Origin of the sequence: Lysinibacillus sp. NPDC093712 (genome assembly GCF_050280025.1) — a bacterium.
GTDB lineage: Bacteria > Bacillota > Bacilli > Bacillales_A > Planococcaceae > Lysinibacillus.
The window spans coordinates 175,844-233,514 of record NZ_JBNNUU010000001.1 but is presented as its reverse complement, the minus strand read 5'-3'; the positions used below and the strand labels follow the sequence as shown (position 1 = coordinate 233,514).

At 35.8% G+C, this 57,671-nt stretch carries 54 protein-coding genes and 3 riboswitches (1 of these 57 cut by a window edge); of the genes, 10 read left to right on the top strand and 44 right to left on the bottom strand.

The window, feature by feature from the left end:
- On the top strand, nucleotides 1-358 hold the 3' portion of the coding sequence (modB, locus tag ACQKNX_RS01190) for a molybdate ABC transporter permease subunit (RefSeq protein ID WP_427427200.1). It extends 299 nt beyond the left edge of the window; only the last 358 of its 657 coding nucleotides appear in the window; its start codon lies beyond the left edge, outside the window; it ends in the stop codon at nucleotides 356-358.
- 232 nt (nucleotides 359-590) lie between these two features.
- Here the strand turns inward: modB and moaD are convergent, their stop codons facing one another.
- From moaD to ACQKNX_RS01165, 5 genes are read right to left on the bottom strand one after another with little or no spacing between them, the layout of a single operon-like run.
- Complete coding sequence (gene moaD / locus ACQKNX_RS01185; RefSeq protein WP_427427199.1) at nucleotides 591-824, bottom strand: molybdopterin converting factor subunit 1; 234 nt, start codon at nucleotides 822-824, stop codon at nucleotides 591-593.
- Nucleotides 817-1,296 carry a molybdenum cofactor biosynthesis protein MoaE gene (locus ACQKNX_RS01180; RefSeq protein ID WP_427427198.1) on the bottom strand — a complete coding sequence of 160 codons (480 nt, stop codon included), beginning with the start codon at nucleotides 1,294-1,296 and terminating at the stop codon, nucleotides 817-819. The genes moaD and ACQKNX_RS01180 overlap by 8 nt, the downstream gene beginning before the upstream one ends.
- Nucleotides 1,293-1,811, bottom strand: a complete 519-nt coding sequence (gene mobB, locus ACQKNX_RS01175) for a molybdopterin-guanine dinucleotide biosynthesis protein B (RefSeq protein WP_427427197.1) — start codon at nucleotides 1,809-1,811, stop codon at nucleotides 1,293-1,295. Before mobB ends, ACQKNX_RS01180 begins: the two co-directional genes overlap by 4 nt.
- The gene (locus tag ACQKNX_RS01170; protein WP_427427196.1) at nucleotides 1,781-3,070 is read right to left on the bottom strand and encodes a molybdopterin molybdotransferase MoeA; all 1,290 of its coding nucleotides are present in this window, start codon (nucleotides 3,068-3,070) and stop codon (nucleotides 1,781-1,783) included. Before ACQKNX_RS01170 ends, mobB begins: the two co-directional genes overlap by 31 nt.
- Before the next feature lie 12 nt (nucleotides 3,071-3,082).
- Complete coding sequence (locus tag ACQKNX_RS01165) at nucleotides 3,083-4,099, bottom strand: thiazole biosynthesis adenylyltransferase ThiF (protein ID WP_427427195.1); 1,017 nt, start codon at nucleotides 4,097-4,099, stop codon at nucleotides 3,083-3,085.
- Between the two features lie 107 nt (nucleotides 4,100-4,206).
- On the opposite strand from ACQKNX_RS01165, the gene ACQKNX_RS01160 reads away from it, so the two are divergent.
- Genes ACQKNX_RS01160 through moaC form a run of 3 tightly spaced genes read left to right on the top strand, consistent with a single transcriptional unit; the run spans nucleotide 4,207 to nucleotide 5,763 of the window.
- Entirely contained in the window at nucleotides 4,207-4,701 is a 495-nt protein-coding gene (locus tag ACQKNX_RS01160; protein ID WP_427427194.1) for a MogA/MoaB family molybdenum cofactor biosynthesis protein, read from the top strand.
- Complete coding sequence (gene mobA / locus ACQKNX_RS01155; RefSeq protein WP_427427193.1) at nucleotides 4,698-5,288, top strand: molybdenum cofactor guanylyltransferase; 591 nt, start codon at nucleotides 4,698-4,700, stop codon at nucleotides 5,286-5,288. Before ACQKNX_RS01160 ends, mobA begins: the two co-directional genes overlap by 4 nt.
- A complete protein-coding gene (moaC, locus tag ACQKNX_RS01150; RefSeq protein WP_427427192.1) occupies nucleotides 5,281-5,763 on the top strand; it encodes a cyclic pyranopterin monophosphate synthase MoaC in 483 nt (160 codons plus the stop codon). The genes mobA and moaC overlap by 8 nt, the downstream gene beginning before the upstream one ends.
- A gap of 47 nt (nucleotides 5,764-5,810) precedes the next feature.
- Here moaC and moaA read toward each other — a convergent pair whose 3' ends face one another.
- Genes moaA through ACQKNX_RS01135 form a run of 3 tightly spaced genes read right to left on the bottom strand, consistent with a single transcriptional unit; the run spans nucleotide 5,811 to nucleotide 8,006 of the window.
- A complete protein-coding gene (gene moaA, locus ACQKNX_RS01145; RefSeq protein ID WP_427427191.1) occupies nucleotides 5,811-6,827 on the bottom strand; it encodes a GTP 3',8-cyclase MoaA in 1,017 nt (338 codons plus the stop codon).
- The gene (gene fdhD / locus ACQKNX_RS01140) at nucleotides 6,828-7,646 is read right to left on the bottom strand and encodes a formate dehydrogenase accessory sulfurtransferase FdhD (RefSeq protein WP_427427190.1); all 819 of its coding nucleotides are present in this window, start codon (nucleotides 7,644-7,646) and stop codon (nucleotides 6,828-6,830) included.
- Between the two features lie 12 nt (nucleotides 7,647-7,658).
- Nucleotides 7,659-8,006: a DUF2294 domain-containing protein gene (locus tag ACQKNX_RS01135; protein ID WP_173478387.1), complete on the bottom strand. Its 348-nt coding sequence runs from the start codon at nucleotides 8,004-8,006 to the stop codon at nucleotides 7,659-7,661.
- Between the two features lie 574 nt (nucleotides 8,007-8,580).
- Between ACQKNX_RS01135 and fdhF the strand changes: the two genes are divergently transcribed.
- Genes fdhF through ACQKNX_RS01120 form a run of 3 tightly spaced genes read left to right on the top strand, consistent with a single transcriptional unit; the run spans nucleotide 8,581 to nucleotide 13,060 of the window.
- Nucleotides 8,581-11,517 carry a formate dehydrogenase subunit alpha gene (fdhF, locus tag ACQKNX_RS01130; RefSeq protein ID WP_427427189.1) on the top strand — a complete coding sequence of 979 codons (2,937 nt, stop codon included), beginning with the start codon at nucleotides 8,581-8,583 and terminating at the stop codon, nucleotides 11,515-11,517.
- 4 nt (nucleotides 11,518-11,521) lie between these two features.
- Nucleotides 11,522-12,001 (top strand): DUF1641 domain-containing protein, encoded by a 480-nt coding sequence (locus ACQKNX_RS01125; protein ID WP_340825349.1) that lies wholly within the window; start codon nucleotides 11,522-11,524, stop codon nucleotides 11,999-12,001.
- Between the two features lie 12 nt (nucleotides 12,002-12,013).
- Nucleotides 12,014-13,060, top strand: coding sequence for an Mrp/NBP35 family ATP-binding protein (locus tag ACQKNX_RS01120; RefSeq protein ID WP_427427188.1), 1,047 nt, complete (start codon nucleotides 12,014-12,016; stop codon nucleotides 13,058-13,060).
- 48 nt (nucleotides 13,061-13,108) lie between these two features.
- On the opposite strand, the gene ACQKNX_RS01115 is transcribed toward ACQKNX_RS01120, so the two are convergent.
- From ACQKNX_RS01115 to ACQKNX_RS01005, 23 genes are all read right to left on the bottom strand, one after another.
- Nucleotides 13,109-13,399 (bottom strand): hypothetical protein, encoded by a 291-nt coding sequence (locus ACQKNX_RS01115; protein WP_427427187.1) that lies wholly within the window; start codon nucleotides 13,397-13,399, stop codon nucleotides 13,109-13,111.
- Between the two features lie 121 nt (nucleotides 13,400-13,520).
- On the bottom strand, nucleotides 13,521-14,648 hold the full coding sequence (locus ACQKNX_RS01110; protein ID WP_427427186.1) for a CamS family sex pheromone protein: 1,128 nt from the start codon (nucleotides 14,646-14,648) through the stop codon (nucleotides 13,521-13,523).
- A 279-nt stretch (nucleotides 14,649-14,927) separates the two neighbouring features.
- Nucleotides 14,928-15,470: a GNAT family N-acetyltransferase gene (locus tag ACQKNX_RS01105; protein WP_427427185.1), complete on the bottom strand. Its 543-nt coding sequence runs from the start codon at nucleotides 15,468-15,470 to the stop codon at nucleotides 14,928-14,930.
- 280 nt (nucleotides 15,471-15,750) lie between these two features.
- Nucleotides 15,751-16,188 carry a dUTP diphosphatase gene (dut, locus tag ACQKNX_RS01100; RefSeq protein WP_427427184.1) on the bottom strand — a complete coding sequence of 146 codons (438 nt, stop codon included), beginning with the start codon at nucleotides 16,186-16,188 and terminating at the stop codon, nucleotides 15,751-15,753.
- Between the two features lie 11 nt (nucleotides 16,189-16,199).
- Entirely contained in the window at nucleotides 16,200-17,168 is a 969-nt protein-coding gene (nrdF, locus tag ACQKNX_RS01095) for a class 1b ribonucleoside-diphosphate reductase subunit beta (RefSeq protein ID WP_427427183.1), read from the bottom strand.
- Entirely contained in the window at nucleotides 17,156-19,249 is a 2,094-nt protein-coding gene (nrdE, locus tag ACQKNX_RS01090; protein ID WP_427427182.1) for a class 1b ribonucleoside-diphosphate reductase subunit alpha, read from the bottom strand. The genes nrdF and nrdE overlap by 13 nt, the downstream gene beginning before the upstream one ends.
- Entirely contained in the window at nucleotides 19,246-19,605 is a 360-nt protein-coding gene (gene nrdI, locus ACQKNX_RS01085) for a class Ib ribonucleoside-diphosphate reductase assembly flavoprotein NrdI (RefSeq protein ID WP_427427181.1), read from the bottom strand. The genes nrdE and nrdI overlap by 4 nt, the downstream gene beginning before the upstream one ends.
- Nucleotides 19,602-19,826 (bottom strand): glutaredoxin family protein, encoded by a 225-nt coding sequence (locus ACQKNX_RS01080; RefSeq protein WP_173478376.1) that lies wholly within the window; start codon nucleotides 19,824-19,826, stop codon nucleotides 19,602-19,604. The genes nrdI and ACQKNX_RS01080 overlap by 4 nt, the downstream gene beginning before the upstream one ends.
- Nucleotides 19,827-19,947: 121 nt before the next feature.
- Nucleotides 19,948-20,125: riboswitch (cobalamin riboswitch) on the bottom strand.
- 173 nt (nucleotides 20,126-20,298) lie between these two features.
- A complete protein-coding gene (locus ACQKNX_RS01075; RefSeq protein ID WP_427427180.1) occupies nucleotides 20,299-20,970 on the bottom strand; it encodes a hypothetical protein in 672 nt (223 codons plus the stop codon).
- 55 nt (nucleotides 20,971-21,025) lie between these two features.
- A complete protein-coding gene (locus ACQKNX_RS01070) occupies nucleotides 21,026-21,214 on the bottom strand; it encodes a hypothetical protein (protein ID WP_402759812.1) in 189 nt (62 codons plus the stop codon).
- Between the two features lie 206 nt (nucleotides 21,215-21,420).
- A riboswitch (cobalamin riboswitch) is annotated at nucleotides 21,421-21,608 on the bottom strand.
- Nucleotides 21,609-21,761: 153 nt separating this feature from the next.
- Nucleotides 21,762-23,126, bottom strand: coding sequence for an MFS transporter (locus ACQKNX_RS01065; RefSeq protein WP_427427179.1), 1,365 nt, complete (start codon nucleotides 23,124-23,126; stop codon nucleotides 21,762-21,764).
- A 154-nt stretch (nucleotides 23,127-23,280) separates the two neighbouring features.
- Nucleotides 23,281-24,384, bottom strand: coding sequence for a 5-methyltetrahydropteroyltriglutamate--homocysteine S-methyltransferase (locus ACQKNX_RS01060; protein ID WP_427427178.1), 1,104 nt, complete (start codon nucleotides 24,382-24,384; stop codon nucleotides 23,281-23,283).
- Nucleotides 24,385-24,482: 98 nt separating this feature from the next.
- A complete protein-coding gene (locus ACQKNX_RS01055; RefSeq protein WP_427427177.1) occupies nucleotides 24,483-25,400 on the bottom strand; it encodes a LysR family transcriptional regulator in 918 nt (305 codons plus the stop codon).
- A 260-nt stretch (nucleotides 25,401-25,660) separates the two neighbouring features.
- Complete coding sequence (locus tag ACQKNX_RS01050; protein ID WP_427427176.1) at nucleotides 25,661-26,722, bottom strand: enoyl-CoA hydratase/isomerase family protein; 1,062 nt, start codon at nucleotides 26,720-26,722, stop codon at nucleotides 25,661-25,663.
- 14 nt (nucleotides 26,723-26,736) lie between these two features.
- On the bottom strand, nucleotides 26,737-27,522 hold the full coding sequence (locus tag ACQKNX_RS01045; protein WP_427427175.1) for an enoyl-CoA hydratase-related protein: 786 nt from the start codon (nucleotides 27,520-27,522) through the stop codon (nucleotides 26,737-26,739).
- A 66-nt stretch (nucleotides 27,523-27,588) separates the two neighbouring features.
- A complete protein-coding gene (locus tag ACQKNX_RS01040; RefSeq protein WP_427427174.1) occupies nucleotides 27,589-29,286 on the bottom strand; it encodes an acyl-CoA dehydrogenase family protein in 1,698 nt (565 codons plus the stop codon).
- Between the two features lie 86 nt (nucleotides 29,287-29,372).
- Entirely contained in the window at nucleotides 29,373-30,290 is a 918-nt protein-coding gene (gene prpB, locus ACQKNX_RS01035; protein ID WP_427427173.1) for a methylisocitrate lyase, read from the bottom strand.
- 21 nt (nucleotides 30,291-30,311) lie between these two features.
- Nucleotides 30,312-31,745 (bottom strand): 2-methylcitrate dehydratase, encoded by a 1,434-nt coding sequence (prpD, locus tag ACQKNX_RS01030; protein WP_427427172.1) that lies wholly within the window; start codon nucleotides 31,743-31,745, stop codon nucleotides 30,312-30,314.
- Nucleotides 31,746-31,843: 98 nt separating this feature from the next.
- Nucleotides 31,844-32,965 carry a citrate synthase gene (gene mmgD / locus ACQKNX_RS01025; protein ID WP_427427171.1) on the bottom strand — a complete coding sequence of 374 codons (1,122 nt, stop codon included), beginning with the start codon at nucleotides 32,963-32,965 and terminating at the stop codon, nucleotides 31,844-31,846.
- A gap of 193 nt (nucleotides 32,966-33,158) precedes the next feature.
- A riboswitch (cobalamin riboswitch) is annotated at nucleotides 33,159-33,350 on the bottom strand.
- 588 nt (nucleotides 33,351-33,938) lie between these two features.
- Complete coding sequence (locus tag ACQKNX_RS01020; protein WP_427427170.1) at nucleotides 33,939-34,859, bottom strand: ferrochelatase; 921 nt, start codon at nucleotides 34,857-34,859, stop codon at nucleotides 33,939-33,941.
- 87 nt (nucleotides 34,860-34,946) lie between these two features.
- A complete protein-coding gene (locus ACQKNX_RS01015) occupies nucleotides 34,947-35,735 on the bottom strand; it encodes an ABC transporter ATP-binding protein (RefSeq protein ID WP_401018838.1) in 789 nt (262 codons plus the stop codon).
- The gene (locus ACQKNX_RS01010; protein WP_427427169.1) at nucleotides 35,722-36,756 is read right to left on the bottom strand and encodes a FecCD family ABC transporter permease; all 1,035 of its coding nucleotides are present in this window, start codon (nucleotides 36,754-36,756) and stop codon (nucleotides 35,722-35,724) included. The genes ACQKNX_RS01015 and ACQKNX_RS01010 overlap by 14 nt, the downstream gene beginning before the upstream one ends.
- A 17-nt stretch (nucleotides 36,757-36,773) precedes the next feature.
- Nucleotides 36,774-37,745 carry an ABC transporter substrate-binding protein gene (locus ACQKNX_RS01005; protein ID WP_427427168.1) on the bottom strand — a complete coding sequence of 324 codons (972 nt, stop codon included), beginning with the start codon at nucleotides 37,743-37,745 and terminating at the stop codon, nucleotides 36,774-36,776.
- Between the two features lie 216 nt (nucleotides 37,746-37,961).
- On the opposite strand from ACQKNX_RS01005, the gene ACQKNX_RS01000 reads away from it, so the two are divergent.
- Entirely contained in the window at nucleotides 37,962-38,288 is a 327-nt protein-coding gene (locus ACQKNX_RS01000; protein WP_427427167.1) for an antibiotic biosynthesis monooxygenase, read from the top strand.
- A gap of 593 nt (nucleotides 38,289-38,881) precedes the next feature.
- Here the strand turns inward: ACQKNX_RS01000 and ACQKNX_RS00995 are convergent.
- The 5 genes from ACQKNX_RS00995 to isdC form a co-directional block, all read right to left on the bottom strand.
- Nucleotides 38,882-42,019, bottom strand: a complete 3,138-nt coding sequence (locus ACQKNX_RS00995; RefSeq protein WP_427427166.1) for an NEAT domain-containing protein — start codon at nucleotides 42,017-42,019, stop codon at nucleotides 38,882-38,884.
- Between the two features lie 368 nt (nucleotides 42,020-42,387).
- A complete protein-coding gene (locus ACQKNX_RS00990) occupies nucleotides 42,388-43,158 on the bottom strand; it encodes an ABC transporter ATP-binding protein (RefSeq protein ID WP_427427165.1) in 771 nt (256 codons plus the stop codon).
- Between the two features lie 15 nt (nucleotides 43,159-43,173).
- Nucleotides 43,174-44,142 (bottom strand): FecCD family ABC transporter permease, encoded by a 969-nt coding sequence (locus ACQKNX_RS00985; RefSeq protein ID WP_427427164.1) that lies wholly within the window; start codon nucleotides 44,140-44,142, stop codon nucleotides 43,174-43,176.
- Nucleotides 44,143-44,163: 21 nt separating this feature from the next.
- On the bottom strand, nucleotides 44,164-45,084 hold the full coding sequence (gene isdE, locus ACQKNX_RS00980; protein WP_427427163.1) for a heme ABC transporter substrate-binding protein IsdE: 921 nt from the start codon (nucleotides 45,082-45,084) through the stop codon (nucleotides 44,164-44,166).
- Nucleotides 45,085-45,156: 72 nt separating this feature from the next.
- On the bottom strand, nucleotides 45,157-45,813 hold the full coding sequence (gene isdC / locus ACQKNX_RS00975; RefSeq protein WP_427428246.1) for a heme uptake protein IsdC: 657 nt from the start codon (nucleotides 45,811-45,813) through the stop codon (nucleotides 45,157-45,159).
- A gap of 511 nt (nucleotides 45,814-46,324) precedes the next feature.
- Between isdC and ACQKNX_RS00970 the strand changes: the two genes are divergently transcribed.
- Both ACQKNX_RS00970 and ACQKNX_RS00965 read left to right on the top strand, forming a co-directional pair.
- Nucleotides 46,325-46,966 (top strand): TetR/AcrR family transcriptional regulator, encoded by a 642-nt coding sequence (locus ACQKNX_RS00970; protein ID WP_427427162.1) that lies wholly within the window; start codon nucleotides 46,325-46,327, stop codon nucleotides 46,964-46,966.
- Nucleotides 46,956-47,621, top strand: coding sequence for an MBL fold metallo-hydrolase (locus ACQKNX_RS00965; RefSeq protein WP_427427161.1), 666 nt, complete (start codon nucleotides 46,956-46,958; stop codon nucleotides 47,619-47,621). The genes ACQKNX_RS00970 and ACQKNX_RS00965 overlap by 11 nt, the downstream gene beginning before the upstream one ends.
- 323 nt (nucleotides 47,622-47,944) lie before the next feature.
- Here the strand turns inward: ACQKNX_RS00965 and ACQKNX_RS00960 are convergent, their stop codons facing one another.
- The 8 genes from ACQKNX_RS00960 to ACQKNX_RS00925 all read right to left on the bottom strand — a co-directional run.
- The gene (locus tag ACQKNX_RS00960) at nucleotides 47,945-48,535 is read right to left on the bottom strand and encodes a histidine phosphatase family protein (RefSeq protein ID WP_427427160.1); all 591 of its coding nucleotides are present in this window, start codon (nucleotides 48,533-48,535) and stop codon (nucleotides 47,945-47,947) included.
- A gap of 224 nt (nucleotides 48,536-48,759) precedes the next feature.
- Nucleotides 48,760-49,233, bottom strand: a complete 474-nt coding sequence (locus ACQKNX_RS00955) for an 8-oxo-dGTP diphosphatase (protein WP_427427159.1) — start codon at nucleotides 49,231-49,233, stop codon at nucleotides 48,760-48,762.
- Nucleotides 49,234-49,776: 543 nt separating this feature from the next.
- The gene (locus ACQKNX_RS00950) at nucleotides 49,777-50,898 is read right to left on the bottom strand and encodes an ABC transporter substrate-binding protein (protein ID WP_427427158.1); all 1,122 of its coding nucleotides are present in this window, start codon (nucleotides 50,896-50,898) and stop codon (nucleotides 49,777-49,779) included.
- Nucleotides 50,899-51,275: 377 nt separating this feature from the next.
- Nucleotides 51,276-51,449 carry a hypothetical protein gene (locus tag ACQKNX_RS00945; RefSeq protein ID WP_427427157.1) on the bottom strand — a complete coding sequence of 58 codons (174 nt, stop codon included), beginning with the start codon at nucleotides 51,447-51,449 and terminating at the stop codon, nucleotides 51,276-51,278.
- Nucleotides 51,450-51,468: 19 nt separating this feature from the next.
- Nucleotides 51,469-52,146, bottom strand: a complete 678-nt coding sequence (locus ACQKNX_RS00940; RefSeq protein WP_427427156.1) for a hypothetical protein — start codon at nucleotides 52,144-52,146, stop codon at nucleotides 51,469-51,471.
- A 202-nt stretch (nucleotides 52,147-52,348) separates the two neighbouring features.
- Nucleotides 52,349-53,644 carry an opine metallophore biosynthesis dehydrogenase gene (locus ACQKNX_RS00935; protein ID WP_427427155.1) on the bottom strand — a complete coding sequence of 432 codons (1,296 nt, stop codon included), beginning with the start codon at nucleotides 53,642-53,644 and terminating at the stop codon, nucleotides 52,349-52,351.
- 14 nt (nucleotides 53,645-53,658) lie between these two features.
- Nucleotides 53,659-54,462, bottom strand: coding sequence for a nicotianamine synthase family protein (locus tag ACQKNX_RS00930; RefSeq protein ID WP_427427154.1), 804 nt, complete (start codon nucleotides 54,460-54,462; stop codon nucleotides 53,659-53,661).
- Nucleotides 54,463-54,982: 520 nt separating this feature from the next.
- On the bottom strand, nucleotides 54,983-57,671 hold a 2,689-nt coding region (locus tag ACQKNX_RS00925), incomplete at its 5' end, for an S-layer homology domain-containing protein (RefSeq protein WP_427427153.1).

Here is a 57,671-nt window from a genome sequence, read left to right as displayed (position 1 = left end):
TGCCTTTCCTTTAATGTATCAATCAGCTAAAACGGGCTTTGCCTCTGTTGATCGTGATATTGAAAATGCAGCACGTGTAGATGGGGCTAACGAATGGCAAGTCTTTCTTTATGTGTCCACACCCCTTGCTTTAAAAGCACTTGTATCTGGCGGAATTTTAAGCTTCACACGAGCTTTAGGCGAGTTTGGAGCGACATTAATGTTTGCGGGGAATATTCCAGGGAAAACACAAACAACACCGTTAGCTATTTATATGGCAATTGATTCGGGAAACATGGCCCTTGCCTGGACATGGGTTTTGTGTATGATCGCTATTTCCTTTCTTTTGCTTCTGAGTACTCATTTTCTAAAAGTATAAGAGAAAAAGTGTTAGATTGACCGCGATCAATCTAACACTTTTTTGCTGTGCCGTTGTTGTTCGTTACGGCGGGTGCTTTCCACATGCAGCACACCGTAAGACGCAACCCTTACTTGCTCGCGGAGTGCACACGTCTTATGTGCTGTGCGTAACTACATGGCTTCTTTCATGTTACATAGCGATATTTACTAACACCTTTTAAATTTTAACGTTGTATGTCGCTCTTTTGTCTTCATCCCCCACTGATGGGTGGGATAAAGGCGATTGTGTCGCCCGATTTGACGATTGTAGTATCCGTCGCAAATTCCTCATTTACTGCCGTCATTATTTGTTGCAATGATAGCTGTGGATAGTGTTCTTCCATCCACTCTTTCAAGTGAGCAACCGTCACATCTGACAGCTCTAAAGTTAGCTTTGATTCACCAACCATTTCCTGTAGGTGTGCAAATAATAAGATGTTAATCACACTTTTCCTCCTCCTGAATAACTGGTTCCCCTTGCGGATAAGGGATATTTTCTAATTGATCACCAATCCATTCTGTCCCGTCTTCCCAATGTTCTTTTTTCCATATAGGAACAATTTGCTTAATACGGTCAATCGCATATTCATTTGCCAAATATGCGATTTTTCGATGTGGTGATGACACTGCAATTACGACAGCAATATCAGAAATAGCTAAATGACCTACACGATGGGAAATGGCTATTTTTGCTTCTGGCCATTGCTTTTGTATTTCCTTCGCAATCTGTTCAAACATTTTTATCGCCATCGCAGGATAGGCTTGATATTCTAAATGCAATGTTTTTTTACCATTTGTCATTTCACGCACTGTCCCAATGAATAGTGTAATAGCTCCAGCATTTCGATTAAGTACTTTTTGTCTTACTTGCTCTACATCAATCGGTTTATCAATAATTTCAAACAACGCTGCTGTCATCGTGTTTCCCTCATTTCTTTCAACAAAAATTCCATATATTGTGTTTCATCATGAATCGAATACGCTGGGATCGGTAGAGACGAATCGAGTGGATAGCTTGGCCAATAAATTACACAAATAATATTGGTTACTTGCTGTAGTAGCACTTGATCCTGTGCTGTTCGTAGAAGCACAGCCTTTGGATAATGTTCGTATTTATATCCTTCAATCAAAATGATATCCATTGGAAAAGAAGCATAAATCGCTAGTATCTCAGCCAGTTGCCAGCTATTTTGGTGAATACTCATCCGTAAAGTACCCTCACCCTCCACTGCTGTAATCATCGCACCCGCCTGCTCATGCCGGCTACTATCTTTTGAAGTTTCAACCATTGGCACACCACCATGTCCGTGATGCTTAATCGTTCCTACTCGTAGCCCTTCCTTTGTAGCTTGCTTAATCAATTGCTCCATCAGCGTCGTTTTACCACTATCTTGATAACCAACTATCTGTAAGATTTTTCGAGGTTGTCCCAAGGCCACTCACTTCCTTGCAAATCTTCTAACAATAAAACTGCTACTGACATGTCCTTTTCATAGCCTCGTGAACCACCAGGTAAGACGATGAAAGCATTGGCTGTTGCCAAAGAAGAAACTGCACTCGATTTGTCAAAGCCAGATGGTACGGCAACTACCTTACCTTCTTCATAATAGGCTTGTGCGCGCACAAAACGTATAAAGGGATTTGGCTTTGTAAAATCCGCCCCTAAAATCGCTTGTGCTCTACGTAAATGGGGTTGAGCATTACTATATGCAGTGCGAATAATCGGGCGTACAAAAAGTTCAAAGCCAACGTAGCAAGCTGAAGGATTACCAGAAAGCCCAAACAATAATTTGTCGTCGCGAACAGCCACCGTTGTCACACTACCTGGACGCATCGCTACTTTATTAAACAATACGTTTGCATGAATCGCTTCGTAAATGGCTGGTAAATAATCATAATCACCTACAGAAACGCCTCCCGTTGTAATTAGAATATCTACTTCCTGTAAGGCGTTTTCAACGTTTTTAATACATAATTCAAGGTCATCGCTAAACTTGCCGTAATATTTTACTTGTGCTCCAGCCCGCTCAATTTGCGCCATCATCATATAGGCATTACTATTTCGAATTTTGCCGGGCTGTAAAGATTCGCCTGGCTCTAGTAATTCGCTACCAGTCGCAATGACACCAATGACCGTTTTACGATAAACAGATACTTGCTCATAGCCAAAAGTAGCAAGTAATGCCATCACACCTGGGTTAATATATTGACCTTTTTCAATGAGAATAGTGCCTTGCTGTACATCTTCCCCTTTATAGGAAATATTTGTACCTGCTTCAAAAGATCGTTTAATCGACATATACTTTTCATGATTTTCTTTATAAGTATGGGTTAATTCTAGCATGACTACTGCATCACATCCTTGTGGTATAGGTGCCCCTGTCATAATGCGGACAGCTTGTCGTTCGCCTACTACTTCTTCATAGACATAGCCTGCGCCAATTTCCCCAACAACCTGAAATTGAACTGGATACTGCGAAGAAGCTTCTTTGCTATCGACGGAACGAATGGCATAGCCATCATATGGTGAACGATCAAAAGCTGGTACATCATGATCAGCCCTAATAGCTTCGGCTATAAAGCGGCCATGGGCTTGCGTTAATGATACAAGCTCTTTTTTTGCTTGAAAAGCATAGTCCATTACACGATGAACAGCTTCTGCTACTGGAATTGGTTGTCTTTTTTCTAGCATTTTACACACTCCTTAACCTAATAAACGATAGTAAATGGTTTTAGCTTTTTGTATATCTTGTACACCATGAATTACAACTCGCCCATCTTGGAAAATGACGATTCGGTAATCGTCAGCCTGACAAGAAAGCAAATAAGGATTTATCTGAATTTCACCATAGGCGCGAAGCTGGTTTGCCAGCTGCTCGAACTGATAGTAGATTGGCTTTGGTGGTCGAATTTGTACCGCATCTCGTCCACAAAGTATCTGTAATTTAGTTTGATTTTCATAGGATAAGTAAGGATATGTTGGCTGATTGCCACAAGATGGACAATCGGACTGCCTTATTTTATCTACATTGATTTCATAGTGTTGATTTTGCCAAACATCAAACGTTAAGTAGCTTTTTCTTAATGCTTTCTCATCACCAACAAGTAATTTTAAAACTTCCGCCACTTGATAGGCAGCAACAATTTGGACCGTTGGGCTAATAATTCCTACCGTATTGCAAGTCATCCCAGTATGGGGCATTACTTTTAATAAGCAATGTAAACAAGGTGTTTTGCCTGGTACAATCGTATAGGTCGCACCATAACTTCCAACACAAGAGCCGTAAACCCAAGGAATACCATATTTTTGAGCAAGGTCATTCATTAGAAAGCGAACATCAAAATTATCGGTCGCATCGACCAACACATCTACATCTTTTAACAATGGTAACAGCGACTCTGTACAAGCATCCATAATGGCGGCATTGATTTCTACTTCTGCGTTAATTTGTTGGAGACGATTTTTAGCTGCAATGACTTTCGGCATTTTCTCTTGTGCATCTAGCTCTGTATACAATTGTTGTCTTTGTAAATTACTCCACTCTACATAATCACGGTCAATGAGTGTCAGTTTTCCAATACCAGCACGCACAAGCGCTTCAGCACTAGCACTCCCCAATGCACCCGCACCTATTATTAGGACATGTTTTTGTCGGATGGAAGCTTGCCCTGTTTGGCCGATAGGATTAAATAATTGTTGTCTAGAATATCTATTTTGCATAAGTATATGGCCTTTCTTTCTATGAATTTTCGTTTGACCTTTTCATTTATAGCATTATAATAAAGGCAATGTTTTTAAGTAAAACACGTTCGAAGGAGGTCTTTACTGTGCATCCCACACATCATCAGCAACCAATACAAGTTGCTATTTTAACGGTCAGTGACACACGCACAAAGGCAGATGATCATGCTGGACAGCGTATTCAATCATTACTTCAAGAAGCTACATTTGACGTTGTGGACTATCAACTAACAAAGGATGAGCCACTGGAAATCGCTAGTCATGTAAAAAAATGGTGCAGTGATTCAACAATTAATACCATTATCGTCACGGGTGGAACAGGTTTTACACCAAGAGACCAAACTTACGACACCATTTTGCCTCTTTTTGAAAAAGAAATGATGGGGTTTGGTGAATTATTTCGAACACTCAGCTATGAAGAAATTGGCCCAAGAGCGATGTTTAGTCGTGCCACTGCTGGGAGTCTTCTACAAACAGCCATTTACGTTTTACCAGGTTCCACAAATGCGGTGACACTGGCTATGACGAAGCTCATATTACCTACTGTCAAACATTTTGTTGGTGAGTTGAATCGCTTATGAAAATTGCTGGTATTGTATTAGCTGGCGGTCAATCCTCTCGCTATGGTAAACCCAAAATGTTTGAGATGTTTGCTGGGCAACCTTTATATAAGCATAGTCTCATAGCGTTGCAAAAAAATCAGCTATCCCCTCTCATCATTGCTACAAATGCGCACTTACAATGTCAGTTTGAACAGGAAAACGTCCAATGGGTCATCGAAAAACAGCTACATCAAGGCCCGCTTTTTGCCTTGCATCATATTATGACAGCCTATCCTGATGTGGAATGGTTTTTTGTCGTAGCAAGCGATATGCCTTATATGAATGCTGATTTTATCCAAAAAATGGTCACCCTCATTCATGACGATTATGATGCGATTGTTCCTTTGCAAGCGCTACGCGATCAACCATTAGCTGCTTTATATCGCCGCACAGCTTTATCCAAGGCACAACAATTAACGGAACAAAACAAACGGAGTATGAAAGTGCTGTTAGCGCAACTACGGGTTTGTTATGTCCCTTTTGATGATGATAACTCAACATTTATCAATATTAATGCACAGCAAGATTGGTCAAAAACAAATAAAAAGGAGTCTAACAATGAATAATTTTACACACTGGAACGACGAAGGTCGTCCTAAAATGGTTGATATTTCAGAAAAGGACATCACGACACGTACTGCTATTGCTCGTAGTATCATAACTTTATCTGATGCTGTCTATGAAGCCATCCAACAAGGTGACATTAAAAAAGGTGATCCAACGCAAGTTGCTCAAATTGCAGGGATTATGGGTGCAAAAAAAACCGCAGATATCATTCCCATGTGCCATCCCATCATGCTACAAGGCACAGATTTTCAATTCCATTATGAAAAGGTAAAAAATGGCTATGAGCTCCATATCCAAGCTACGGTCAAATGTAGTGGAAAAACTGGTGTTGAAATGGAAGCCCTCACTGCCGTGTCTATTGCTGCACTAACTTTTTATGATATGTGTAAAGCAGTTGATAAAACAATGGTCATTAAAGAAACCTATCTTGTTGAAAAAACTGGTGGGAAAAGTGGCACTTTTGTGCATAAATAAACAGAAAAATTCGGCATCATTTTGCCGATTTTTTCTGTTTTTTTACTCTACCCTCCAATATGAGACATTTCAATTTTTGAATTTTTCCTTTTTGCCATTGTTTGCTCATTACGTTCATCTGAATAACGATCATCTCTTGTTTCCCATACTTTTGTAATAGATTTGATGATGGCGGCATCATCTTGCCCTGATCGTAACAGCTCTCTTAAATCCGTACCTTCAGTTGCAAATAAACAAGTGTATAATGTTCCTTCTGCCGAGAGACGAGCACGCGAGCAACTGGAACAGAAAGAATCCGTAACAGACGAAATCACACCAATCTCACCTTGTGCGTCCTGATATTGATAACGTGTTGCCACTTCCCCTTTGTAATTTGGCGCTGCTGGCTGTAACGGTGAAAATTGATGAATTTGCTCAACAATGTCCTTTTTTGACACAACATCATCTAGGCGCCAACCATTTGAATTTCCAACATCCATATATTCAATAAAGCGTAAAATATGCTGTTTTTCTTTAAAAAATTGTGCCATTGTAACGATATCTTGATCATTCTTTCCTTTTTGCACAACCATATTAATTTTCACTTGTAAACCCGCTTCTGCAGCCTTTTCAATTCCTTCTAACACCGTTAATACTTTGCCACGCCGACCATTCATCTCAGAAAAGCGCTCATCATCCAGTGAATCGAGACTAATGGAAACGCGAGATAAGCCAGCTTGTGCCAATGGTTGTGCAAATTTTTTTAATAAAGAACCATTTGTAGTTAATGCAATATCTTCTACACCTTCTATGCGGTGAATGCGTGCAATTAATTCAGGCAAATCACGACGAAGTAAGGGCTCCCCGCCTGTAATCCGCACCTTTTTCACATGTAAAGAAACAAAGATTTTTACTAATCGTTCAATCTCATCAAAAGTTAATATTTTATTAGACGGTAAAAATGCGTAATCTGGACCAAATACTTCAGCTGGCATACAATAGCGGCAACGAAAATTACAGCGATCTGTTACGGATATTCTTAAATCTCTTAAAGGTCTATTTAATTGGTCTTGTAGATCCGGCATTTAATCTCCTTCTTTCAGTGCATTCTGAGCAGGTAATAGGATGCGTTTTGGATGTGTATAAATATTCAGTGTATGTTGTCGGATAAACCCTACCGTCGTAATGCCAAGTTGCTCTGCTAATTGCAATGCTAATTCAGTTGGTGCTGATTTAGATAGCACAATTTCACAGCCTATTTTGGAGACCTTTAGTAAAATTTCCGACGAAATCCGTCCGCTAAAGACGATGATTTTATCTTGCATACTAATATTGTTACGCAGGCAATAGCCGTAAATTTTATCTAATGCATTATGACGTCCTATATCCATGCGACTTAAGACTATGCCATTGACATTACATAGTGCGGCATTATGCACACCACCCGTTTTTTTAAAAATATTTGCACCGTCCTGCATCTCATGCATTAAACGAAAACAATCCTCGGTCGTCATTTGCACATGAACATCTTCCATTTTTTTCGCTACTAATGCATCATTGGTAAAAACAAATCCTTGCCGACTCATGCCACAACAAGAGGTAATATAACGTTTATTTTGCGTCTGTTGATAATAGGGATTAACATGTTTTGTTTTAATATGCACAAAGCCCTCTTTCTCTTGGTGCCAAATTTCCTCAATATCCTCAAAACTACGTATCACTCGTTCAGAAGCTAAGTAGCCGATGACCATATCTTCCACATACTCTGGTGTACAAACCATCGTAACAAACTCTTGCTGATTAATTTTTACAGTCACAGCGTATTCTGAGACGATTAAATCATCTATCTCTTTTACTTGCTGGCCTTCTACGCGTGTAATTTTCCTTGTTATTGCTCGATCCATAAGGCATCCCCTTTACACACTAATATTTTTTTCAAAAACAAAGACGGAAATCGCAAAATCCTCTTCAATTTTAATATCTGAAAATAAGTGCAGTAATTTGCTGCCTATCAATTCTTCCATCCCCTCGGGTGGTGATTGTGTATATAAATCCTGAATCATACTCGTCCTTGCAGCATGTACCATCTTTAGCCCCTCGGGTGTACTGGCAATAAATTTTTCCGTCGGTGTGATATTCCCGTATAAAGTGGATACAGCCATATTCTCAACAAAAACAGTATGAATACGCTCTGGTCCTTTTCCAAATACTTCTTTTCTTAATTTTCGAATCATATCATTAAATTCATGTATTTTTTTAGACATAGCAACGATTCTCCCATCGTAAATAAACTTTTTTAGGCAAATTGATATGAGGTCACCCTTACAGTTTGTTAATGATATAGCAACTTGAAAAAAATTAAAAGAGATAATATTTTTTGATAATCATTCTCATTTAATAAATTTTATGATTAATATTGTTCATTTTGCATGATAAGTCTATAATAATACATATCACAAATGGAATTGATTTATTTTAATCCCTATCTCACGATGTTGCATAGTGTTTTTAATATTTGAATTCTATTGTTATTAAAAATAAAAGTAGATTGAGTTTTTAGCAAGACCTGCTAAGAATTTTATCCACCATGAATTATTAGCATGTTTTGGACATGTAATTTCATGGTGGATTTTTTTATTTTTTTAAAAAACGAGACATGGATAATTTGTTATAATCTAGAAATTACACCTATTTCGAGGTAGATTAAAGAACAATAGGGAATTACAATAATAACAAGACAATCGTTTCAAAAATAACCAACTCGATTTGTTATTCCCTTTTGTTTTTAGCCGTAACAAGTTGTCCTATAAGTCTCAAAGTGAATAGGAGGAAGTTACCTTGACTCAAATTAAAATTAATGGCGCTCCATATGATGTAAAAGAAGGAGCTACAATCCTTGATACCATTAATCAACATGGCATTCCTCATCCTCAGATTTGTCATGTGCCAGCTGTAGACCCAATTGAAACATGTGATACTTGTATTGTGGAGATGAATGGCCAATTAGTTCGTTCCTGCTCCACAAAGGCAGTAGACGGCATGAATATTTTATTAACTTCTGACAAAGCAAAAGCTGCACAAACAGAAGCAATGGACCGTCTACTCGAAAACCATTTACTGTACTGTACAGTATGTGATAATAACAATGGAAATTGCACATTACACAACACAGCCGAATTAATGGAAATCGAGCATCAAAAATATCCGTACACGCCCAAAGCTGAACCACATGAAGTGGACATGTCGCATCCATTTTACCGATATGATCCCAATCAATGCATTGCATGTGGGCAATGTGTAGAAGTGTGCCAAAATTTACAGGTGAACGAAACATTATCACTCGATTGGGAAGCAGAACGACCACGCGTAATTTGGGATAAAGGCGCTGCCATTAATGATTCTTCCTGTGTAAGTTGTGGTCAATGTGTAACCGTTTGCCCATGTAACGCCTTAATGGAAAAATCCATGCTTGGAGAGGCTGGATTTATGACTGGTTTGAAACAGGATATGTTAGATCCAATGATCAGTTTAATTAAGGAAGTTGAACCGGGATATAGCGGTATTTTTGCCGTTTCTGAAGTGGAAGCAGCCATGCGTAGTAAACGCACTAAAAAAACGAAAACAGTTTGTACGTTCTGTGGTGTAGGTTGTTCATTCGAAGTATGGACAAAAGACCGAAAAATTTTAAAAGTACAGCCTTCCGATGGTCCAGTAAATGCGATTTCGACTTGTGTCAAAGGGAAATTCGGCTGGGATTTCGTCAATTCAGAAGAACGAATTACAAAACCACTTATACGTAAAAATGATGAGTTTGTTGAATCATCATGGGATGAAGCACTGGATCTAATTGCCACAAAACTTGGTGGTATTCAACAACAATATGGTCCTGGTTCTGTCGGTTTTATATCTTCTTCTAAAATTACAAACGAAGAAAATTACTTAATTCAAAAAATGGCTCGTCAGTTATTTGAAACAAATGACGTCGATAATTGTTCTCGTTATTGTCAATCGCCTGCTACTGATGGTTTATTACGTACAGTAGGTTTAGGCGGTGACGCTGGTACGATCAAAGATATTGCCAAAGCTGGTCTTGTCATTATTGTTGGTGCTAACCCAGCTGAAGGTCATCCCGTTTTAGCAACACGTGTGAAACGTGCGCATAAGTTACATGGTCAGAAATTAATTGTTGCCGATATACGTAAACATGAAATGGCTGAGCGTTCCGATATCTTTATGCGTCCAAAACAAGGTACTGACCAAGTTTGGTTAATGGCAGTTACCAAATATATCATAGATCAAGGATGGCATGATGAAGCCTTTATTCGAGAAAATGTCCTTCATTTTGATGATTTCAAACAAGTACTTGAAACATATACACTTGATTATGCGCAAGAAATGACTGGTATTACGAAAGAAACATTGATTGAAGTTGCTGAGATGATTCGTGATGCAGACGGTACATGCGTTCTTTGGGGCATGGGTGTAACACAAAATACTGGAGGTTCATACACATCAGCAGCTATTTCAAATTTACTATTATCAACTGGTAACTATCGCCGTCCCGGTGCTGGGGCCTACCCTCTTCGCGGTCATAACAATGTTCAAGGTGCTTGTGATATGGGAACATTACCAAATCTATTACCAGGCTATCAAAAAGTAACTGATGATGCGGCACGTGCAAAATTCGAAAAAGCCTATGGTGTTCCTATTCAGTCCCAACCAGGTCGTACTAATATGCAAATGTTAGATGCCATTATGGAAGGTAAAATGAAAGCGATGTATTTAGTGGGAGAAGATATGGCGCTTGTTGACTGTAACGCCAACCATGTAGATGAAGTTCTTTCACAAATTGAATTTTTTGTAGTACAGGATTGTTTCCTATCACGTACAGCACAATATGCAGATGTTATTTTACCAGCTGCCCCTTCCCTTGAAAAAGAAGGTACATTCACAAATACTGAACGTCGCGTTCAGCGCCTGTATCAAGTTTTACCAACACTTGGTGAATCAAAAGCAGATTGGGAAATCCTTCAAGCCGTAGCACGTCGATTAGGAGCAGATTGGCATTATGATCATCCAAGTGATATTTTTGATGAAATGGCGAGCCTATCTCCTCTATTCTCACAAGCCAACTATGATGTCTTAGAAGGCTGGGGTAGTTTCTGTTGGGGTAGCCACGATGGTAAAGATACACCGTTATTATATGAAGACGGCTTTAACTTCCCTGATAAAAAAGCTCGTTTTGCTTTAAATGATTGGGTACAACCAGTTGAATTTGAGGCACAATACGATTGTCATATTAACAATGGTCGGATGCTTGAACACTTCCACGAAGGAAATCTAACAAATAAATCGAAAGGTATTCAATCAAAGGTACCTGAGATTTTCGTTGAAGTCTCACCAGAATTGGCAAAAGAGCGAGGCATTGAAGATGGAGCCCTGCTCCGTTTAGTATCTCCATATGGCGCATTAAAGTTAAATGCTCTTGTTACAGATCGCGTACAAGGAAATGAATTATTTTTACCAATGAACTCTGTTAGCAAAGATTCAGCTATCAACTTCTTAACTGGTCCTGCAGCAGATGTTAATACATCAACACCAGCTTATAAACAAACAAAAGTACGAGTAGAAGTGCTAAAAGCAAAAGGCAAAACACCACTTCCTCGCACTAACCCTCGCTATAAAAAGCGTCATCCTCAAAATGGTGTTGAGGTACAACGAAAATGGAATCGTCCTGGCTACGTTCACTTAACAACCATAAACGAAAGAGAGTGAGAGCATGGCTGCACCCATTACAAATATAAAAAAACAACAAGTAACAGAAGAACAGCTAAAGGAACAAAAATTAGAAAATCTCAAACAACTGCTTTCTGATCAAGAAGAAGCGGTCAATCAAGTGTTGCTTATTATGGCTGAATTAAATGATATCGGTGCATTAGAAGCAGCAATGAAACTACTAGAAGCTAAAGAAGAAGTCGCCCATGTTGCACTTGGACAATTAACACGTAAACCTGTAACCAATATCATTAATAATTTAATGGGTGTTGCGGGAGCATTGACGGAGCTAAGTCCTGAAACAACGACTAAGCTGATTGATGGCTTAAATTCAGGTGTAGAGGAAGCCAACAAAGCACTGGAATCCGATGAAAAAGTAAGTGCCTTTAAGCTTGTCAAAATGTTAAATGATCCAGATGTCAATCGTGCGCTCAATTTTGGGGTCCATTTCTTAAAGGGACTTGGCAAAGGCTTAAAAGAATAAGGTGGTTCTGTTATGTTAGTACAAGAAGATGTAATCAACGCATTACAACAAGTTCAAGATCCTGAGCTTCATCAGAGTATTGTCACATTGAATATGGTACGCAATATTCATATTATTGACACCCATCTGTCACTGGATATTATTTTAACGATTCCAGGATGTCCGTTAAAAGCGAAAATCCAGCAAGATGTGGAGGCGGCATTACAAGCAATTGGTGCAACCAGTGTTGCCATTACCTTTGGCGCTATGACAGATCAAGAACGTCGTGCATTAACGGCCTCTTTACAAGAGAAAAATGTTGATGCGCAAGGAATGCCGCACATGTTGCAACTTAATTCTGGGGTGCAATTCATTGCCATCACAAGTGGCAAAGGCGGTGTTGGGAAATCGACTGTTACGATTAATTTAGCGGTTGCTCTTGCCCGTCTTGGTAAACGTGTTGGCATACTTGATGCTGATATTTATGGCTTTAGTATTCCTGCTATGATGAACATTGACCAAAAGCCTACTATGCTTGATCAAACAGCGATTCCTATTGAAAGTCATGGGGTTAAATTGATGTCGATGGGCTTTTTCACAAATGGGAACCAGCCTGTTATGTGGCGTGGCCCTATGCTCAACAAATGGATTCGCAATTTCCTTGTCAATACGGTATGGGGTGATTTGGACTATCTTTTGATAGATTTACCTCCAGGTACTGGGGATGTGGCCATTGATATGGCAGCGATGATTCCACAAGCACAAGAAATCATCGTGACAACACCGCATCTTGCCGCGTCTTACGTCGCATCCCGTGCAGGCTTGATGGCACAACATACGAAGCATACTATTCTTGGTGTCGTAGAAAACATGGCTTATTTTGCAGGGGCAGATGGTCAAAAAAACTATCTATTTGGACAAGGTGGAGCCGAACATTTGGCAGATTTACTGCAAGCCCAAGTAATAGCTCATATTCCTTTCGCCCAGCCTGAAGAAAATACAGGCTCCTCGGTATATGATGAAGAAACAATTATCGGCGAAATATTTACTCAGCTAGCAGAAGATTTACTATATTATTAAACATAAATCCCTTGATTTGCTTTTACACAAATCAAGGGATTTTTTCTGTCACAAATAGCCCGCCTTTTTTAGTACTTGCATGAAATAAAAACGATACGTATTTTGCACAAATGTCTCTAATGGTAGCCCTACATTCACCTGATATTTCGTAAAAATGAAATAAAACCGTTTATCCCATTTTAAACGTAATAACGCTCCTGCATCTTCACCATACTTCGCTGTAAATTCCACAATTAAAGGCTCAATCATCTCATAACAATAGTCTTTTAAATTAGCTAGTGCTTCAATATCTTTATCCCTTTGAAAGCGAATAATCCAATCCACTAATTGCTCATTCATGTCTGAACGTCATCCTTTTATATAGAGTTTCTTCCTATTTAATAATACTCTTTTTTTATGGAGCCGAAAAGTGAACAAAACTTAGCCTATTGAATTATCAGAATTGTTTGGGTGACTGGCACTATATTGGGGTTGCGAAAATTTGTTTTTCTTCTGGGTCCCATAAAACAATTCCAACATCTTGTTTTTGATCGATAATACGAATCGTAACAGGAACATAGTCAAATAAAATAGAATTTAATTTTGTACTAATAAACTGCAAAAGGCCAATCAATTCCGTATCATTTATTAAAGGTGCATGTACCTCTATTTTTATATCTGCTAATTTTCCATCTTCATATCGAAGCTTTCCAAATGCTTTAGGATTTAAATGTTTGAAATTCTTTTGTATTTCTTCTTTAAAACTTAATAATTTATTATATGTATCTTGATCCAAACTATATAAGGCATCGGAAGGGAATGTGTAATCTTTCTTATCTATGTCAGTCCATTTATCTATTCTATCTTTGCTCTCTGCAATAAAGGTTTCAGCTAAAAAAATGCCTGGAAGTATATCATTTTTATTGGATTCTTGATACAACGTTAAATAGATTGGAACATTCGGCATTGCTTCATTTTTTCTTATATCTTTTACGATTGTTTCAGCTATTTTTTTACCATAATTACCTACATCATTTACATCATCGTCATTATTATCAACTTTCACTTGGTCTGTATAAATCAAGCCTTTATCATCAGATACTCGTATGTCATAATATTCATTTAACGATATGGCTAATGCTATCCCTTCTATTTTTCCACTTTTTTTGTTAATGTAATTTTGTTCTAACACATGTGATAAAATTAGCGGATTCGCTTTTTCATCCTCTAAAACATTACCAGTACTATTTTCTATTGGTGGATTTAAACCTAAGCCTTCTTCAGTTTTTCTAGCTAACCATTGCCGAATCATATTTTTATCTAAATATTGGCCTTCCTGCATATAAAAACTACTTGGCGAAAAATAATTTACTGATAAATTCATTAACCCCTTCTCAATTTCATTAATATTTAAAGTATTATTCATATTACTAACAATTAATCCTCTGGCAACATTCAATTTAGCAGGCTGTTGAATTTCGTATGTTTCCTTTTTCTGAATTGAGGATATATACATTTTCTCTTGATTATTATCGTCTTCATCATCACTACAAGCAGCTAAAAAAAATAAAGGTGATATCAATAATAGTGCACTTTTTCTTATATCCATGTCTATAATACTCCTTTCTTATTGTGATATTATGAAAATCTTTCACTACTATCGTCATACCTTATATTACCATAAGTTCTATTAATATTTATATTAAAGACTTTATATATTGCAAATGCTGTTTGTTATTTAAAGACGGTATAAACGCCCAGTTGCTAGAAAATAAAACAATCGTTTTACTGTTATTTAAAGTGCATTTTTCATCCAAAATAAAGTTTAATATACATACAAAAAACCCTATAAAAATACAGGGCTTTTGTAAATGATTTATATCAATAATTAACTCTCACTCATAAAGGCTTTTGAATAATTTACTGTTCCTTGAACATTAGTCAAAGAATCTTTCGTCAATTCAATTGCCAATAATACTTCATCCGGCACTTCAAAAGGTGCTTTTATATTCCATAAACTTGCCTTTTTAAATCCGAATTTTGGATAATAATCTTTGTGTCCTAAAACGATTACTGACTGAAAATCAAGCTCTTTTGCACGTTTTAAAGCTGCATTAATGAGTTGACTACCTACACCTTTCTTGTGGTGTTCAGGTGCGACTGCAACAGGAGCAAGTGCTAAAGAATCTACAGATAAATTAGAAGCGACAATTGTTATTTTAGATAAAAGAATATGACCAACAATTTCATTCGTTTCCTGATCTATCGCTACTAATGACAATTCAGAAATAAAAGCATCTGATTGTCTAATTTTATTCACAAGAAAATGCTCTTGTTTGTCACTTTGTTCTACATTTAAAAATGCCATTTTGACAACATCTTCAATTTTTTTGTAATCTGAAGGGTGTTCTTGCCTAATTTTAATATTCATATACTCTCCTATTTTAAAAAAAATTTCGAAATTACCCAACATACCTTCTTAATAATAATTATTAAGAAAGTTTCCACCCCAGTAAGAAACATAAGTTAATCAAACAAAAACCTCCAATTTAATATGTTCCTATTTTATTTCAAATTTATATGGCAAGTCAAACATGCTATTTTTTCGAACAAATAAGTAACTGTGAAATTGTGTGTAAATTGTGTGGGTGACTGGCACTCCTACAAAAAAAATTAAGTTCGGTACAGTACCGAACTTAATCCTTACGAACTTATTTTGTTCCACTTGCTCCAAATCCAGAAGCTCCACGAACAGTTTGGGATAATTCATTTACTTCTAGTAGTTGAATGGAAGGGACCATTTGGATTACCATTTGGGCTATGCGCATTGATTTCTCGACGATAAATGTTTCTTTACCATGATTAATTAAAATAACGCCAATTTCGCCTCTGTAGCCTTCATCAATTGTACCTGGACTATTGAGAACAGTTACACTATGTTTTAATGCTAGTCCACTTCTTGGACGAACTTGCGCTTCTGTCCCTTTTGGTAATTCAATTTGTAAGCCTGTTTTTATTAATTTTGCTTCTCCCGCAGGAATTTCTACTGCTTCTATTGAATAAAGATCCATTCCCGCATCACCTGGATTTGCTTGCAAAGGTAGCAATGCATCAGTATGAATTCTTTTGATTTTTACGTCTAAGTTCATTTCTTTCATCCTTAACGATTAAATTTAAATGTGTCATCTGTAATTGGCGCTACTTTTGCTTTTGCATAAGTAGAACCTTTTTGTGAAAAGAAGTCATATGTTGAACCTTCGTTACGAATACCATTCATAACGATTGGATTCACTTCTTCTTCAGGGAACATTGGGTCAAACCCTACATTCATTAACGCTTTATTAGCATTATAGCGAACGTAAGCTTTTACTTCAGGCGATAAACCTGTTTCTGCATAAATATCATCTGTATAATTCATTTCATTTTGATATAAATCCAACAATAATTCATAACCCCATAATGTTAGCTCTTCTTGCTTTTCCTTAGAAAATTGCTTATATAAATTTTGTGCAAAGAAGCCTACTGCCACACCGTGGATGGATTCGTCGCGTAAAATAAGGGAAATAATTTCTGCACTATTGCGAAGAAAGCCTTGTCCTCCTAAGTATAATGGATAGAAGAAGCCAGAGTAGAAAAGGAATGATTCTAGCATAACGGACGAGAACATCGCTTTCCATAAACTTTCTGAATCCCCTTCTTCAATACCATTATAAATATCTGCAATTTTATTTGCCTTATATTGTAGATATTCATTTTTCTTTACCCATTCAAATAGCGAGTCAATTTCTTCATTTGTACAAAGCGTTGTGAATATATATGAGTAGGATTTTGCATGTATCGCTTCAAACGCATCAAATACAGTAAGGACCGCCTTTTCTTGAAGATCCGATGTATAAGCAGCGACACGGTTCATCCCAATATTCGTCTGAACTGTATCAAGTAATGTTAAGCCTGCGAATACTTTCTTATACGTATCTTGGTGTTCGAAATTTTTCCACTGCGGGATATCCTTACTAACTGCAATTTCTTCTGGAAACCAAATTTGTTTCCATTGTTGGTCCCAAAATACTTGTGCCAGTTCACTCGTTGACTTATTCCAATTGACCGCTTCGTAAATTATATTTGACATGCGACACACTCCTCTAAGCTTTGCAAACGTTGACGGACATAATAAACAGATTTAATTCCCTTTACCCAAGCATAAATATAAATTTTAGCCAACTGTTCCGTTGTCCAGTTATCCGTTACATACAGCGTCATCGAAATACCTTGGTCTACGTGTTTTTGAGATGCTGCATATAAATCGATTAAATCATATGGATTCACATCATAAGCTTCAACATATAAATGACTGTTATCATTTGTTAAATGTGGCATTGGATAAATTGTTCGACTATCCGCATAATCACGTACCTCTACGCGCTCAGTACTTGGTGCAATCGAAGCTGTACAGCTACGAATGTATGAAATACTACCAGTTGGTGCAATAGCTAGACGATAAGAATGGAATAAACCATATTGCATGACATCCTGTTTTAATGTTTCCCACATTTTTGATGTGACGATTGGAATATTTCCTAGTGCTTTTAATACAACAGGTGAGAGCTCTACTTCGATTTTATTTACATATTGATCAAAATAAACACCTGAAGCATAATCACTATCTTCAAAACGGTAGAAAGTTTCGCCTTGTTCCTTAGCAATCTCCATAGATGATTTAAGTGAATAATAGTTCATCGCTTCCATAAAGCGATCCATAAAATCAATCGAATCCTTTGAACCATACATGATGCCTTCTGTAACAAGATGTCCATGTAAATTCATACAACCAAGCCCTACCGAGTGCATTAGCTTATTTGCTTTAGCTACAGGCGGTACATTCGTGATGTTCGTCATTTGCGACACATTCGTTAATAAATGCATGGCTGTATCAACTAATGTTCCAAAATCATTTACTTTACTTGCGGCATGAATATCAATTGAACCTAAGTTACACGATACATCCAGCCCGTATTCATTTGGTTCATTTTGGTCAGTAATGATACTTGTTTCTTGTACTTGTAGAATTTCTGTACATAGGTTCGACATTTTTACACGACCTATATTTTTAAGTGGATGTACATCGTTGACATTATCATCAAAAATTTCGAAAGGATAGCCTGATTCAAATTGTGCTTTTTTCACTTCTGTATAAAGTCTACGAGCATTCAAGCGTTTAATCTTACGGATATTCGGGTTATCTAGTAACTCGTAATACATCTCAGTAATTGAGATTTCAGACATCCGTTTACCATATTCTTTATAAATATCATATGGGCTAAACAACACAATATCTTTATCACGTTTCATCAGTTCAAAGAAAATACTTGGAATAATAATACCTGTTGATAGCGTTGCAAGACGGATTTTATCATCCGCATTTGGCTTTTTCGATGAAATAAAATTTTCTATATCTGCGTGGAAAATATTTAGATAGACAACACCAGAGCCGTTTCGTTGTCCGAGCTGATTCGAATAGCTAAACGAATTTTCTAAAAGTTTAGCAACCGGGATAACACCACTTGCACGATTTAAAATTTCTTTAATAGGATCACCTAATGGACGTAAATCAGTTAAGTTTACCCCCACTCCACCTCCAAGGCGTGATAGCTCCAAACAATAACCAATATTTTCAGCAATACTATTCATTGAATCGTCCATTGATAGTTTAAAGCAGCTTACTAATTCGCCACGCGCTTTTTTCCCACTATTTAATGCGGTTGGTGTTGCTGGTTGGTACGCTTCCATCATTGCCTCAACAGAACGTTCTGCTAAAACAGTGTTCCCTTGTGCTAAATATAAAGCGATGATAACAATACGATCCTCATATTTTTCTAAAATTTCTTCTCCGTCACGACTTTTCATTGCGTAGCTATCATAAAATTTACTCGCACTCATAAAAGAAGGGAAGCGGAAATTATAATCGTATGCTTTTTTGTATAGATGTTTAATAAAATCTATTTCATACATGTCGATAAATTGTTTCTCATAGTAACCCTCATCGACTAAATAGCGAATTTTTTCTTCAATATCAATAAAATAACGTAGACGCACATTTACATATTCTAAAAAATAACGGCGTGTTGCTTCACGGTCCTTTTCAAGCTCTAATTGACCTGTCGTGCTATAGCGATTAAGCACCTCATTATTAAGCTTTAAATATGTTTTCATCCCTTCACCCTCGTTTCATAAAACATTTGTATTACTTCATAATCAGCCTGATATCCCCGTAAATCTAATTTACATACTAGCGGGACTTTATAGGCTTCTGCAATTTTCTCACCAGCTCCGCCAAACACATGGTGTCCAAAATTACTATTACCACTAACAGCTACTCCCTTGCAAAATTCCTTGTTTTGCTCTAAAAAGCGGTCTACTTTTGCAGGAATATCACCTAAGCCGTCTGTGTATGTTATTAAAAGATAGGGCTCAGTCAACAATAATCCATCATGTATTTCTATTGATTCACCATCTAATTTAGTAACAATATTACGCACATTACCTGTACGACTGGCATAAACGATCATATTGCAATCATCTCAATTTGAGAAACAATTTCTTTGACATCTCCTATAAATGTGTCATTTACTTCAAGAACAGGCACACTTAAAAAACCTGCGTCCATAATTTTTTGTTTCGCTTGCTCATCGTGATCAATGTTGACAATTTCTGCTTCAAGTCCTGCACGTTGTAATTCCGATTTGACCCAAAGACATTTTGGGCATATAGTTTTAGTATAAAGTTTCATTTTAAATTCCCTCTTTTCATAATATAAAAAGGCTATCTCTTGGGAGAGACAGCCTAAGTTAGAAACGTAAAAAAACAAAAAAAATCGTCACGTCCCCATTTCTTATTCCCCGAAGAAAGGTTGATTTGTTTTATGATAGGCAGGTCTCCTGGCTTTGCTTCACTCTCTGATTTCCTTCCCATACGAATGCACAGTGGATTAAATCATCGTCAGCTTTTACAGTTGCGGGGACAGCGTCGGAATATACCGAACTTCCCTATTACACTACATATTGTAGTACCTAAATAAAACGAACACAATATATTGTTATTCAATACAATTAAGTGTACCATCCTTCAAGTAAAAAGTAAATCTTGAAAAGGGAATTCTTTATTGTGTAACTTTTCGTTATTTTCTGTAGAACGAATTCGTAGTACCAAAGAATTATAGATTATTTTACATGGCGATCATCCATAAAATATAAGCATAATTTTTATTTTACTCCAACAAACAGCGATAGTTTCTTATAGAAATCAGGTGTTGCTGCTGCATAGATATTGAACTGAGGATTATATTTAGACAATAGTTTAACTAATAACATAGCACTTAAAAGATTTTGTTCACTATCATAAGTCCTATAACTCTCGTACAATTCTTTTACTTTATCATTCCCAGTATGACGAAAAAAATCTATCACATCTGCGTTCTTTAAATAATCATTTTTCCATTCGTAACAAATTAAATTTGTCAGAAAAAACATTTCCAATCCAGGCATTTTACCTATGTTGATAAGCATTGCCATTCCATAATCAAATGCATTTTCTTTCCATTTCAATGCCCGACGGTCATTATAAAAACGCATTAACTTTTGTAAACCATGTCCATTTTGTTTCACAAGATAAAAATGAATATTTGTATTGGCGTCAATTTTTTCCCATTGTTCAATGGTGAATTTATATTTTTTTATAAGCTTCATCCAAAGTTTCTGGAGCTGTTCTTTTGAAAAATAGTGTGTTTGTTCGTTCCACCAAAGAAAAGATTCAAAATATACTAGCGCATCAAGCCTCTCTAATTTCTCGTTATTAAAGCTTTCTAATAATTCTATAAAAAAAGAGTCTGTTCGATTTATTAAAGAATCCCTTTCCAGATCATCATGATTTTGCATACATTTCAAACCTTCTCTTTCCTTTTAAATTTATTTTTTGTAATGTGCTCGTTCCTTATTTAGCGCCTACTATTTCACGTTTTACATTTAAATAAGCATAATTAATATTTTTATAATCATGCTCATTTTCTTGTATTAGCCTGTTCATATATGTTTGCAAAGAAATGCCATTTTGACCCGAAAGGTTATTCATAATTTGTTGTTTTAACTGATTTTCATAAAATGAAATTGAATGTGATGTCATCTAGCTCACTCCTAAATTAGTCCATAAAAAAAACATCTTTCCTTTTACAGTAAAGATGTTAGCTATGACTGAAATACTGCATAGTTCTTCAACCAATGATAAATAAGTCGTCTATTGATAATAGACACCCTTTCTTTGGTTGTCGCACTATGAGTATGATGAAAACAATTCGCCACACTCAACACCCCCTATCCTCGTAGGTTTATTGGTTGTACTAGATAAAGGCAGGTCTCCTGGCTTATAGTCATCGCACATTTTTCCTTCCCATTACGACGTAACAGTGGTTTTTTAAAATGTGCTCCTATTTACAGTTGCGGGACAGCGTCGGATTTTAACCGTTCTTCCCTTTTAAACAAACTCACAATGAATTTGTACCTCTATCCTATTATTCCGTTTACATTATTATAACATATCCTATTTCACTCTCTAACAACTATCAAAGAATCGACAAGCCACGATGCGAAACATCATAAAAAAATCAGGAACACTGTTTAATTAACATTCCTGATTTCGATAATATTTATTCAATTAGTAGATTGCTCTATTGTTATAGCCTATTAATAGACGATTTCAAGTTTGTTACCTTAATAGAAGCTTCTCGCTTGTTTTCTGCATAGTCTGCACGGTCTTCACGAATAAAACTCATAGCTATGGCACCAAAAATTGCAGCAATACCAATTGCAAAAAAGTTAAACTGTGGTTGAAGATTAAAAGTTAGTAGAATTCCCATATAAGTTGGTGCAACAATTGAACCAATACGACCAAATGCCATTGTACTTCCAAGTGCTGCCGCGCGAACCTCCACTGAGTAATATTCAGCTATAAAGGCATTTGACATGTTTTGTAAACCGAGTGATGCTGCACCAATAATAATAATGAGCCCATAGGCCAAAAAAATATTTTTAGAGAAACCTATAAGTGTCAGGGATACGGCACCAACTAAATAAAGCGGGATAAGGACACGTTTGAAACCAAAGTATTTAATGACATTGCCTAATGCCAGCGTGCCTGCAATTGATCCGAATTGTAGTGCGACAATAAACATCAAACTTGAGCTTAAGCCATAGCCTGCATTCATCATTAAAGTTGGGAGCCATGTATTTAATGAATACATCAAGATAAATGTACAGAAACATGACAGCCAAAACATCATTGTACTTAAAGCAAGTTTGTTTTTAAATAGATCCCGCACTGGTGACTTTTGCATTTTTTCCTGTTCGACATATACAAATTGAATATCTTTAGGAAGCGTTGGTTCTATTTTTTGAAGGGCAGTAGCTAATGCTTTTGTATCCTTTTGTTGCACTAAAGAATGAATAGATTCTGGGATGATGCGTACAAAAAGAGGCAGTGTAAGAAGTGGTAAACCTGCAATCCAATAAACAGGTTGCCAACCGAATTTTTCTAAAAAAACCTGTCCACTGAATGAGGCTAGCATGGCACCTACAGAGTAACCACAAAAAATTATTGAAATAATGGCAGCACGATGTTTAGTCGGTGCGTATTCTGAAATTAAGGCTGCAATATTCGGCATCACACCACCAAATCCTAGCCCTGCAATAACACGAAAAATTACAAATAGTAGCGGTGATGTGGCAAATCCAGATAACAAAGTAAAGAAGCTGAAAATAAACGTTGTAAAAATAATAATGCGTTTTCTTCCGAAGTGATCTGCGTACAATCCGAATATGACAGCACCAATGGCCGTCCCTATCGTTGTATAACTACTAATTGACCCTGCTACAAGATTAGAGATGCCCCATTGTGCTTTTAACATAGGAATAGACGCACCATAAATAACAACATCATAGCCATCGAACATCATGATAAAAAACAAACAAATAATGAAACGATAATGAAACCCTTTTAATTTACTCTGATTAACTACATCAATGGGATTAACTATATTCACGGTAGCCTCCGACATACATTTAATTTAAGGTAAATGGCTATCATTTTTAAATGAAAAAAATTCATTTTAAGATGGTAGCCACGCTTATAAAAATCTACTAATTTATTGTTCAGTTACGTATCTCGCAAACAATGACAAAATTACAGAAAATGTACTATTGCCAAATTTCCTCTGCAACTTCTTTCACAAAGCGAAGTTTTTGCCATTGTTGTTCTTCCGTTAAAATATTGCCTTCTTCTGTCGATGAAAAACCGCATTGTGGACTTAAACAAAGCTGGTCAAGGGGTACATATGTTGCTGCCTCTTGAATACGTGCTTTTATTTTTTCTTTGTCTTCTAATTCACCTGACTTAGAAGTGATTAAGCCCAATACAACTTTTAGATCTTTGCGTTTTACATATTTTAATGGTTCAAAATTCCCTGAACGTTCATCGTCAAATTCTAAGAATAAACCATCAACATCTAAACCTCCGAATATTACTTCAGAAGCATAATCATATCCACCACTAGAGAAATAGTTAGATTTATAGTTCCCTCGACAAATATGCATTGTAATCACTAAATCCTCTGGTTTATGCGCAATGGATTCATTAATCATGCGTTGTAAGACTTTTAATTCTTCCGCTGGTTCTAATCCACGATTACGTAGCTTGTTGTGCCCTTCTTCTGAGAAAAAATCTGCCCATGCCGTGTCATCTAGCTGTAAGTAGCGGCATCCAGCGCCATAAAATGCTTTGATTGCTTTTTGATAAGCTTGAATTGTATCTTGTTGGAATTTTTCTCGATCTTCATATTTTTCAAATTCGATATCAGCACGGCATAAAAGCATATTTGGGCTCGGAATCGTTTGTTTTGCTAATGCGTCACCAGCATGCTCTTTTAAAAACTTGAAATGCTCTACAAATGGATGTGTAGAAAAGTCAATATCTCTAACTACACGAATACCACCTTTACGAGTCTCCATTTTATGGAACTGCAACCCCGTTTCTTTTGCATATAACTCTACACCATCAAGACCACCTAAAAAGTCAAAATGCCACCAGCTTCTGCGAAATTCGCCGTCTGTTACACCAATGACACCACTTTCTTTTTGCTTTTCAATAATGCGGATAATCTCATCATTCTCTATAACCGTTAATTCGTCAAATGAAATTGAGCCCGATTTATATTGTTCACGCGCCTGTATTAAATTTGCAGGGCGCAATAGGCTACCTACATGATCATAACGAAATGGTGAAGTTGCAATTTTGATTGTCATAAGTTGTATCCCCTTTAATCTGTAATGTAAGGAAAGTGTAACACGATTAAATTGGTAGCCTATAACACATATAAAATATCCTTAGCTATAGCTTTAAGCTATAGCTGATCTCGCTCTTCTTCAATTGTTTCTTTTAAATACTCAATATAAATAGTTGCCAGTGGGCTATTTTTGACGTTTTTATGGGTGATATATCCTACTGTAATCCGCTCCTCTACATGTAAAGGTACTGAAACAATTTCCTTACTATTTAGTTCATGACTAATCACCCCTGTAGAAATTGTATATCCATTTAAACCGATTAATAAATTAAAGAGAGTAGCCCGATCACTAACGCGTATGTTTTTAGGTCTAGAAATTGTACTTAAAATTTCCTCCGAAAAATAGAAAGAATTATAGTCCCCTTGTTCGAAGGAAAGATACGGGTACGGCATTAAATCTGATAATGTCACAAATTCCTTTTTGGCGAGTGGATTTTGCGAACTAATAAATACATGTGGTTTTGCTTCAAATAGCTCATGGAAAATTAGATTACCTTCCCTAAGAAATTTATGAATCACTTTTTGATTGAAATCATTGACGTATAAAATGCCAATTTCACTATGTAGATTTTTCACATCTTCGATAATCTCATAGGTCTTCGTTTCTCGTAACGTGAATTCGTATTCATCTCTGTTGTATTCTTTTAACAGACGTACAAAGGCACTTACTGCAAATGCATAATGCTGCGCTGATACCGAGAAGTGTTGTTGTGATGGTTGATTACTTGAATAACGATTTTCTAATAAAGCGGCCTGTTCAACTACTTGCCTTGCATAACCTAGAAACTCTAATCCTTCAGGTGTCATTACAATTCCTCTATTGGTTCTCATAAAAATAATAATGCCGATTTCATTTTCTAACTCTTTTAGTGCGTTCGAAAGGCTTGGCTGACTAATAAATAATTTTTGTGCAGCCTTACTAATTGAACGACTCCTTGCAACCTCAATCACATATTTTAATTGTTGTAATGTCATGAATTTATACCTCTTTCTTAAAAGCACTTAAAATAAAAAAACGAATATATAGCTCCAATCATTGTACATCACTACTCCGTAATTGGTGGCAATTTTATAAAGTCTATCCTACGTTATAGCTCACATAAGATTGAGCCAAGTCAGAACGATCACTATTGTCTAAGTGCAAAAAGAAAGACCCAAGCATGGTATAATACCCTACTTAGGTCTCCCGCTGTATTGCTTGTCTATAAAAGAAACTGTAGCAAATTCATTTTTCGCTATTTTAATGTAACACTGTTGTCTTGAAAAAATTTATCCATCGCTTCATCTGAAAAATCCGAAACGGTTTTGTAAAAATATTGTGGATTTCGATCCTTATCAATCACAACTGACCTTACACCCTCATAGAAGTCTTCATGCTTCAAAAAGTTTTTTGCCAAAATAAAATCCGTGGCAAAGCATTCTTCTACTGATTGATTTACCCCATCTATTAATTGTTTTAACGTAATTTTCAATGATGATGGCGATTTAGACAGAAGCAATTGCTTCGTTTCTAAAGCAAAATTGCTCGAATCATTGTCTAACGATTGGAAAATGTCCGTTATTGAATTTTGTGAAAAATGTTCATCAACAGCACATTGTATAGCAGCAAGTTTCCCATTTTCCAATGGACTACTTGTATATTCAGCTACTAGCTTGTTTAAAGTCTCAAGTACTTCTTGCCCATGCCAGTCTGTCTGTTCCACGCGTGATAGGAATTCAAGTAGTTGTTTACTTTCCATAAAATAATCTGCAGCACTTGCAAATAAGATGTCCTCTGATTGAATAACAGAGGCTGTTAACGCTAAATAACGACCTAAAAACCCTGGTGCTTTATTTAAGAAATAGGCTGCTCCAACATCAGGAAAGAAACCGATGTCCGTTTCTGGCATAGCCCATTTTGTACGTTCCGTTACAATACGGTGACTGGCACCATAAGTTAAACCCACTCCCCCTCCCATAACGATACCGTCTAAACAGGCGATAATCGGTTTTGAATAGTTATAGATAGCCAGATCTACTTGATACTCTACTTCGAAAAAAGTTTCAGCCTTTTTCAACGCCTCCGGACTGGAACATGCCTGATAGAGCATTTTAATATCCCCTCCGGCACAAAAACCTTTACTTCCTTCACCCTTTAAGACGACTATATGAACTTCATCGTTTGCTTCCCATTCTTTTAACTTTTCACCAATCGGTTTCAGCATCTCATAGGAAAGGGAATTTAAAGCTAGCGGACGGCTTAGCACAATATTTGCCACCCCTCCATCACTAACCGAAAATAATACTTCGTTATCCATGCTAAATTCCTCCCTTAAAAATGTTTAAAATGTGGTTGTCTTTTGTCAACAAATGCCTGTACACCTTCTTTTGCGTCTTCCGTTAAAAACAGTTCTGCAAAAAGCTCTCGTTCCTTTTTAAGCCCTGCTTCAAGATTTTCTTTCGTCCCTTGCATCACACAGTCGATTGTACGTGATACACTCGTCATACTTTTTCCTTCAATAAAAGATTGAGCAACATCCTTTGCCGTTGCTAGCAGCTCTTCAGATTCCGTTATCATTTCGATAATGCCAAGCTGCATCGCTTCCTCAGCGTTTAATTGTTTGCTAGTTACTATTAATTGCAAAGCTTTTGCTCTACCAGTTATGCTCGTAAGCCGTTGTGTACCACCAAACGTAGGAAGTAACCCGAGCTTTAATTCAGGTAAACCTAGAATTGCCTTATTCGATGCGATTCGGAAATGACAACCTAAAGCTAGTTCTAACCCACCACCAAGGGCAGGTCCATTAATAGCTGCAATAACAGGCTTTTTCATAGCTTCAATTTCATTACATAGTGCTTGTCCTGCTTCAGCCATTTTCAATGCAGCTTCCCGCTGTCCAAAGGCATCAACAAATTCCTTAATATCTGCACCTGCTACAAAAAATCTACCGAAACCTGTCAGAATAATGGCCATCGTTTCTTTATCTTCCGATAGCTCTTGAAAAATAGAACGCAAATTTTCAATACAAGTTGATGATAAAGTATTTGCCGGAGGATTATTCACATGAACTATAGTAAGGAAACCCTCTTTTCTTACATTTGCCAACGTATCGATCATATTCTTGCCCTCCTATTTGCTCGATTTTAGTAACAAACAATAGTTTATTAGTCTATTTCATGCTTTTCATAAAAAAGATTTCGGATTGTTGAGGATTATTTTCGCAATTTCTCTTTTCTTCATAAAAAGATTCTGATAAATCGGTATGGACTGAGCATGGATTTCATCTATCCATGTTTTTCTTTTTTCCTCATCCACTTCAGCGGCTGAAATGATTTCGATTGCATATCCTTCGATTTTTCGATAACCTTCCTCACATAAGACATCTGTCATCAACCACTTTAATCGTTCACCTTCACCATTCTTTTGTCTGCTAGCCTTTTCTGTTCTCAACAAAGATGTTTCTATCACATAGAACTCCTTTACCATGTCAGCCAGCAGTCGCATGTATTCCTGCTCAAGTTCCAAATTAATGGAGGCATTTGAAATTGCATGCCATGTCCTTTTCAATAAATATTCGGACCGTTGAATGTAGTGTTGATTTCTTGCAGATTGTCGCTCATTAGATGTGAAATTTTCGAAGGAATTTGCTTGTGCATACCTCTTTGCTACAATCTTAGAAATGGTTAAGCGATTAATTTCATTTGTCCCTTCAAAAATACGACTAATCCTTGCATCTCGGTATAGTCGCTCCACTTGATACTCCTGCATATACCCATACCCGCCATGTATTTGCACAGCTTCATCTACAATGAACCCAAGTATTTCAGAGCAATTCACTTTATTAAGTGCGCATTCCATAGCAAAATCCGATATGTTTTTGATGATTGTCTCCTGATTAGCTGAGTCAATGGCATTATCTATGTCTCCTGCTGTCCTATAAGCAGCGCTTTCTGCACCATATATCGCAACAGCCATGTTTGCCAGCTTCTCCTGAATCATCGTAAAATGAACGATAGACGAATCAAATTGTTTACGTTCTTTCCCGTAATTCATAGCAAGCTGAAGTGCTTGTTTTGATGTGCCAATATTTGAGAATGCTAGTTTAAGGCGTGCCATATTTAGTACATTCATTGCAACTTTGTGACCTTTTCCAACTTCCCCAAGTACATTTTTATTAGGTACTGCAACGTTTTCTAAAATAAGGGTAGCGGTAGAAGAACCTTTTATGCCCATTTTCTCTTCTTCTTTACCTATTGATACACCTTTATAAGTCCGTTCCACAATAAATGCTGTCATTCCCCCGTCAGTTTTAGCAAAGACAACAAAGACATCAGCCAACTGAGCATTGGTAATCCATTGTTTCTCTCCATTTAACAACCACATCGTCCCGTCCTCATTCAATACAGCGTTCGTTCTCGGGCGAAGTGCATCAGAACCAGCATCTGATTCTGTCAATGCATACGCACCAATCCATTCCCCTGATGCTAATTTTGGCAAGTATTGCTTCTTTTGCTCCTCATCGCCAAAATATATATATGGTAATGTACCAACACCTGCATGAATATTATAGGAGACACTAAATGAGCCACCAAACCCTATTTTCTCCGCAACTAGTCCTGAAATTTTCTTATTTAGCGCGAACCCTCCATACTTTTCAGGCACTTCAATAGCAAGTAAGCCAATGTCACCTGCTTTTTGAAATAATCTACGGGTAACATCATACTGGTGTTTCTCAATAAGTGCCATATTAGGTGTAACATCATTTTTTATGAACAACTCTGCCGTTTTTGCGATGAGTACTTCATCATCGCAAAAATCTTCTGGTGTAAAAATATTAGCCATGCTTTCCTCATTCATAATCTTGTCATCTATTTTTCCCATACTAGCCCCCCAGTGTTACAAGTACTCTATCTCCACTTGTGTTAAGAAAGATGTAGGAGAAAAGTAAATTACTGTTCTCCTACGCACTATCCTTTTATCTCCTCTTTAGGCAAGATCGTTTTAGCCAGCTCATTATCCAAATCTTCAAATTTGTAATAAGAAATCGTTTCATATAGTTCACTTCTCGTTTGCATATCTTCAATAGCTTCTTTTTGAGTTCCTGTATTTTTTATTAATTCAAATACTCGCTCATAAGCTTTTGCTGCTACTCTCATGGATGTAACAGGATAAATGACCATCGCATAGCCCATTTTTTCAAACTCTTTAGCTGTATAATACGGTGTTTGACCAAATTCCGTCATATTCGCTAATAATGGTGCAGTTATTTCATTGGCAAATTGTTTAAACTCTTTTTCGTTTTGTAATGCTTCTGGAAAAATTGCATCAGCACCAGCTGCTATATACGCTTTTGCTCGTATGATAGCCTGTTCTAAACCTTCCACAGATCTTGCATCTGTCCGAGCAATAATGACTAAGGTAGGGGCTATTTGTTTAATGGTTTTAATTTTTTGTATCATGTCATCTTGAGATACAAGCGTTTTTCCATTTAAATGGCCACATTTTTTCGGTAAATTTTGATCTTCCAGCTGCACCGCGGCAACTCCTGCTTCTACCATTTCACGAGCAGTTCGTGCGACATTTAATACACCACCAAAACCTGTATCAATATCCACAAGCATTGGGACATTAGTAGCTCGGATAATATCGCTTGCACAATGGGCTACTTCATTCGAATAAATCATTCCTAAATCAGGTAAGCCTCGACTCGCTGTATAAGCAGCTCCAGATAGATATAATGCCTCGAAGCCTGCTTTTTTAGCCATTAAACCTGCCATGGCGTCATGCGCACCAGGTATTTGTAATATATCTTTACGAGCAATTAAAGCTCGAAATTGTTCAGCCATTTGTTTTTGTGAAACAGTTTCATTGACAATCCACGCCATCTACAAAAACCTCCCTTCTCGTTAAACAAATAAATTGACAAATTCGTTAACATAGCTATTTTCGACAAGCTCTTTATCGGAACAGATACGATTTATTTTGTTCAATTGTTTTTGAGAAAAATGTGTACTAATGTTTTGCTGAAATTTATCAATAATTTGAGGGAATGCTTCCTCACGACGGAAACGGTGCCCTAACGGGTATTCACATTCCACTAACTCAGACATTGAACCGTCTTTATAATAAACTTGCACAGCATTGGCGATCGAGCGTCTTTCAGGGTCTAGATAATCGATTGTATATTGTGATTTTTCTACGACTACCATTTTATTTCTCAAGTCATCAATTCGTGGATCTGCCGCTACGTTATCCTCATAATGGTCTGCCGTAATATCGCCATAGATAAGTCCAATTGCTGTAATGTATTGAATGCAGTGATCACGGTCTGCTGGATTATTAAGAGGTCCCTCTTTATCAATAATTCGTATCGCAGATTCATGTGTTGTAATTTGAATGCGCTCAATGTCATGTAAACGATTTTTCACTTCATGATGTAAATGCACGGCACATTCTGCAGCAGTTTGCGCATGAAATTCAGCTGGAAAAGAAACTTTAAATAGAACATTTTCCATCACATAAGAATCCAGTGTTCTTGCAAGCTTTAAGTCTTGTTTATTGAAGAGTACGTCTTGAAAGCCCCAGCCAGGCGCAGATAATGCTGTCGCATACCCCATTTCCCCTTTCACAGCCATCATCGCTAGTTGGACTGCCCTACTTGTTGCATCTCCCGCTGCCCATGATTTTCTAGAGCCTGTATTCGGTGCATGGCGGTATGTTCGTAAGCTTGAATTATCAATCCAAGCATTTGATAAAGCATTAATCATTTCTTCACGATTTCCTCCTAATGCTTTGGTAACTACCGCTGTCGATGCAATTTTGACAAATAAAACATGATCCAATCCAACACGATTCAGACTATTCTCCAATGCGAGTATCCCTTGAATTTCATGGGCTTTTATCATCATTTCTAATACTTCTTTGATTTTAAGTGGCTCTTTCCCTTCGGCAATTCGTGTACGACTCAAATAATCTGCCACTGCTAATATGCCACCTAAATTATCAGAAGGATGTCCCCATTCTGCAGCAAGCCATGTGTCATTGTAATCTAACCAGCGAATCATACATCCTATATTGAAGGCCCCTCTTACGGGATCGAGAACATAAGAAGTTCCTGGAACACGTGTACCATTTGGAACTACAGTGCCAGCAACTACTGGTCCGAGGAGTTTTGTACATTCTGGGTACTGTAAGGCCAAAATGCCGCAACCTAAAGTATCTAATAAAACATAGCGTGCCGTTTCATAAGCTTCTTCACTTGTAATCGTAGTATTTAATACATAATCAGCAATATCCGTAAGTAATTGATCTGTCTTAGATATGTCATTTGTTTTAATCATCTATATCTTCCTTTCAAGTCATAAATTTGATATACTAGTATACTGATGGGCATTGGTCAGAATACCCATCAGTTCTATGGCGAGTTGTTAATACTTGACTATACCGACAATTCTTCAAGGTTATGACGCTCGCCAATATAATGAACACGAGGTCTAAATAATCGATTATTATCATGCTGTTCAATCACATGAGCACACAGGCCAATCGTTCGTGAACCGAAAAAGATAGGTGTATAGATTTCAATAGGCAAGCCTAGCATGTAGTATACTGGTGCTGCATAATAATCTAAATTTGGATATAATCCTTTTTCCTGTACCATCACTTTTTCGCCAGCTTCGCACATGTGATATAAACGGTCATCACCTTGCTCCAAACATAATTTATACAAAGCCTCTTTCATTATTTGTGCTCTTGGGTCCATCTTTTTCATATAGACACGGTGACCGAAGCCCATAATTTTTTCTTTATTTTGTAGTTTACTTTTTAGTAAGTTTTCAAAGCCTTCTATTGTTTTAGCTTCAAGCAGCATATACATCACCGCCTCATTTGCCCCACCATGTAAATTCCCTTTCAATGAAGCGACAGCTCCCGTTAAGGCGCCATACAAATCTGATTGCGTAGAGGCGATAACACGAGCCGTAAACGTTGAATTTGGCATCTCATGTTCGCTATATAACACGAGCGACTGATCAAAAATCTCCTCTTCTAACGCCGTTGGTTGTCTGCCAGTAATCATGTAATAAAAATTGGCACTATAAGAAAGTTCGCTATCTGGCTTGACCACATCTTGGCCGTTTAAGACGCGATAGCTATTGGCGACGATGTTAGGCATACCGCCTAAAAGTCTATAAGCCCGCGTCAAATTCACTTCAGTCGAACGATCATTGATGTGCTGATCATAGCCCGCTAGAACAGAGATTCCAGTTCTTAGCCCATCCATTGCATGTGTTCCATTAGGCAAGAGTTTAAAAATTTGAAAGATATCTTGTGGTACCTGATAATAGGATTTCAACCTATCCTGCAAATCAGCCTGTTGCTCGGTAGTTGGTATTTCTCCATGCAACAATAAATGGACAATGTCTAAATACGAATATCTTTGTGATAATTCAATTAAGTCATAGCCTCGTATTACAATTTGACTCCCGATAGTGTCTAAAAATGATAGCTTTGTTTCAGCAGCAATAATTCCATCAAGACCTGGTGAATACGTTAACTCCATCAATGACAGCCCCTTTGTTTAATTTTCTTGTAAGCGTTACCATTCGTGCACAAAAGAACAACAAAAAAACAACTTCTACCCCTTTAGAAGTTGTTAACCGACAAAAGCATGATAGCCCAAAAAAACTGTGAATTTACAGTTGAATTCACAAAAATCATGCAGTAGCTAACACCTCCCTATCCTCGTAGGTAAATTGATGCGTTATTCAGTGGCAGGTCTCCTGACTTATGATCAACGTTAAATAACCCCTTCCCATTTTGACAATCAAAACAGTGGTATTGTTATGTAACTCCTAAATACAGTTGCGGGACAGTGTTGGAATCTCACCAACTTCCCTTTTAATCAAATGAAAAAATTCATTTAAACCACCAAAATTTAGCATATTCAATTTGTCTTTCAACCTTAACATAGAGACTTATAAACAATCAATATAGCTAAAATTCAGAAAAAACAAATAATGGAAAGCTATTTTCCATCATTAATGAACTATTTTTCGTTTTTCAGCACTATTTTGTATAAAAAGTTTTTAAAAACACCTCTACTGATTCTATTATCTTCGTAGATGCCCATTATTCTAGCACCAATTGTTTTTTCCCAACATCTCTTCTTTAAAATGCCTCTCATACAATCTTGTCTACAGCCTTCTATATGTATTTTTCTTTTTTCTTTAAACAAATAATCATACAGCTATAGAAGTCCTTAGCCGTTTTTCCTTCTATTTAATATCACCTAACCTTTAAACCGAAAAAGCCATTTGACATTAATTAAAAATTAACATCAGATGGCTTCTTATCGTCTTTTTTATGGCAAACAAGAAAAAGCCCACTTGGGTGATGGATGAGTGTCAAAGACATGTACTCATAATCACGCAGTAGGGCACTATTTAATCACGATAATTCTACATACTCGAGGAGACTTGGTCCCCTCGAGTGAAATTGATGCATCGTTTATTTTCACTTCAATCCGTTTGCACTTATGAACAAAGTTGTGATGCTGTTGGAATAAATGATTCGACAATGGCAGCTAAAGCTTGAATGGTATCATAGCTATCACCTGGAAACTCCGATTGGGCAAATTCTACTTGAAGTTCCTCACACAATCTATGACATTCATATCCGACTTCAAAATAGGACTCAATATCCGCTGAAAGGGAAAGGAGCTCACAAGTGACGATACCTTGAGCACCCTCGCCTTGCAATGAATTAATCTTATCTTTTACATTTGGACCTAGCCAGTCACCTTTCCCATGACCACTTCGATATGTAATATGCCAGTTATCAATTTGAACTGCTTTTGAAATGGCTTCGGCTAATTCGGAAAACTGGCGTACGTAGTTTTCATTTTTTTCGGGATCAATTGGCTGACTATGGACTGTATATAAAACATGCGTCTGAGCTCGTTTTTCACCAGGAATCCATTCAAATGCACGTTGAACACGATCTTTATATACAGCAAGTAATTCATCGTTTAAATGCCAATTTTTCGCATGAATGACCTTAACGTCATGAGAAGCTAATAACGTACTAACTTCATTATGAAACGCTGCAGCACCTGTAGACATAATCGGATTTACAGGTAGCGTAATAAACGTTGTGATACCATCTTCAAGCATTGTGTCAACAACATCCGGAATATAAGGTTCTGTATGTTTGTATGCGTTATATACTTTTACAGGCTGTGTTAAGCGATGTTGTAAAGCATGTTCCAGCCCTTTAGCAATACGCCCCGTATTTGCTGCTAATGGATCAACACCACCTAATTTTTTAAATTGTGCCGTAACGTTTTCAATCACATGTGGTGGTGGTGTTTTACCTTTCATTATATGTGTAAAATAAGGTGATACATCGTCTAACGATTTCGGTGCGCCATAAGCGTAATAAATTATACCAATCATATTTTAAATCTCCTTTTCTTCCTTATAATAAGTTAATTTTTATGGGTGTTAGTTGCTGCATATTTCTACCCGAAATATGAGCCTTCATCATTTACAAGAACTGGAGCACAATTTTACCGGGGTAAAGATTGGATTTCCATCTTGCATATAAATTTCAGCATCAATTTCAAAAATTGTTTGAAACATTTCTTTACATAATACACAATGTGGTGAATCGTCGTAATGTATTTTTCCTTTCTTTAGTACAATCAGACGTTCGCTATTTTGTGCAGCTTGGTTAATATCATGTAACACCATAATAACGGTCATATTGTATTTATGATTTAACTCTTTTACAAGCTCCATCACTTCTAATTGGTGTGCAATATCTAGATATGTTGTTGGTTCATCTAGCAGTAACACTTTAGGATGCTGTGCTACAGTCATTGCGATCCAAGCACGTTGCCGTTCACCTCCAGACATCGAAGGCAGTACACGATTTTGCAAGTCTTTCAATCCAGTTACGTCAATCGCCCAATCGACAATTTCTTTATCCTCTTTTGATAGGACCGTCTTCCCTCCGCTATGCGGATGACGCCCAAACTCTACTAACTCGCGCACTGTTAAATCTAATTGATGACTATTCATTTGCGGGAGCATCGTTAGTGTTTTAGCCACTTCTTTCGACTTCATTTCATGAATGTTTCGTTCATCTAAAAATACTGTACCACTATTCGGTTTTAAAAGACGTGAAATCACACGTAATAATGTTGATTTCCCCGAGCCATTCGGACCTATTAAACTAACAACTTCTCCTTCATTGATCTTCAAGGTAATATCATCTAACTTGAACTTGGTGAACTCATGTTGATATTGAATGTGCTCAGTTCGTAGCAATGGAATTCCCCTTTCTATGAATTAAATAAAGGAAATACGGCCCACCAATGAATGCTAGTAAAATGCCAACAGGAAACTCAATAGGATCAAATACTGTTCTCGCAATTGTATCAGCGAAAACAACAAGTAAGCCACCAGCTAAAGCTGAAGTAGGTAGTAAATACTTATGATCTCCTCCAATAATTAGTCGTAAAATATGCGGTACAACCAAACCTACAAACCCAATTAATCCGGCAACACTTACTGCTATTCCTGCTAATAACGTACTTAATGCAATTAAAAAGAATCGACTTCGTTCAACATTGTGCCCTAATAAGCTTGCCATTTCATCTCCTAGACGCATGATACGAATATGTTTAATTGCATAAATTGATAATACAAGTGCTACAAGGACATAGTAAATAATCATTTTAAATTGCACCCAACCAACACCTGTCAAACCACCAGACAACCATGGTAAGACAGATTGTACACGATCGCTATACAAAATCATTAGTGCATTTGTTCCTGCACCACAAAGTGCGTTAATGGCTACCCCTACTAAAATGATTCGCATTGGGGATGTACCACCCTTTTTCACCGATAAAGAATACACTATCATTGCGGCGACAAAGGCACCTAAAAAAGCTGCAATAGGTAAGTATATGATATAGCCAGGAAAAACAACCATTACAGCCACCGCCATAATTCCAGCGCCGGAAGTAATTCCAATAACCCCTGGATCAGCTAATGGATTTTGCATGACACCTTGTAAAATCGAACCTGCAATAGCCAAACAAACACCTATAATTATACCCGTTAGTATACGGGGCATACGGATTTCCCACACGATTCGTCGTGCCATCGTATCTTCGGAACTAAAAATTCCATTAAACACTTCACTTACCGAAAACGAAACCTGCCCGATCATAAGGCTACCGACACTCACTATGACCAAAAGGATCGGTAACATTATTAACGCCATTCTTCGTTTTTTAGCAAGAGGATGTGCATATTTTTCCTCTTCTACTATCATCGTCATTTCCCCGCTATAAAGAATTATTTCACTGCTTCTTCTGCTGTCTTTAAAACTCCTCGCATATAGTCAATGGCTTCTACAACCTGTGTGCCAGGATTGTCAAACAATTCTGCTGGTAAAATGATAATCTGATTATTTTTGACTGCATCTAAATTTTTCCACGCCGCATTTTCTTTTAATTGTTTTTCAAATCCTTCTTTTACAGTCGCTGGATTTGCGTGCGTAATCAGCATAATTACTTTTGGGTTGCGTTCAACAATTTTCTCAACACTTAGATTTGCGTAAGTTGGAAACTTATCTGTCGCTGGTAAATCGGCTGCGATATTTTTACCACCTGCCTTATTTAAAATATCTCCGTATAACGAATTATCAAGCGCAGCTAAATATGTACCTGGTGCTCCGTAAACGATTAAAGCATCTAAAGTTGATTCTGAACTGCCTTTTGCAATCTTCTCATCTATTTGTGCAACTAACTCATCTGCTTTTGCTGTGTTATTAAATAACACGCCATACTTTGAAATCGTTTTTTTAATATCATCTACTGAATTCATGTTCAAGTAAACAATTTTTGTACCTGTAGCTTCCACCGTTGTAGCGAATTGCTGAAAGCTTGGTGGTACAATAAGTATATCCGCATTCAATGCAGCAATCTGCTCAAATGACGGTTCATGCGGGTTACCTATTTCTTGAATCGCTTTTACTTCCGCCTTCATATCGGTTGTAATCGTAGGTCGACCAGTAACATTTGCACCTAACGCAAGCAAAATATCCATCATTCCTGGATTTAACGTTGCAACTGAATTCGGTGTTGCTTCAAACTCAAGCTTATTTCCAAGGTCATCTATTAATGTTACTGCCCCTCCTGTTTCAACTTGTTGTTCCATTTCTACTTTATCTGTTGAAGCATTCCCATCCGCTGGTTTACTTTCTTCTCCACATGCTGCTAATGATAATGCTAACGCACCTACTAATAGAAATTTAAACTTCTTCATGTTAACTACCAACCTTTTCTTTTAATTTAAAATTGAAATGAAATTGATAATCATTCTCATACGGTTGTTTATGATTCTATTTTAAATAATAATAATTGTCAACAATCGTTTTTAATGTTGTTTTTTAAAATTTTTTATTGCATAGCCAATTAATGTATGTTTTAATTGATAATGAAAATCAATATCAATTAAAACTGTTATAAAGGGGTCATGAATATGATTACAGTTACTAACCGCTTTTTAGTAAAAAAAGGCTTTGCTAATAAAATGGCACCATTGTTTATATCTGATACAACTTTATTAAACTGGGAAGGCTTTAATAAAGTCGAAGTGAACGTTTGCTCAGAACCAGAAGATCACGATGAAATGAACGTTATGATGTTTTGGGATACAGTCGAGCAATTCGATGCTTGGCGCAAATCTGATGACTTTAAAAGATTACACCGCCGTGAAGTGATTGGTAACAAAGAAAGTAACGAACCATCTCCAATAATAGGTAACCGAGTTGTTATTTCTGAAATTGCTGCTACTTTAGTAAAGTAATTTCAGGCTGAAGATGCACCAATCACAACTTTAATCTTCAAGATTACCATTACACCTATCAGTATAAATACTAGAATAATAACTATACGTTCTCAGACGTTTTTTCATTGAGTTTACAGACTAACATTCTAACTCAATTCGTTTAAGAACGCTTTTAAAATTCTTTTCTAAAACCACCCACAATAGACTATTGTGGGTCCTTCTTCAAAAACAACAGTTTGACAGCCCGTTAAATTAGGCGTTTTTCTACTTTTGCAAGCTATCTTATTAGCCAAATTTTAAATTTAGAACGCTTCCTCTTCTCAGTTAAAAACAAAAAATTATCAAATTCCTTATTTTTCTATAACCTATTCTGAAAAGTACTCAATTAATTTTAAATGTAATTTCTTGGTTGCATTCAAACTCACAAAAATCTAGGCTTTTAATCGTTTAAAAAATGCAATTCAAGTTAAAATTGAATTGCATTTTTTTATTGGATGAGGAATCTGCGGCAATAGTGCGAGATGAAGATATCATAGGAGCACTAAGCATAGTCGCCTCATCCAACTTTTGAAAAAAGTTTATGGGATAGTAATAGTACCTTACTTTAATTATTAATCAATTAAATGAACTAATTCTAATGAACGTTTTAAAATCTTTGCCATTTGAGCACGTGTTAAATTACTTTGTGGGTTTAAATAACCATTAGAACCTGTCATAATATCAAGTGCTTGCAATTCTGATACTGCTTGCTTTGCGTAGTCAAATACTTTATCAGCATCTTTGTACGATAAAGCATTTTCATTGACTGTTACTTTATAGCCTTTATATTCAACCATACGTAATATCATTGCCGCTGCTTGTTGACGTGTAATATTTGCATTTGGGTTAAATGTTGTGGCATTTACACCTGTTACAATACCGACCTCTGCAAGTGCTTGTACTTCATTTTCATACCACTGACCTTTAACATCCTTAAATGCAGTTGCTTTAGCTGATTGAATATTTAAAGCTCTAGCAATCATCACTGCAAATTGTGCACGTGTAATATTTTTATTTGGACTAAATGTTGTTGCTGTTGTACCTGTTGTGATTCCAGAAGCGTATAAAGCTAAAATTTCATCCTTACTGAATACATTATCGATATCTGTAAAAGGATTTTTGATAGCAGTAGTAGGTTTATCAGGAATATTAGAATTATTTGTTTCTTCTTCTAAAGCTGGCACATTAAACGTAAAGAATAATGTGTACGCCCCATAACCTAAACTCCCTGAATCGATAAATATTTTCGTAACACCATTGCTATCTTGAACTAAAGGTAAACGTACAACACGTACTTGGTCCATTTTCTCACCTGTAGAACTAATCACTTCGATATTTTGTTGCTTACCATTGCCATCAATATAAGCAAGCGTTTCAAAACCATAAGCTTTACCAATTAGTGTCATTTCAATGTAACGTTTACCGTCAATCGTTACTAATTCAGCTTTCGTGAAGTATGGTGCTAAGTAATTTGTAATAAAGTCAGCCATATTACCGTTTGGATCAGCTTCCATTTTATACGTGATTGACTGACGAGTATTCTTTTCAATTGTATTTGTCGTCGTTGCTGTTACATTTGAGGAAATTGTTTTAACCGTCGTTACGGCTTCAAAAACAAGATTATCCAGTGTATCTGCTTCAAATGAAAGTGTTGTTGTTTTTGCAATTGCAACCGGTACTAATGAAGCTACTTTATTCGACCATTTCGCAATTTCTTTACCATTCTGTTTGACAATAAAATTTTGTAAGTTATTTTCAATATTTATTGAAAGCGTAACTTTATATTTGTTATTTTCAAATACTGTTTTTGCATTTTGTAGGAAGACAGCTATCTCTTTTGCATTGTTAGCAAATTCAAATTTAACTATTCCCTCTTGACTAAAGTTCCCTGTAGTACCTGTGTTTGTGTTTGTTCCGTTATTAGTAGTACTTCCATTTGTGGAATTACCATTTGACGAACCACTATTTGTTGAACCACCTGTACTTGGGAATGTTGTACCATTATTAATCTTTGAAAGTGACCCTTCATCAAATTTCAACAGAACATTATAGTCATGATGATAGTTAAGGTCTGCAATATCTACTTTTACCCATGCATTTTGAATCGCAGTTAGACTTGATACTGTAAATTGCACTACTCGTACATCATTTGAATCGCTAATCGTACTAGGTGTTGCACCATTCACTGTAAATCCAGTAATCCATGAACTATTTTTTAATGTTAATTGAACTTGGTAAGAAGAACCATTTTTCACTACATATGCTTGATTATCTACATATGTGTTCATAATAGAACTACCAGAACCTGATTCATTTAAAAACGTAAAGTTTACTGTATACAGCCCATTAGTTGATTGTTCATTGTTTTCAGTGTTAGAATTGTTATTGCCACCGGTATTTGAATTATTATTGTTCTCCCCAGAACCTGATTCACTGCCGTTGGTATTTCCTTCAGAATTATTATCCTCTTGTTTAGCAATTTCACCTGTTAATAGTACTTTTTCAACTGTCGTACTCATAGCCGAAGCAGTACCATTTCGCTCAGTTGTTAACGTGAACGTTAAATTTTCTAATGAAGCTACTGTAAATTTAATTACACTTTTCGTGCTACCTGCTGTCCATTCTGCAACTGTATTATTTCCTTGTTTTACAGAAAAGCCCTTCGTCGTATCATTTACAACTAAATTCATTGTTACAGCTATTTTATTGTCTGCTGTTTTTGTTGCATATGCTTGTTCTAAAAGGGATGCGATTATTGTATGAGCTGGTGCACCAGTGCTGACAGGCGTCAGTCCAAACTCAATCACTTGATTGTTCGAGTTGAAATGCTCAGGTAAATATACAACTTTTTCTTTTGCCGGTGCAAAATCAAATGTAAAAGGTGTTGCTGTATATTTGTCACCTGACATAACGACTGTAGCCTTTAAATTAGCGTCTAATTTTACTTTTATGACACGTACTAATGAATTGCCTTCTCCTTCAGAGCTTACGATTTGTACGTCTTCTCCGTTTTCACTGCCTACTTTAAGCGTCGTAAATGCATATGTGTGACCTGTTAGTTTAATATATGCGTATTTTTCTAAACCAGCAGTAGCTAAATCAGCATAGTTAATATAGCTTTTAAAATACGTATCATATGACTTATTATTTGTTAAAAATGTGAAAGGAACGTTCTTTGTGATAACTTCTTCTGTGTTATCTCCTGGTTGTCCTGGTTGTTCCGGTGCTTCTTCACAAACTCGGTTAGTCTCCGAAACATTCGAAATATCTAGATAAACAATATAATCATGCTTGTAAGATAATTCTGGAATGTCTACTTTAACCCATGCTTTTATTGTTTGCTGATATTGATCAACTACGAATGTGTAAATATCGTTACCATTAGTGTCTGTAGTTTTTCCAATAGCTGCTTTTAATTCCCCACCTGATTCAACTGTGAAATCCTGGTACCACTTTGTATATGCTTGTGGCACAGTAATCTCTACTGTATATTGACCATCTTTTTGTTTAACAGTAGCTTCCTTTTGAACATAGCTATTCATCATTGAATCTGCTGTTTGTTGTTCATTGAGAATTTTGATATTTGCTGAATAGTTAACAGCGCAACTAGGTACGGTATTCGCTTCAGCCTTTACTTCCATTCCAAAGCCCGGTAATATTGCACCTAACATCAGCACTACCATGGCTACATATTGCAAAAATTTCTTCAATACACTGACCTCCTGAATTTTTAAAATTATCTTGACCTATCCTGTGCGTTTCTCCCTCCTTTATATTAAAAGATTTACTAGTACTATCCCTTAACTCGAATAATTCTCATTGTCAATTAAAGTTCATGAAAACATCTATTGATTCCCAGGATGTTTTAAGTATACAGTCATTTTTAATTGATTATGATTCTCATTCTCACTCATTATAACTCACATACTATTATTGTCAAGAAAGCGAAGATATGTTACGAGATATTATTTTTGTTAATAAACTTAAAAAGTAATGCTATAGGTAAATAAAAGAATTAATCACAATTTAACTTAATTAAATCTCCGAAATTAATAATATGATATGTCGAAAAATTCAACTAAATCCTTACTGGCATCATATACGTACCAACAATTTCATGTTTTTGAATAATCACTTCAACACCATACACTTCTTTCATCCGTTCCGCTGTTACTGTTTCTGTCGGCGAGCCTTCACATAAAATTTTACCGTCTTTCATCAAAATTATATGGTCACTATATTTTATTGCTTGATTAATATCATGCAACACCATCACAATTGTTAATGCATTTTCTTTGTTCAATTTCTTCACTAACTCCATTAATTCGATTTGATAAAAAATATCTAAATATGTTGTTGGCTCATCTAAACAAAGAATGGATGATTTTTGAGCAAGTGCCATGGCAATCCAAACACGCTGACGTTCACCACCTGATAATGCTTCCAAGTTACATGTACGTTTCTGTGTTAAATTTGTTGCTGCCAGTGCCCAATTTACTGCCGCCTCATCTTCTTCAACATTTTTTTTCATCAATTGTTGATGAGGTACCCGTCCATAAGCAACTAGTTTTTCAATCGTAATATCTTGTGGCACTATGTTTTGTTGATAAACAATTGCAAGTTTTTTCGCAAATTCCTTTGCCTTGTATGCCATTATATCTTTCTGTTCTAACGTTACTGTTCCTTGTTGTGGCATATTATTACGGGAAATGACACTTAGTAATGTGGACTTTCCACAACCATTCGGGCCAATAATCGTCGTGATTTTCCCTTTTTCAATAGTTGTCGTAATTCCATCTAAATGATTTTTCCTCTGATCATAAGATAGTTTAATTTGTGAAACTTTCAATGCGCTCACCTCTCTTTACTTATCTTTTCGAATTAAGAAGATTAGGAATGGCCCACCAATTATCGCCATTATTGTTGAAGCTGGGACTTCTAACGGTGCAACTAATATTCTGCCTAGCGTATCAGCAGTCAAAATCAGCAAGGCACCTGCTAATGCTGAGAATGGAATTAGCCATTTATGGTCTGAGCCTACTAATCTTCTTGAAATATGCGGAATTAATAACCCAACAAATGCAATAACGCCTGCTGTTGCAGTTGAAATAGCCGCTAGTAAGACCGCTATTGCTGCAATAATTAGTCGTGCACGAGTTACATTAAAGCCTAAACTCTTAGCTGTTTTGTCTTGTAACGCCAATAAATTGCACCACGAAGCTAGTAATAGAGAAGCTAGTAAACCAATCACACCATAAAATGTAATTAAACGTACATCACTCCAAGTTCGCATTGACAAATTAGAGCTACCCGCTCCACCAACCATAATATTCATATAGCTACATAGCGTAACAAACGCTTCTGTTAGACCAGTAAACATTGCATTAATGGCAATACCTACTAAAATAATTTTTAACGGATTTAAGCCTGATTTCCATGACAACATGAATACTAAAAAACAAGCGAATGCTCCACCAAAAAAAGCCAATAATGGTGTGAAAAAAAACGCCATTGGAAATAATGTAATGGCTAATAATTTTACAAATGATGCTCCTGCTGAAATTCCTATTACACCTGCATCAGCTAGTGGATTACGCATAACTGCCTGCAATAATACGCCGGCAACAGACAATGCTGCCCCTGCAAATATAGCGACTAAAATCCGCGGGAAACGTAAATCTTTAATAACTGAATAATTTGCATTTTCTTCACCAAAAAAGGCTCTAATAAATTCCATCGTATCCATTTTAATAGAGCCAGTAATTGCAGAATATATAATGACAACTAAAAGCAATATACTTACAACTATAAAACTACTTATTTTTTTATTCATCTTAGTCCTCTACATTTCTCATTATGGATACATAATGTTAATCAGTTCTTCTAGTGCTTGAGGTACTGCAAGCGTTGCTGTTGTTCCAAATAACGGCTCCTCTAAATCATACACACGTCCGTTTTTCACTGCGTCAAAATGCTTCCAAATATCATTCGTAACAAATTCCTCATTAAACATTTCCACAACTTGATCAGGCAATCCATGTGCCAGACGAATAATAATATCTGGATTGCTTTGTTGTAAAAATTCCGTATTAGATGGTAAATACTCAGGTTCTTGTCCGCTCATCACATTTTGACCTCCAGCCATTCTCACTAAATCTCCAATATATGAATTTTCTGTTGCCACCAAATAGCTACCTGGAATACCAAGTAGAATTAAAACTTTAGGGGATTCTTTTGATTCTACTTTCATTCGAAGGGCTGCAATCTTTCCTTCAAGCTCTGACACTAACTTTGTTGCCTCATCCGTCCTATTGTAATTTTTCCCAATTTCTAAAATAGCAGCTTTCATATTATCAATACTCTGTAAATTTACATATGAAGCATTGATACCAACTTCATCGAATGTCTTTTTTAAATCTGCCTCTAAAGTTGTCACTGAGAAAACCTCTGTTGGATTCAAAGATTTTACAATTTCCATATCGGGTGACATCGGACTACCCACTTCGGGTAAACCTTCATATCGTTTAGGTAAATCATAAACAGTCGTAGGAACAGCAACGACATCTAAATTTAGTGCATCTAAAATATGAGCAACTGCAACTGTCGTTGGAATAATTCGATTTTCATCTTGAACCGTTGTATTGTTTTCATCCTTTTTTTCTTCTACCGTATTTTCTTTTTCCTTATTTGAACTAGTGCATGCTGAAAGAACGACAAAAATAATGCTTAGAGCCACTATATGTAACTTTCTATTTTTTAATTTTGTTTTTATCATGTTCATTCACTCCTTTTAAAAAGCACCCTACTCCTACCTTAGCGAAGTAGATGAGGGTGCTTCCGAAATATTTCAATTGATTTCTTCTTCCTTCATGCGTTTTTTAAAATTAAATAAGATAAATCCACTAACACAGAACAATAAAAGTATACCTAATGGAAAAGCATCACTTGTTTGAGGATTTGCTTCTTTTACTTGAACTGACGAAGTATTTGTTTCACCAGTATTAGTTTTTATAGTCGTGTTAGTGTTAGTGTTTTTTGGTTCCGTTGAAGCTACTACTGCACTACCATCTTCATTTTTCAATGACGCCGCATCCCATACAAAATCTACAGTGTATTCATGATGGTAATTTAAGTCATCAATATCCACCTTCATCGTAACTGCAGTCGGTGATGAATAAGAAGGAAGTGCGAATTGGACAATACGTGTATCCTCTGCCTTATCTTCGCTAATAACTTTATTACCGCCTGTACTCGATTCAAATTTCGTTATCCACGCACTTTTTTTCATTTTTAGCTGTATTACTGAAGAGCCATTCTTAACAATAATTGTCCCTGGCTTCAAAAAGTAATCATTTGCTATTGAAGCAGATGAAGAATTTGGTTTATTCACTTGATAATTGATTTTGTATGTTCCATCTGCAAGTGCAGCAGATGCGTTTAAAATTGGCGTAACGAAAAATGTTAATAATGAGACTAACATTAAAACAGAAAATAACCTTTTGATAGTAAAACCTCCCTTCGATTGATAATCATTATCAACACTATGTAAATAAAAAGGGATATTAAAAAATACCCCTTTCTATTCTGCGTGTTCGACATACTAATTAATGATAATGATAATCATTATCATTAATTTAATAATATTATGGATAAATTAATTTGTCAATACTAATACAAAATAGATTATTTTTCCTAAATATATTTATAAGTAAAGTAGGATTTCACAATGCAATAAAATATAATGTACAAATTCTCATAAATATAAGAAAAAGCACTCACTATTTCTACGTGGTAAATGAAGCTTTTTTTCTTTCACTTATAAAAAATAAAATTCCATCCACATCCCTATTCCGTTACCCGTTCTGTTTATCTTTTCAAGGTACTCAACTTTACCATTTACCAAATCATCTCCTTCTTTAAGCTGCTTATTTAAATTTCCATAAAATGTTGACATTTTACTAACCAATGGTTATTATATAACCATTGGTTTGCGAGTGACGAAAGTAGGTAATATAGTGAAAAGTAAACAGGCAGAACGGTCTGAAGAAACAAAAAAGCAGATAGTCGAATCAGCAGGTAGGTTATTTTCCGAAAAAGGATACGATTCAGTGACAATACGAGCCATTGCAAAGGATGCGGGTTGTTCTCATACAACCATTTATCTTTACTTTAAAGACAAGGAAGAATTATTACACCAGCTCTCTATGCCACCATTGGAGGAGCTACACGAACAATTTCTGTATCTTTCGAGCTTAAGTACCTTATCTTCAGAAGACAAATTGAAACAAATCAGTCTTGAATATATCCACTTCTGCCTACAGAATCGAAATTTGTATGATATTTTCTTCAACGCAAAGTCTACAAGGGTAGATGAAGGGGATTCAAAACTTGAGATAAATAGACTGCGGATTGAAATCTTTGAAATTATGAAGGAAATAATTCGAGAGTGTCTATCTATTTCAGATGAAGAACAATTATTAGCTTTTTCCCGAATTTATTACTTCAACCTTAATGGCATTCTTAGTACTTACTCGTATCAACATGAACCTCTTAACGTTTTAATGGAAAGATTAACGCAAACATTTGATCTTACAATAGAAATTCTTCTTATAGGCTTTAAAGAAAAATTAAAAAGGGGAAATGAAAATGAAAGCTGAACAAATCTCTGAGCATATCTGGAGCCTAAAGACGTGGATGATTGTTCCGATTCATGTATGGATAGTTATTGAGGAGGACGGGGTCACTTTAGTAGATGCGGGGATGCCAATGATGGCAAAAGGAATTATGAAATTTATAAAGCAGCTGAATGCTGGTCCTTTACGTAGGATTCTCTTAACACATGGACATTCGGATCATGTTGGCGCAGTAAAGAGAATATTGACCCAAAATAAAGTACCCGTCTACGCACACGATATTGAAATACCTTATATGGAAGGTGAAGTTCTTTATCCAAAAAGAAAGAAACTTGAAAACAACTTGCCGAAACAATTAGCTCAGCCCCTCATTGAGAGTGCGCATGGAAAGTTGCAAACAATTGCTGGACTTACACCTTATTTAACACCTGGTCATTCTCCGGGACACGTTGTTTATTATCATGAAAAAGATAAAGTACTGCTAGCTGGTGACCTTTTCAACTCTAAAAAAGGAAAGCTTCATCCACCAATGTTTACACCCTATATGGAAGAAGCATTACAAAGCAGTTTAATTGTAAAAGAATTAAAACCCGAGCGATTAGAAGTTTGTCATGGAAGTACGGTATTTCGTCCAGCAGATCAACTAGAAGAATATGTTCAAGAAACGACAAAAAAATAGAGAGCTAGTATTAGAGAGAGAAGGATAATGCCTTTCATTAGAGGATAGGTGTTTCCTTCTCTTTTGTATAAGTCATTTTTAAAAATGATTTCAAGTAATAAAATAATTATCCATAAATTATTTTTTAATTCCACGCGGTTTATATGCATCTAATTCATTTAATGTATCTTTATATGTTGTTTGTTTGTTAATATCCAACTTACTTAACATTTGGTTCAGTTTTTCTTTAGAATTCTATTTCACACTTAGATATAGTCAAGCCAAAATATTGATCTATTCGGTGGAATTTAATTGACTCAATAGCATTTTCCAACAAGGTTATCTTATATATTCTCTAAATGATTCGTATCATTTATAAAGTGAATTATCTTTTCCTTATCAGTAAGTTCAATTAAACTAATTCCTGTATCTCCGATTTTAAAATAAAAATCCATGTTGATTGGCATTTGGTAAAAAGCACGTAATATATTATTAATTACGCCGCCATGAGCAACAATCGCAATTCGTTTATATTTATTTCCGGTCACAATTTTAGAAAATATTGTTTCAATTCTCATTCGAAATTCTATGAATGATTCTCCATTTTCGAAACGATCATGAAAAAATTTTGGCTCTGGATACTTTTTTGCTTCTTCAAAGGATAGTCCAGCTTGAACACCATTATTAAACTCCATTAATTCTTCTTCCAATTGCACTGGGCAACCAATAATTTCTCCTAATGTTTCAGCGGTTTCACGTGCTCTTTTTAACGTACTTGCCCATATAAAATCTGGTGGGAAATCATTTTTTACTTTTTGTGATAAACTTCCCACTTGCTTTCTACCTCTTTCTGTTAATTCAAAATCAGCTCTTCCTTCATGTACGTTTAAAATATCTGCTTCTGATTCTCCGTGTCGAATTAATAATATTTGCATGTGTTTTCCTCCTAAAGCTTTTAAATCCAAATAGTATGAATCTAAGTTGCTCCATTTTATTTGAAATGGCTTAGTTATAAAAGTATGTTTTATCTAATGTGTAGGATTTTCAATCTTTCACTGAATTCCCCTCTTATATATGTATGTATCGAACTAACCACGACAATAGTGAGAAGCGACTGTTCTATTGAACAATAACACCAGTCAGTTGCACAACATGATGTTTAAGTCTTCTTAATAGTAACTTTGCCCTCTTTATTTTCTGCATGATTCCATTCAACTTGTATTTCAAATGTCCCTTCTTCAAAGAATAAAGGGAACCTTCTTCGAATAGATTCCTGCATTGGAAGGTTATATGCTTCCCTTATATTTACCCAAACTGCCTTTCCTTCTGGGCCATTTTCAAGTAATTCTCCATTGAAATCTTTTGTGATGTAATTAAAAATAATGTATCTATCCATTGCAATAGGATTTACATATTCATAGAGACCTTTAAAAATAAGGTTGCTTACCTCTAATCCAGTTTCTTCTTTTACTTCTCTAATTGCACTTTCTACTATACTTTCAGGAAATTCAACTTTGCCACCTGGTGGAATAAACCCTTTGAAATCATCGTGTTGTCTATCAAGCAGTAAAACCTTGTCTTCATTTTGAATCATGCAAATAGTCCACAATTTATAATTTACAGAATTACTCATTATTTACCCCATATTTTTTTCTTTCAATTTTACCATATTTCCTTTTTTTCTTTTTACACAAAATTGCCCCATTTGTATTATAAGGTCAGCCAGAGAAATCTGGTTCGTTGGGACATAGTAATTCCGAGCGAGAGAATAATCAATTAGCTTCACAACTCTGTCAATTTGAATTTATCCACTCTATCACTTTCGGTAATCATTGGATTAATTGTGAAGAATATAAAATAAAACGGTAGCCAGGGAATTTTCCCACTGGCAACCGTTTAAATTTTAATACACTATTTTCTATTTAAAAATTCAATAACTATTGAAACAATCAGTGCTAAAAAGTTTGAAATTAGCACCCATTCATTCTGTTTCTTCTAAATAGCCAATATATATTTAAGGCAAATATGATAATAAAAAAATATAAATAGATTATGTTTTTCATTTTTACTGCCCGGCATTTTAGGACCAATAGGTATTGTCCCTATCTTTAACTATTTTCACAACATTCACCACTAAAATGCTCATAGCAAGTAAATTCATTCACTTGGCATTCTCTTAATATTTTGCAGCTTCAGACGATGGATTTAAAATGTCTTTTACTTGTTCTTCTGTCACATCATAGTTGTAAAATTTAGCGTAGTAATTTTGAATTTCTTCGGTCATATTATAGTTGAATATTTCTGGATGATTGTGCTGTGCCATCCATTTCAACATAAGTGGTGCATCTCCATTTGGTGGATACCAGCGATAAATACCGAGTGGCACTTTATATACTTGTTTATTTTTTACTGCTTTTAGCTGACTCCAATCTTGGCCATCAATCGTATTATTGAATAAGTCTTCTGGCTGTGTTTCAGTAAAGTTAGTTATATAGATAATATCTGGATCCCAGTTATATATTTGTTCCATATTGACTGCTTTAATACCTTGAACATCCGCTTCTGCAACATCTATACCGCCCGTTGCTTTAATCCATCGATTGCCATGCATATTCGAGCCTGCAACCGATATTTCTTTATCGTTATGGTATTGAAGAATCATTACTCTAGGCATATCCTCTTTTTGTACATTGGCTAGTTTATCTTTAATTTCTTGTTGATTTTTTTTACCTTCTTGAATGATTTGTTCGGGGCGATCTGTTGTCCCTGTGATTTCACCCGTTAATGTTAACCAACGATTTAAAATTTCTAATGGATCATCAGAATCTGCAGTTGCTTGAAGTGCAACTGTCGGAACCCCTGCTTCTTCTAATTTATTAATTGATTTTTCATCCGATGCAATCTCAAAATAGACTTCAGGATTCACTTTCATCAATTCTTCAATATTCACTTCCCCATTTTGAATAAAAGATGTATCTGCTTTCAATATATCAGGTGAAATATCTTTTAATATTGAATGAGACGCTGCATTATAAGAGTTGGGATGCATGCCAACGATTTCTTTTGTCGAATTCGTTGCAATATACCATGTTGAGAAATATGGTAGGATGCCCCCTACTACAACACGGTCAGGATTCATTGGGATTGTTACTTTTCGATTTAGCTCGTCCTTGATAATTGCCTCTTCTTTCGTTTCCATTGTTTCATTCGATGCAGATTTATTTGCATTGTCTGACTGATTACAGCCGACTAATAACGCAGAAAGGGCTATAGCGGATAATGGGTATTTCCAATTCATTTGTTTACACTCCTAAAATATTATATTCAACATAATTGATAATGATTATCAATATCATTAAAATACTCTACAGGATGCTTGTTCCAAAAGTCAACATTTTTCGACATTTACCTTAGGAATTTACACGGTCTGATTTGAATATCCGTACTAAAATGACGACATGTTCGACTATTTTCATGTACTACAGTTGAATTTAGTGATATTGTGTAGATTTCACTCAGTAACAGATGCAAGATAAGGAAGCGTCACAACTTTTTTGCCATTATGAAAATATAGATGTAATCACACTTCTAAAATCATGGATGCAATTGTAAAGCATAGAAAAAAACGGTTGCCAAAATCGGTTTCCTCTTGTCAACCGTTTCTATTTTAAAACACTATTTTCTATTATTTAAAGTTACAACAACCATTGAAACAATCAGCATTAAATAGATTGTAACCGGAACCCATTCATCTTGTTTCTTCCAAATCACTAAATATCCCAAATATAAACTGATTATATTTATAGGAATGCAAAAAAATATAAATATAAATAGGCGTTGTTTTTTCATTACTACACCCATCCTCTTATCATTGAGGCGTAATATTATAAATGGTTGCCCAAGTCATATCTACAATAACACCGCTACCTTTATTATTAGCATTTAAACGCTCCGAAAGTAGCCAGAAGTAACCAGATGTCAAACCAGGAATAGCACTAACAGCAACTAAAGGAGGAAACCAAACCCCAAGAACATTAAGACTCACTGCAGTAATAGCACCACCTGCTGCTAATGTACCTGCTTGCGAACTCACTTTAGCAGTATCACAACTATTTAATTTTGTTTTATAACCCCACCAGAAATACTCTGGTGATGTAGTTACACCTTTACACCTTGCAAATCGCATAAGTGTATTACTTTGATATTCATTGTTATTATTTGCTAGATTTTGAATAGTTAAATCTGACGATACACTAATCGCATTGTTTTTGACCTGCTGATTTAAAAAAATAAAATACTCTTGTTGACCTTTAATTAATAAAGAATCAATTCCTGCTTCACTTGCATCGTTTTCATTAAGAACTAAAAAACCATCTTCAACTTGTACGTAAGGCTCTAATGATAAAATATCTTCAAAAGTGTATTCTTCAAATTCCTTTATATTTCCATTTTCAATTATCGAAGGCTCATAACTTTGAGCCAATGTTGTCGTGACAGTAGGAAGCAAAAAAATTGTTATTAACACTAAAATAAATATTTTACGCAATTTCAATTCCTCCATTCTTGTAATTAAATTAAGAAAATATATTTTCTACAAATAGTATAAAATTGTTTACAAGATTAGAAAAGTTCATTTTTTTGAAAATTGTGTTAAAGGAATCGATTCTATATTTTATAATATTTTACATTATTCAATACATAAAAAACCAGGTATTCATTTTTATGAGCACCTGGTTTTAAATGTGTATTTAATTTGGATTAATTTCCTGATAAATCATCTCAATTTCTTGTGAAAAAGATTTTACTTGGAAGGCATCTGAGTATTTTTTATTCTCAGATGATGCCACTACTTGTCGCAGTTTTTCTTCATAGGTTTGTACAAAATGATCAAGCGTTGGCGTTTTCAATTTCAGTGCATTCGCAATCCCTTGGATGATTTTCACACGATAATAGTCCTCTTTTGGCATTCTAGGAATATCCCATTCTCCGTCGTGATTTATAAAAATCCCTCTAAGAGGAACTGCTGAAAAATCAAAGTATTTTCCTTCTTCATTTGGTATAGAAAATGGATCAATTAATAAGGATGCATAACGAATATAGAGCAAATATTCTTGATGGATGGGCTCAAGATGATTAAAATTCTCTATATCTTGTCTTTCTATACTTTTTGGGTGTAAAGGATAATTGTCATCTACCATAAACTGTAATAGATTGAGTGGTTGAATATTGAAGTGTTTCACAATTCCCATCATTTCTTTCCAATAATTTAATAAATACCGAATCGTTGTATGAGTAATAGGACCTTCAGGATAAAGTTTATAAACATACTTCGTTATGGTATTGGCATCAAATATTGCTTTTAATGAAAAGTCATTCATAAATAAGGGGGGATGCACGTACAAAGAAATATTTCTTGTCTCTGCTTCAAGAGGAGATGCTAATTTTTTTACTTGAATCCCTAAATGACGAAACAGTTTAGTTAATTCAACCACTCTATTCGATATTGAGTAAGTTGATCCGATATAAACTGTTTTCTTTACACCTGTTGTCAATACTTCATTTGATGGTATACTACCTAACCATCTAGTATCCCCGTAATAAGTTGAAAAGCTAATTACCTCAGCCCCAGGTGATAGATTATTTAATAAATTTGAAATTAAATGACTAGAGCCAAATGTAGGTGAAATCAAGATAAAACAGCTAGCATTCTTCAACACTGTAGGATCAATTTGCGCTAATACTGATAAATACGAATCTGTTGTAATGCTAAGCACAATGGTATCCCAATTACCAGATACTAAATGATAACCTTTAAAAAAAGCATCAATCGTACATTGTCCTGCAACTGACTGATGTTGTTGATTTTGTACATTTACTTTAAGTGCAAGTTGATGTTGTATGACTGTTTCAAAGAAAGCCTTGGAGCGTAAAGATTCTCGACCGGCAATAGCTACTTTATTATTAAAATAATTTTTGAAATTTACAGCTAGTTGAATTGCTGTTGGCCCAGTTCCTAACAGTAAAACGTTATTAAAATCAGTCATTGCCATCTCCTCACCTATATATGAGATTGTATTTTTTGATACAACATAACATCAAATACACTTTGAGGATGTATAATTTCCCCAACTATATGCCATCTCGTTTCATCCACTTTCTGCATGGGATAATTAAAAAGAGACTTTAACCCATTACCATAACGCATCGCAATTAACACATCTTTATTCGTTACATCATACAATTGATCTAATATAGCATATTTATTGCTAACAGTTGAACTAAATATAATATGACTAATCTGTTTTATAACTGTTAGTTCCCCTACTGTCTTCTTATCAATTTGAATTGATAAATGTCTTCCTAATATATTTACTACATGTCTTCCCAAACGAACCGCTTCATCATCAATATCAATTCCAAAAACTTCTGCGCCAGTTCGTTCCGCAACCATTAATAATGTTAAAGGGAAAGCCCCAGAACCTACCATGAGTATTTTCGACTGACTGTTAATGTGAAAATCCCCAAACTCCTTTACAATGCAGTCCTCTATATTACGAAAATAATCAGTTATCTCCTCGTTTTCTAATCCCAATACTAAAGCTCGATATTTTTCTACGATTTGGATACAAATAGAAGAATTATTTCTGAGATTTTCGATTAATGCTTTTATTTCAATCGATTGCTGTAGATGATTCCAATGTTTTTCATTATCTCGATTTGTAATAAAAGAAGAATAATTATCGATTAACTCACACAACTCTAAATACTCAACTTTTAGATGATTATTGTGTTGATTGATTATTAACTTAAATTTTTTATCAAAGTAATGTAATTTCTTTAAAAACAAATCTACATCCTTCACTTGCCCCACTCCTATGTTTGAGGATTAAAGTTCAATATATGCCGTTTCTTTTAATACTATTTCATCGCTTCCTTGGATATGTTTCCTTTCACAATAAAAACGAGCCATAAATATGGCCGCTTCGGTAGTAAAACTAGGGGTTTATACATATCTAGTGGAGGTTGCTAAAACACAGTCTATTTTGAAAGCATCCATGAAATTGGGAGCTATATCAAAAATGGCAAAAGCATTTAGATTTACTTTTTCACACGGAATTTAGAGGGTTTTTAACGCATTGTGGAAAACAAGTAGTAGAAGAGGCGCTAGCGCTTTGCTACAAAAGAAGATAATTAGATTGTTTAAAAAAATAAAAAATGCAATTCAAGTTCAACTTGAATTGCATTTTCTCAAGATTGGAAGAGGCAACGTGCGAAAGGCGACATAGCTTAAGCGTTGCATTTGCAAGCACAATCACCTCATCCAACTATTAGAAAGGAGTAGTCGGGATAGTAATAGTACCTAACTTTAAATTATTAATCGTTTAGATTAAATTTACTAACTCTAGTGAACGTTTTAATATTTTCGCCATTTGTGCACGTGTTAAATTACTTTGCGGGTTTAAATAGCCATTAGACCCTGTCATAATGTCTAGTGCTTGCAATTCTGATACGGCTTGCTTCGCGTAGTCAAATACTTTATTAGCATCTTTGTACGTTAAAGCATTTTTATCAACTGTTACTTTATAGCCTTTATATTCAAGCATACGCAAAATAATTGCTGCTGCTTGCTGACGTGTAATATTTGCATTTGGATTAAATGTTGTAGCATTGACACCTGTTACAATACCAATCTCTGCAAGTGCCTGTACCTCTTTTTCATACCATTTACCTTTCACATCCGCAAACGCAGTTTCTTTATTGGATGAAATATTTAAAGCACGAGCTATCATCACTGCAAATTGTGCACGCGTGATGTTTCTATTTGGACTAAATGTTGTGGCAGTTGTACCTGTTGTAATGCCAGCAGCATATAAAGCTAAAATTTCGTCCTTACTGAATACATTATCGATATCTGTAAAAGGATTTTCAACAATAGTATTATTTACAATATTTGTATCTTCTTCTACGATTGTTGCTTCTCCCTCTAAAGCTGGGACATTAAACGTAAAGAATAATGTGTACGCCCCATAGCCTAAGCTTCCTGAATCGACAAATATTTTCGTTACGCCATTTTTATCTTGAACTAATGGTAAACGAACTACGCGTACTTGATCCAATTTTTCACCTTTAGAACTAATAATCTCGATATCTTGTTGCTTACCATCTGCATCAATATAAGCAAGTGTTTCGAAACCATACGCCTTACCGATTAGTGTCATTTCGATATAACGTTTACCGTCAATCGTTACTAATTCTGCTTTCGTGAAGTAAGGTGCTAGGTAGTTCGTAATAAAATCAGGTATTTTACCATTTGGATCAGCTTCCATTTTATATGTGATTGGCTGGCGAGTAATCTTTTCATTTGTCATTGTCTTCGTTGCAGTTACATTTGAGGTAATTGTCTTATTAGCAGTTACCGCTTCAAAAACAAGGTTATCAAGTGTCTCCATTTCAAATGAAAGTGTAGCTGTTTTGTCATTTGCTATAAGCACTCGTGATGCTGTTTTATTTGACCATTTTGCAATTTCTTGACCATTCTGTTTCACAATAAATTGTTGCAAATTGTTACCTGTATTCAATGTAAGCGTCACTTTATATTTGTTATCTTCAAATACAGTGTTTGCTTTTTGTAAGAATGCCATTAGTTCTTTTGCATTCTGTTGAATCTCAAATTTCACTGCGCCCTCTTGAATAAAGTTACCTACCGTTTGGTCTAGCTTTGTTTCATCTTTAGGTAAATCTTTTTTCATCTGAGGAATTGGAATAATTGGGCCACTTGTAATTGGGAAGGTTGTACTATCACTTATTTTCGAAAGTGAAGATTCATGAAATTCTAAATAGATATTATAGTCATGATGATAGTTCAAATCCTCAATATCTACTTTTACCCATGCATTATAACGCCCAGATATGCTTGGTAATGCAAATTGAACTATTCGGATATCATTTGTATCAGTAATTGTAGTAGGTGTTACACCATTCACCATAAACCCTGTAATCCATGAACTATTTGTTAAAGTTAATTGAACTTGATAGGAGGATCCATTTCTCACGACATACGCCGGTTTCCTTACATATTGGTCCATCATTGAAGTCCCAGAACCTGACCCCTTGATGAATGTATAGTCCACTGTATACAGCCCATTAGTTGATTGCATTGCACCACCACTAGGGAATGCTCCTGCATTTGGAACATTTGCATTATCATTAACTTTTGGAAGTGATGCTTCATCAATCTTAGTAGCTATTACATTTGCTGTGATAGTATTATTATTCGTTACTGCTTTAAAAACAAGGTTCTCTAATGTTTCTATTTCAAATGAAAGTGTAGAAGATTTTGTATTTGCAAAAAATACTAATGAAGCTACTTTATTGGACCATTTTGCAATTTCTTTACCATTTTGTTTCACAACAAATTCTCGCAAGTTATTGCCAGTATTTAAAGCAAGTGTCACTTTATATTTGTTATCTTGAAATACGGTACTTGCTTTTTCTATAAATGTTGTGATCTCTTTTGCATTTTGTGGAATTTCAAATCGAACTTGTCCTTCTTGAGTAAAGTTCCCTGTATCCCCTTCTTTAGTTGTCCCGTTACTTGTTGGTTGTTCAGAGTTTCCAGTGTTAGAGTTGGAATTGCCAGCGGTATTTGAATTATTATTGTTCTCCCCAGAACCTGATTCGCTGCCGTTAGTATTTCCTTCTGAACCATCCTTCGTTTGTTCTGTTTGTTGAGATTGTTCTTTTTGCTCAGTTTGACCTGTTTGTTGAGACTGTCCATTTTCCTCAGTTTGGCCTGTTTGCTGAGTTTGTTCTTTTTGCTCAGTTTGACTTGTTTGTTGAGACTGTCCTTTTTGCTCAGTTTGGCCTGTTTGCTGAGTTTGTTCTTTTTGTTCAGTTTGGCCTGTTTGCTGAGATTGTTCTTTTTGCTCAGTTTGGCCTGTTTGTTGAGACTGTCCTTTTTGCTCAGTTTGGCCTGTTTGTTGAGACTGTCCTTTTTGCTCAGTTTGGCCTGTTTGCTGAGTTTGTTCTTTTTGTTCAGTTTGGCCTGTTTGCTGAGATTGTTCTTTTTGA

Excerpts from the sequence above, each read along its gene's own strand:
- ACQKNX_RS01180 (WP_427427198.1), bottom strand. The coding sequence starts at position 1,296 with ATGACAGCAGCGTTGTTTGAAATTATTGATAAACCGATTGATGTAGAG.
- ACQKNX_RS01170 (WP_427427196.1), bottom strand. The coding sequence starts at position 3,070 with ATGCTAGAAAAAAGACAACCAATTCCAGTAGCAGAAGCTGTTCATCGT.
- ACQKNX_RS01165 (WP_427427195.1), bottom strand. The coding sequence starts at position 4,099 with ATGCAAAATAGATATTCTAGACAACAATTATTTAATCCTATCGGCCAA.
- mobA (WP_427427193.1), top strand. The coding sequence starts at position 4,698 with ATGAAAATTGCTGGTATTGTATTAGCTGGCGGTCAATCCTCTCGCTAT.
- moaC (WP_427427192.1), top strand. The coding sequence starts at position 5,281 with ATGAATAATTTTACACACTGGAACGACGAAGGTCGTCCTAAAATGGTT.
- moaA (WP_427427191.1), bottom strand. The coding sequence starts at position 6,827 with ATGCCGGATCTACAAGACCAATTAAATAGACCTTTAAGAGATTTAAGA.
- fdhD (WP_427427190.1), bottom strand. The coding sequence starts at position 7,646 with ATGGATCGAGCAATAACAAGGAAAATTACACGCGTAGAAGGCCAGCAA.
- ACQKNX_RS01135 (WP_173478387.1), bottom strand. The coding sequence starts at position 8,006 with ATGTCTAAAAAAATACATGAATTTAATGATATGATTCGAAAATTAAGA.
- ACQKNX_RS01125 (WP_340825349.1), top strand. The coding sequence starts at position 11,522 with ATGGCTGCACCCATTACAAATATAAAAAAACAACAAGTAACAGAAGAA.
- ACQKNX_RS01120 (WP_427427188.1), top strand. The coding sequence starts at position 12,014 with ATGTTAGTACAAGAAGATGTAATCAACGCATTACAACAAGTTCAAGAT.
- ACQKNX_RS01115 (WP_427427187.1), bottom strand. The coding sequence starts at position 13,399 with ATGAATGAGCAATTAGTGGATTGGATTATTCGCTTTCAAAGGGATAAA.
- ACQKNX_RS01110 (WP_427427186.1), bottom strand. The coding sequence starts at position 14,648 with ATGGATATAAGAAAAAGTGCACTATTATTGATATCACCTTTATTTTTT.
- ACQKNX_RS01105 (WP_427427185.1), bottom strand. The coding sequence starts at position 15,470 with ATGAATATTAAAATTAGGCAAGAACACCCTTCAGATTACAAAAAAATT.
- dut (WP_427427184.1), bottom strand. The coding sequence starts at position 16,188 with ATGAACTTAGACGTAAAAATCAAAAGAATTCATACTGATGCATTGCTA.
- nrdF (WP_427427183.1), bottom strand. The coding sequence starts at position 17,168 with ATGTCAAATATAATTTACGAAGCGGTCAATTGGAATAAGTCAACGAGT.
- nrdE (WP_427427182.1), bottom strand. The coding sequence starts at position 19,249 with ATGAAAACATATTTAAAGCTTAATAATGAGGTGCTTAATCGCTATAGC.
- nrdI (WP_427427181.1), bottom strand. The coding sequence starts at position 19,605 with ATGATCGTTTATGCCAGTCGTACAGGTAATGTGCGTAATATTGTTACT.
- ACQKNX_RS01080 (WP_173478376.1), bottom strand. The coding sequence starts at position 19,826 with ATGAAACTTTATACTAAAACTATATGCCCAAAATGTCTTTGGGTCAAA.
- ACQKNX_RS01075 (WP_427427180.1), bottom strand. The coding sequence starts at position 20,970 with ATGCAAAATCATGATGATCTGGAAAGGGATTCTTTAATAAATCGAACA.
- ACQKNX_RS01070 (WP_402759812.1), bottom strand. The coding sequence starts at position 21,214 with ATGACATCACATTCAATTTCATTTTATGAAAATCAGTTAAAACAACAA.
- ACQKNX_RS01060 (WP_427427178.1), bottom strand. The coding sequence starts at position 24,384 with ATGACAATCAAAATTGCAACTTCACCATTTCGTTATGATCATGTAGGT.
- ACQKNX_RS01055 (WP_427427177.1), bottom strand. The coding sequence starts at position 25,400 with ATGACATTACAACAATTAAAATATGTGATTGAGGTTGCAAGGAGTCGT.
- ACQKNX_RS01050 (WP_427427176.1), bottom strand. The coding sequence starts at position 26,722 with ATGGATAACGAAGTATTATTTTCGGTTAGTGATGGAGGGGTGGCAAAT.
- ACQKNX_RS01045 (WP_427427175.1), bottom strand. The coding sequence starts at position 27,522 with ATGATCGATACGTTGGCAAATGTAAGAAAAGAGGGTTTCCTTACTATA.
- ACQKNX_RS01040 (WP_427427174.1), bottom strand. The coding sequence starts at position 29,286 with ATGGGAAAAATAGATGACAAGATTATGAATGAGGAAAGCATGGCTAAT.
- prpB (WP_427427173.1), bottom strand. The coding sequence starts at position 30,290 with ATGGCGTGGATTGTCAATGAAACTGTTTCACAAAAACAAATGGCTGAA.
- prpD (WP_427427172.1), bottom strand. The coding sequence starts at position 31,745 with ATGATTAAAACAAATGACATATCTAAGACAGATCAATTACTTACGGAT.
- mmgD (WP_427427171.1), bottom strand. The coding sequence starts at position 32,965 with ATGGAGTTAACGTATTCACCAGGTCTTGATGGAATTATTGCTGCTGAA.
- ACQKNX_RS01020 (WP_427427170.1), bottom strand. The coding sequence starts at position 34,859 with ATGATTGGTATAATTTATTACGCTTATGGCGCACCGAAATCGTTAGAC.
- ACQKNX_RS01010 (WP_427427169.1), bottom strand. The coding sequence starts at position 36,756 with ATGACGATGATAGTAGAAGAGGAAAAATATGCACATCCTCTTGCTAAA.
- ACQKNX_RS01005 (WP_427427168.1), bottom strand. The coding sequence starts at position 37,745 with ATGAAGAAGTTTAAATTTCTATTAGTAGGTGCGTTAGCATTATCATTA.
- ACQKNX_RS01000 (WP_427427167.1), top strand. The coding sequence starts at position 37,962 with ATGATTACAGTTACTAACCGCTTTTTAGTAAAAAAAGGCTTTGCTAAT.
- ACQKNX_RS00985 (WP_427427164.1), bottom strand. The coding sequence starts at position 44,142 with ATGAATAAAAAAATAAGTAGTTTTATAGTTGTAAGTATATTGCTTTTA.
- isdE (WP_427427163.1), bottom strand. The coding sequence starts at position 45,084 with ATGATAAAAACAAAATTAAAAAATAGAAAGTTACATATAGTGGCTCTA.
- ACQKNX_RS00965 (WP_427427161.1), top strand. The coding sequence starts at position 46,956 with ATGAAAGCTGAACAAATCTCTGAGCATATCTGGAGCCTAAAGACGTGG.
- ACQKNX_RS00960 (WP_427427160.1), bottom strand. The coding sequence starts at position 48,535 with ATGCAAATATTATTAATTCGACACGGAGAATCAGAAGCAGATATTTTA.
- ACQKNX_RS00955 (WP_427427159.1), bottom strand. The coding sequence starts at position 49,233 with ATGAGTAATTCTGTAAATTATAAATTGTGGACTATTTGCATGATTCAA.
- ACQKNX_RS00950 (WP_427427158.1), bottom strand. The coding sequence starts at position 50,898 with ATGAATTGGAAATACCCATTATCCGCTATAGCCCTTTCTGCGTTATTA.
- ACQKNX_RS00945 (WP_427427157.1), bottom strand. The coding sequence starts at position 51,449 with ATGAAAAAACAACGCCTATTTATATTTATATTTTTTTGCATTCCTATA.
- ACQKNX_RS00935 (WP_427427155.1), bottom strand. The coding sequence starts at position 53,644 with ATGACTGATTTTAATAACGTTTTACTGTTAGGAACTGGGCCAACAGCA.